At 60.5% G+C, this 54,605-nt stretch carries 58 protein-coding genes and 3 pseudogenes (2 of these 61 running past the window's edge); 22 read left to right on the plus strand and 39 right to left on the minus strand.

Features of this window, described 5'->3' with window-relative positions:
• Positions 1–376, plus strand: partial view of a LysR family transcriptional regulator gene (locus AO356_RS22570; RefSeq protein ID WP_371919213.1) — the 3' portion only. It extends 584 nt beyond the left edge of the window; 376 of the gene's 960 nt are visible here — the last part of the coding sequence; its start codon lies beyond the left edge, outside the window; it ends in the stop codon at positions 374–376.
• A 19-nt stretch (positions 377–395) separates the two neighbouring features.
• Here the strand turns inward: AO356_RS22570 and AO356_RS22575 are convergent, their stop codons facing one another.
• The gene (locus AO356_RS22575; RefSeq protein ID WP_060741633.1) at positions 396–857 is read right to left on the minus strand and encodes a RidA family protein; all 462 of its coding nucleotides are present in this window, start codon (positions 855–857) and stop codon (positions 396–398) included.
• A gap of 274 nt (positions 858–1,131) precedes the next feature.
• Here AO356_RS22575 and AO356_RS22580 point away from each other — a divergent pair, with 274 nt between their 5' ends.
• The 3 genes from AO356_RS22580 (at position 1,132) to AO356_RS31165 (ending at position 3,336) form a co-directional block, all read left to right on the plus strand.
• The gene (locus tag AO356_RS22580; protein ID WP_060741634.1) at positions 1,132–1,818 is read left to right on the plus strand and encodes a hydrolase; all 687 of its coding nucleotides are present in this window, start codon (positions 1,132–1,134) and stop codon (positions 1,816–1,818) included.
• A gap of 453 nt (positions 1,819–2,271) precedes the next feature.
• Positions 2,272–2,376 (plus strand): AraC family transcriptional regulator, encoded by a 105-nt coding sequence (locus AO356_RS33275; protein WP_335337575.1) that lies wholly within the window; start codon positions 2,272–2,274, stop codon positions 2,374–2,376.
• A gap of 399 nt (positions 2,377–2,775) precedes the next feature.
• Complete coding sequence (locus tag AO356_RS31165; RefSeq protein WP_081015402.1) at positions 2,776–3,336, plus strand: hypothetical protein; 561 nt, start codon at positions 2,776–2,778, stop codon at positions 3,334–3,336.
• A gap of 999 nt (positions 3,337–4,335) precedes the next feature.
• Here AO356_RS31165 and AO356_RS22585 read toward each other — a convergent pair.
• Complete coding sequence (locus AO356_RS22585; protein WP_060741635.1) at positions 4,336–4,986, minus strand: hypothetical protein; 651 nt, start codon at positions 4,984–4,986, stop codon at positions 4,336–4,338.
• Between the two features lie 502 nt (positions 4,987–5,488).
• Complete coding sequence (locus AO356_RS22590; protein ID WP_060741636.1) at positions 5,489–5,761, minus strand: hypothetical protein; 273 nt, start codon at positions 5,759–5,761, stop codon at positions 5,489–5,491.
• Between the two features lie 340 nt (positions 5,762–6,101).
• Here AO356_RS22590 and AO356_RS22595 point away from each other — a divergent pair, with 340 nt between their 5' ends.
• Positions 6,102–7,061 carry a hypothetical protein gene (locus AO356_RS22595; RefSeq protein ID WP_060741637.1) on the plus strand — a complete coding sequence of 320 codons (960 nt, stop codon included), beginning with the start codon at positions 6,102–6,104 and terminating at the stop codon, positions 7,059–7,061.
• A 91-nt stretch (positions 7,062–7,152) separates the two neighbouring features.
• Positions 7,153–7,786, plus strand: a pseudogene (locus tag AO356_RS22600) (pyridoxamine 5'-phosphate oxidase family protein).
• A 92-nt stretch (positions 7,787–7,878) separates the two neighbouring features.
• Here AO356_RS22600 and AO356_RS22605 read toward each other — a convergent pair.
• A complete protein-coding gene (locus AO356_RS22605) occupies positions 7,879–8,259 on the minus strand; it encodes a c-type cytochrome (protein WP_060741638.1) in 381 nt (126 codons plus the stop codon).
• 149 nt (positions 8,260–8,408) lie between these two features.
• On the opposite strand from AO356_RS22605, the gene AO356_RS22610 reads away from it, so the two are divergent.
• Positions 8,409–8,909: a MerR family transcriptional regulator gene (locus tag AO356_RS22610; RefSeq protein WP_060741639.1), complete on the plus strand. Its 501-nt coding sequence runs from the start codon at positions 8,409–8,411 to the stop codon at positions 8,907–8,909.
• 54 nt (positions 8,910–8,963) lie between these two features.
• Positions 8,964–10,196 carry an NADH:flavin oxidoreductase/NADH oxidase family protein gene (locus tag AO356_RS22615; protein WP_060741640.1) on the plus strand — a complete coding sequence of 411 codons (1,233 nt, stop codon included), beginning with the start codon at positions 8,964–8,966 and terminating at the stop codon, positions 10,194–10,196.
• A 128-nt stretch (positions 10,197–10,324) separates the two neighbouring features.
• Here the strand turns inward: AO356_RS22615 and AO356_RS22620 are convergent, their stop codons facing one another.
• From AO356_RS22620 to AO356_RS22625, 3 genes and pseudogenes are all read right to left on the minus strand, one after another.
• Complete coding sequence (locus AO356_RS22620) at positions 10,325–10,909, minus strand: DUF1349 domain-containing protein (RefSeq protein WP_060741641.1); 585 nt, start codon at positions 10,907–10,909, stop codon at positions 10,325–10,327.
• Between the two features lie 407 nt (positions 10,910–11,316).
• A pseudogene (locus tag AO356_RS33225) lies at positions 11,317–11,610 on the minus strand (DNA-binding protein); the annotation flags it as partial.
• A 769-nt stretch (positions 11,611–12,379) separates the two neighbouring features.
• Entirely contained in the window at positions 12,380–13,246 is an 867-nt protein-coding gene (locus AO356_RS22625; RefSeq protein ID WP_060741642.1) for a LysR family transcriptional regulator, read from the minus strand.
• A gap of 110 nt (positions 13,247–13,356) precedes the next feature.
• Here AO356_RS22625 and AO356_RS22630 point away from each other — a divergent pair, with 110 nt between their 5' ends.
• The gene (locus AO356_RS22630; protein ID WP_060741643.1) at positions 13,357–14,280 is read left to right on the plus strand and encodes a DMT family transporter; all 924 of its coding nucleotides are present in this window, start codon (positions 13,357–13,359) and stop codon (positions 14,278–14,280) included.
• Positions 14,281–14,444: 164 nt separating this feature from the next.
• On the opposite strand, the gene AO356_RS22635 is transcribed toward AO356_RS22630, so the two are convergent.
• The 5 genes from AO356_RS22635 to AO356_RS22655 all read right to left on the minus strand — a co-directional run bounded on the left by AO356_RS22635 (position 14,445) and on the right by AO356_RS22655 (position 19,869).
• Positions 14,445–14,987, minus strand: coding sequence for a hypothetical protein (locus tag AO356_RS22635; protein ID WP_060741644.1), 543 nt, complete (start codon positions 14,985–14,987; stop codon positions 14,445–14,447).
• Positions 14,988–15,063: 76 nt separating this feature from the next.
• The gene (locus AO356_RS22640) at positions 15,064–15,702 is read right to left on the minus strand and encodes a response regulator transcription factor (protein ID WP_060741645.1); all 639 of its coding nucleotides are present in this window, start codon (positions 15,700–15,702) and stop codon (positions 15,064–15,066) included.
• Positions 15,689–16,765, minus strand: a complete 1,077-nt coding sequence (locus AO356_RS22645) for a sensor histidine kinase (RefSeq protein ID WP_060741646.1) — start codon at positions 16,763–16,765, stop codon at positions 15,689–15,691. Before AO356_RS22645 ends, AO356_RS22640 begins: the two co-directional genes overlap by 14 nt.
• A 40-nt stretch (positions 16,766–16,805) precedes the next feature.
• The gene (locus AO356_RS22650; protein WP_060741647.1) at positions 16,806–18,110 is read right to left on the minus strand and encodes an AAA-associated domain-containing protein; all 1,305 of its coding nucleotides are present in this window, start codon (positions 18,108–18,110) and stop codon (positions 16,806–16,808) included.
• A gap of 10 nt (positions 18,111–18,120) precedes the next feature.
• Positions 18,121–19,869, minus strand: coding sequence for an ABC transporter permease (locus AO356_RS22655; RefSeq protein ID WP_081015406.1), 1,749 nt, complete (start codon positions 19,867–19,869; stop codon positions 18,121–18,123).
• 875 nt (positions 19,870–20,744) lie between these two features.
• On the opposite strand from AO356_RS22655, the gene AO356_RS33130 reads away from it, so the two are divergent.
• A complete protein-coding gene (locus tag AO356_RS33130) occupies positions 20,745–21,002 on the plus strand; it encodes a transposase (protein ID WP_237140769.1) in 258 nt (85 codons plus the stop codon).
• The gene (locus AO356_RS22665) at positions 20,999–21,835 is read left to right on the plus strand and encodes an IS3 family transposase (protein ID WP_060739330.1); all 837 of its coding nucleotides are present in this window, start codon (positions 20,999–21,001) and stop codon (positions 21,833–21,835) included. The genes AO356_RS33130 and AO356_RS22665 overlap by 4 nt, the downstream gene beginning before the upstream one ends.
• Before the next feature lie 141 nt (positions 21,836–21,976).
• Here AO356_RS22665 and AO356_RS22670 read toward each other — a convergent pair whose 3' ends face one another.
• The 9 genes from AO356_RS22670 to AO356_RS22710 are packed head-to-tail and all read right to left on the minus strand — an operon-like array spanning position 21,977 to position 30,676.
• Positions 21,977–23,050: a protein-glutamate methylesterase/protein-glutamine glutaminase gene (locus AO356_RS22670; RefSeq protein WP_060741648.1), complete on the minus strand. Its 1,074-nt coding sequence runs from the start codon at positions 23,048–23,050 to the stop codon at positions 21,977–21,979.
• 2 nt (positions 23,051–23,052) lie between these two features.
• Complete coding sequence (cheD, locus tag AO356_RS22675) at positions 23,053–23,550, minus strand: chemoreceptor glutamine deamidase CheD (RefSeq protein WP_060741649.1); 498 nt, start codon at positions 23,548–23,550, stop codon at positions 23,053–23,055.
• Positions 23,547–24,383: a CheR family methyltransferase gene (locus AO356_RS22680; RefSeq protein ID WP_060741650.1), complete on the minus strand. Its 837-nt coding sequence runs from the start codon at positions 24,381–24,383 to the stop codon at positions 23,547–23,549. Before AO356_RS22680 ends, cheD begins: the two co-directional genes overlap by 4 nt.
• Positions 24,380–24,916, minus strand: a complete 537-nt coding sequence (locus AO356_RS22685) for a chemotaxis protein CheW (protein WP_060741651.1) — start codon at positions 24,914–24,916, stop codon at positions 24,380–24,382. The genes AO356_RS22680 and AO356_RS22685 overlap by 4 nt, the downstream gene beginning before the upstream one ends.
• A gap of 39 nt (positions 24,917–24,955) precedes the next feature.
• A complete protein-coding gene (locus tag AO356_RS22690; RefSeq protein WP_060741652.1) occupies positions 24,956–26,614 on the minus strand; it encodes a methyl-accepting chemotaxis protein in 1,659 nt (552 codons plus the stop codon).
• A 33-nt stretch (positions 26,615–26,647) separates the two neighbouring features.
• Positions 26,648–28,750: a chemotaxis protein CheA gene (locus tag AO356_RS22695; protein WP_060743171.1), complete on the minus strand. Its 2,103-nt coding sequence runs from the start codon at positions 28,748–28,750 to the stop codon at positions 26,648–26,650.
• A gap of 28 nt (positions 28,751–28,778) precedes the next feature.
• Positions 28,779–29,063, minus strand: a complete 285-nt coding sequence (locus tag AO356_RS22700) for an STAS domain-containing protein (protein WP_060741653.1) — start codon at positions 29,061–29,063, stop codon at positions 28,779–28,781.
• Positions 29,064–29,078: 15 nt separating this feature from the next.
• Entirely contained in the window at positions 29,079–29,447 is a 369-nt protein-coding gene (locus AO356_RS22705; protein WP_003203044.1) for a response regulator, read from the minus strand.
• A gap of 11 nt (positions 29,448–29,458) precedes the next feature.
• Positions 29,459–30,676, minus strand: a complete 1,218-nt coding sequence (locus tag AO356_RS22710) for a methyl-accepting chemotaxis protein (protein WP_060741654.1) — start codon at positions 30,674–30,676, stop codon at positions 29,459–29,461.
• A 317-nt stretch (positions 30,677–30,993) separates the two neighbouring features.
• Here AO356_RS22710 and AO356_RS22715 point away from each other — a divergent pair.
• Positions 30,994–32,341, plus strand: a pseudogene (locus AO356_RS22715) (MATE family efflux transporter).
• 171 nt (positions 32,342–32,512) lie between these two features.
• Positions 32,513–33,181 (plus strand): HAD-IA family hydrolase, encoded by a 669-nt coding sequence (locus AO356_RS22720; RefSeq protein ID WP_060743172.1) that lies wholly within the window; start codon positions 32,513–32,515, stop codon positions 33,179–33,181.
• 263 nt (positions 33,182–33,444) lie between these two features.
• Here AO356_RS22720 and ppnN read toward each other — a convergent pair whose 3' ends face one another.
• Positions 33,445–34,818, minus strand: coding sequence for a nucleotide 5'-monophosphate nucleosidase PpnN (ppnN, locus tag AO356_RS22725; protein WP_025213122.1), 1,374 nt, complete (start codon positions 34,816–34,818; stop codon positions 33,445–33,447).
• Positions 34,819–35,035: 217 nt separating this feature from the next.
• Here ppnN and AO356_RS22730 point away from each other — a divergent pair, with 217 nt between their 5' ends.
• Positions 35,036–35,569 (plus strand): DUF3087 family protein, encoded by a 534-nt coding sequence (locus AO356_RS22730; RefSeq protein WP_060741655.1) that lies wholly within the window; start codon positions 35,036–35,038, stop codon positions 35,567–35,569.
• 4 nt (positions 35,570–35,573) lie between these two features.
• Here the strand turns inward: AO356_RS22730 and AO356_RS22735 are convergent, their stop codons facing one another.
• The 8 genes from AO356_RS22735 to AO356_RS22770 form a co-directional block, all read right to left on the minus strand.
• Positions 35,574–36,044 (minus strand): arsenate reductase ArsC, encoded by a 471-nt coding sequence (locus AO356_RS22735; protein WP_060741656.1) that lies wholly within the window; start codon positions 36,042–36,044, stop codon positions 35,574–35,576.
• Between the two features lie 141 nt (positions 36,045–36,185).
• Positions 36,186–36,365, minus strand: coding sequence for a general stress protein (locus AO356_RS22740; protein WP_060741657.1), 180 nt, complete (start codon positions 36,363–36,365; stop codon positions 36,186–36,188).
• A 125-nt stretch (positions 36,366–36,490) separates the two neighbouring features.
• Positions 36,491–37,054, minus strand: coding sequence for an ATP-dependent Clp protease proteolytic subunit (locus AO356_RS22745; protein WP_060741658.1), 564 nt, complete (start codon positions 37,052–37,054; stop codon positions 36,491–36,493).
• Between the two features lie 133 nt (positions 37,055–37,187).
• Complete coding sequence (locus tag AO356_RS22750; RefSeq protein ID WP_060741659.1) at positions 37,188–38,225, minus strand: DNA topoisomerase IB; 1,038 nt, start codon at positions 38,223–38,225, stop codon at positions 37,188–37,190.
• A 194-nt stretch (positions 38,226–38,419) separates the two neighbouring features.
• Positions 38,420–39,499 carry a molybdenum ABC transporter ATP-binding protein gene (gene modC / locus AO356_RS22755; RefSeq protein ID WP_060741660.1) on the minus strand — a complete coding sequence of 360 codons (1,080 nt, stop codon included), beginning with the start codon at positions 39,497–39,499 and terminating at the stop codon, positions 38,420–38,422.
• A gap of 3 nt (positions 39,500–39,502) precedes the next feature.
• Positions 39,503–40,183 (minus strand): molybdate ABC transporter permease subunit, encoded by a 681-nt coding sequence (gene modB, locus AO356_RS22760; RefSeq protein WP_060741661.1) that lies wholly within the window; start codon positions 40,181–40,183, stop codon positions 39,503–39,505.
• Positions 40,184–40,936 (minus strand): molybdate ABC transporter substrate-binding protein, encoded by a 753-nt coding sequence (gene modA, locus AO356_RS22765; protein ID WP_060741662.1) that lies wholly within the window; start codon positions 40,934–40,936, stop codon positions 40,184–40,186.
• Between the two features lie 290 nt (positions 40,937–41,226).
• Complete coding sequence (locus tag AO356_RS22770; RefSeq protein ID WP_060741663.1) at positions 41,227–42,300, minus strand: NAD(P)H-dependent flavin oxidoreductase; 1,074 nt, start codon at positions 42,298–42,300, stop codon at positions 41,227–41,229.
• A 148-nt stretch (positions 42,301–42,448) separates the two neighbouring features.
• Here AO356_RS22770 and AO356_RS22775 point away from each other — a divergent pair, with 148 nt between their 5' ends.
• The gene (locus AO356_RS22775; RefSeq protein ID WP_060741664.1) at positions 42,449–42,937 is read left to right on the plus strand and encodes a GyrI-like domain-containing protein; all 489 of its coding nucleotides are present in this window, start codon (positions 42,449–42,451) and stop codon (positions 42,935–42,937) included.
• Here the strand turns inward: AO356_RS22775 and ada are convergent.
• The 5 genes from ada to AO356_RS22795 all read right to left on the minus strand — a co-directional run bounded on the left by ada (position 42,901) and on the right by AO356_RS22795 (position 46,151).
• Positions 42,901–43,974, minus strand: coding sequence for a bifunctional DNA-binding transcriptional regulator/O6-methylguanine-DNA methyltransferase Ada (gene ada, locus AO356_RS22780; RefSeq protein WP_060741665.1), 1,074 nt, complete (start codon positions 43,972–43,974; stop codon positions 42,901–42,903). The genes AO356_RS22775 and ada overlap by 37 nt on opposite strands.
• 87 nt (positions 43,975–44,061) lie before the next feature.
• Positions 44,062–44,742 carry a DNA oxidative demethylase AlkB gene (gene alkB / locus AO356_RS22785; protein WP_060743173.1) on the minus strand — a complete coding sequence of 227 codons (681 nt, stop codon included), beginning with the start codon at positions 44,740–44,742 and terminating at the stop codon, positions 44,062–44,064.
• Positions 44,732–45,460 carry a 2OG-Fe(II) oxygenase gene (locus tag AO356_RS22790; RefSeq protein ID WP_060741666.1) on the minus strand — a complete coding sequence of 243 codons (729 nt, stop codon included), beginning with the start codon at positions 45,458–45,460 and terminating at the stop codon, positions 44,732–44,734. The genes alkB and AO356_RS22790 overlap by 11 nt, the downstream gene beginning before the upstream one ends.
• Positions 45,461–45,649: 189 nt before the next feature.
• The gene (locus AO356_RS32875) at positions 45,650–45,820 is read right to left on the minus strand and encodes a hypothetical protein (RefSeq protein WP_177431748.1); all 171 of its coding nucleotides are present in this window, start codon (positions 45,818–45,820) and stop codon (positions 45,650–45,652) included.
• Between the two features lie 28 nt (positions 45,821–45,848).
• Positions 45,849–46,151: a DUF1883 domain-containing protein gene (locus tag AO356_RS22795; protein WP_003182962.1), complete on the minus strand. Its 303-nt coding sequence runs from the start codon at positions 46,149–46,151 to the stop codon at positions 45,849–45,851.
• A 202-nt stretch (positions 46,152–46,353) separates the two neighbouring features.
• On the opposite strand from AO356_RS22795, the gene AO356_RS22800 reads away from it, so the two are divergent.
• Both AO356_RS22800 and AO356_RS22805 read left to right on the plus strand, forming a co-directional pair.
• Complete coding sequence (locus tag AO356_RS22800) at positions 46,354–46,704, plus strand: hypothetical protein (protein WP_053122953.1); 351 nt, start codon at positions 46,354–46,356, stop codon at positions 46,702–46,704.
• A gap of 109 nt (positions 46,705–46,813) precedes the next feature.
• Positions 46,814–47,044 (plus strand): hypothetical protein, encoded by a 231-nt coding sequence (locus AO356_RS22805; RefSeq protein WP_060741667.1) that lies wholly within the window; start codon positions 46,814–46,816, stop codon positions 47,042–47,044.
• Between the two features lie 30 nt (positions 47,045–47,074).
• Here AO356_RS22805 and AO356_RS22810 read toward each other — a convergent pair whose 3' ends face one another.
• Both AO356_RS22810 and AO356_RS22815 read right to left on the minus strand, forming a co-directional pair.
• Positions 47,075–47,356, minus strand: a complete 282-nt coding sequence (locus tag AO356_RS22810) for a hypothetical protein (RefSeq protein ID WP_060741668.1) — start codon at positions 47,354–47,356, stop codon at positions 47,075–47,077.
• 115 nt (positions 47,357–47,471) lie between these two features.
• Complete coding sequence (locus AO356_RS22815; RefSeq protein ID WP_060741669.1) at positions 47,472–47,684, minus strand: hypothetical protein; 213 nt, start codon at positions 47,682–47,684, stop codon at positions 47,472–47,474.
• 234 nt (positions 47,685–47,918) lie between these two features.
• Between AO356_RS22815 and galU the strand changes: the two genes are divergently transcribed.
• The 4 genes from galU (at position 47,919) to ahpF (ending at position 52,910) form a co-directional block, all read left to right on the plus strand.
• Positions 47,919–48,758, plus strand: a complete 840-nt coding sequence (galU, locus tag AO356_RS22820) for a UTP--glucose-1-phosphate uridylyltransferase GalU (RefSeq protein WP_003182953.1) — start codon at positions 47,919–47,921, stop codon at positions 48,756–48,758.
• A 305-nt stretch (positions 48,759–49,063) separates the two neighbouring features.
• Entirely contained in the window at positions 49,064–50,419 is a 1,356-nt protein-coding gene (gene gorA / locus AO356_RS22825) for a glutathione-disulfide reductase (RefSeq protein WP_060741670.1), read from the plus strand.
• A gap of 240 nt (positions 50,420–50,659) precedes the next feature.
• Complete coding sequence (gene ahpC / locus AO356_RS22830) at positions 50,660–51,223, plus strand: alkyl hydroperoxide reductase subunit C (RefSeq protein WP_047227636.1); 564 nt, start codon at positions 50,660–50,662, stop codon at positions 51,221–51,223.
• A 124-nt stretch (positions 51,224–51,347) separates the two neighbouring features.
• Entirely contained in the window at positions 51,348–52,910 is a 1,563-nt protein-coding gene (ahpF, locus tag AO356_RS22835; RefSeq protein ID WP_060741671.1) for an alkyl hydroperoxide reductase subunit F, read from the plus strand.
• 169 nt (positions 52,911–53,079) lie between these two features.
• On the opposite strand, the gene gloA is transcribed toward ahpF, so the two are convergent.
• Positions 53,080–53,601, minus strand: a complete 522-nt coding sequence (gene gloA / locus AO356_RS22840; protein ID WP_060741672.1) for a lactoylglutathione lyase — start codon at positions 53,599–53,601, stop codon at positions 53,080–53,082.
• A 195-nt stretch (positions 53,602–53,796) separates the two neighbouring features.
• Between gloA and AO356_RS22845 the strand changes: the two genes are divergently transcribed.
• Positions 53,797–54,333, plus strand: coding sequence for a DUF4946 domain-containing protein (locus AO356_RS22845; protein ID WP_060741673.1), 537 nt, complete (start codon positions 53,797–53,799; stop codon positions 54,331–54,333).
• Positions 54,334–54,441: 108 nt separating this feature from the next.
• On the opposite strand, the gene AO356_RS22850 is transcribed toward AO356_RS22845, so the two are convergent.
• Positions 54,442–54,605: the 3' end of a histone-like nucleoid-structuring protein, MvaT/MvaU family gene (locus tag AO356_RS22850; protein WP_058544518.1), read on the minus strand. The gene runs 202 nt beyond the window's last position; 164 of the gene's 366 nt are visible here — the last part of the coding sequence; the start codon falls outside the window, past its right edge; the stop codon is at positions 54,442–54,444.

The raw sequence follows: 54,605 nt of genomic DNA on the forward strand, positions 1-54,605 counted from the left end.
CTCGACACCTTTCGCAGAAGGCCAAGCGTGGGTGTCTTACTCGGCAGCTTTATGCGGCCTCAAAGCAACGAGCTACGTTGATAACAGAGTTCGCCCAGATTGCATTTCGTATCGTACCGACTCCGTCGCCGCTGCAAGCGCTGCGATTGTGGCGGGTCTTGGTTTTGGGTTCCTTCCCTGCATGCTGGGTGACATCACGCCGGGATTGGTGCGTGTCGGCCCGGTTGTGCCTGAACTTCAGGATGGGCTATGGCTGCTGACTCACCAGGACATTCGAAAGTCATGGCGAGTCAAGGCGTTCATGACGTTTTGCGCAGCGGCGGTTGCCGAACTCAAGCCATTGGTCGAAGGTCAGCGAGCTCTCCCGGTTTCCTAGAGGAAACCGGGAGCATGTCTTAGCGGGTGCCGGAGCCAATGACTGCCTTGCAGACAATTTCGATCAACTGCGATCGCTGCGCGAGCCTCGATACGCCGATGATGTTGCTCGCGCACTGGGGCCGCTCGGTGCCAAACGCAGCCTTGCGAACATTGCCTACCACCGCAAACGCCGCGTCCATGTCCAGCACATAAAGCGTCTCTTCAACCACGTCTTCAAGTGTTGCGCCATACAGGGCAAGCAACTTGGAGATGTTGTCGTAGGAAGCGCGCATTTGCTCTCCCATTGAAGAGAAATCACTGGGCTTGCCTTCGCTATCGAGTGGGGCAGGAGCTACCAGGTTGCCGTCCTCATCATGGTTGAATTGGCCGGAGATATAGATCTCGTTTCCGACTTGTCTGGCCTGCGGGTAGCCGTAGCTTTCTTCCCATGCGACACCCCAGTAAGCGGTTTTCTTTCCGAACGGTTGCGAAGCTGACATTGCATTCTCCTGGCGTAGAAAAGACTGCTCGCACCGCGGCAGTCCGAGTTGTGGGAAGCCAGAGACTAGCACCGCAAGTGATTTTTCAAGGGCGCATTAATGCGCCTTTGGAGACGCATTAATGCGCCCCTAAAGTTGCGAATGATCGGTTACCTTGAACTCGAATTCGGCGCCGCAGCTACCGCCAACAACCTTCCGCGATTTTCAGCAGACAGAAGATTGGCCCGGCCCGCAAAGAGATTTGAAGACCATCATTTCACTAAATGGAACCACCATGAACAATCCAAAAACCGAAGTACTGACCCCTCAAAACAGCCAACTGATTTTCATTGATCAGCAGCCGCAGATGGCCTTTGGCGTGCAAAGCATTGACCGCCAGACGCTGAAGAACAACACGGTCGCTCTGGCAAAGGCCGCAAAAATTTTCAACGTGCCAACCACTATCACCACGGTCGAAACCAATAGCTTCTCCGGCCACACATACCCCGAATTACTCGCTGTGTTTCCTGACGCCCCTCTGCTGGAGCGCACCTCGATGAACTCGTGGGACGATCAGAAAGTCCGTGACGCGCTGAAAACCAATGGCCGTAACAAAATCATCGTATCTGGCCTTTGGACGGAAGTGTGTAATACCACATTTGCACTTTCCGCCATGCACGATGCCGGCTACGAGATCTACATGGTCGCCGATGCTTCCGGGGGCACAACGAAGGAGGCTCACGATTACGCCATGCAGCGCATGATTCAGGCCGGCGTGGTGCCGGTCACTTGGCAGCAGGTGCTGCTGGAGTGGCAGCGTGACTGGAACAACCGCGCCACCTACGACGCCGTCATGAATCTGGTGAAGGAGCACTCCGGTGCTTACGGCATGGGCGTCGACTATGCCTACACCATGGTGCACAAGGCTCCCGAGCGTGTAGACCACGGCCCGACCTTGGCACCTGTGGCCGCCTCTATCTGAGACTCACTGGCCCTCATTAAGTGGGGGCCAGTCCCCATTGCTATCCATTTGAACCGGAACGGCGACAGAGGCTATGTCAGCGTCGTCCGTACGCCTGCGACGTCACGCAATCCGATCCGCCTACTGTCCCTGGGCGATGTCCCGCACCGAACTTTACCGAGTCTTCCGGTCGTTCATGTTGAAAAAAGGAATCACCATGAAAGGTGTCGAAGCACTGCGCTTATCAATGTCGTATTTCTGCCCACGGGAAAACTCAAACGGTGGCAGGAGACAGTTGCAAAACAATTGATGCTGGAAAGCCTAGAGACCGGAGTTACTGTGTCGACGCTTGCGCAGGCCTGCGCACTCTCGCGCAGTCATTTCACCCGAAAATTCAAAGTAAGCACACGTTTGTCCCCTACAGAATGCAAACAGCTGCTTGAGTCCTCAGTAATGACGCTAACCCGGATCGCTATGGCATGCGGATTCTGCGACCAAGCACACTTTTGCAGAGTTTTCTCAAGGAATGAAGGTATGACGCCTCTGGCCTGGAGACGGAGTGCTCGCTCTGCCGCCTGATAACCTTTTTTAGATGTATTTTGAATCCGAAGGACTGCTAGTCGCCAATAGCAGCTGCTCATGAGCGACCGCTAGCGGCCATGGGCCGGCGTAGATGACAGGTCAGCTTCCGGCCAGAAGCAGGCTTTCACCTACATTGACAAAGCAGCGGCCGATCCAATTGGCTATCGATTTAGAACATGTGGCTGTTTGTGGTCGAAAGCCGGTCGTGGGGAAGCAGCGAATGTACCGGGAATGTGTGTGAAACGTTGTCATCTTTCTTCCTTCAGATGTCCCGCGCACAGTTTCCTCTGTTATTCTGATTCAAAAATCATGCGTGTGGATGAGACGCTATGTTGCATTCAATACAGTTATCAAGCGGCAGACATGTCGACTAATTAATAGTTAGGGAAACTGAGTATGCACCGCTTAGTAGCAAATGGACTTGTTTTCATCAGTATTGCGATATTATGTTCTGGCTGCACATCCTATTCGTCCCAGCCGACAATCAACGAACACGTTGAACCCGAAGAAAAAGAAACTATCTTCAGCTTCAGTTACGAAATAAACTCTCCATGGAAAGATAGTCGCTTCGCCAGGGACGCATACGCAGCGACACTAAAATTTATTCCAAGCGCGCAAAATACTAGCTCAAACCTTACAGCTTTGCCCCTTCCTACCTTAGAAATAAAAATCTCGGAATTTTCATCTGGCGGCGCTTGCGCACAAGAATACTTAACGGGTTTGAGTCTTGGTTTAATTCCTAGTTGGTGTTCAAGGCCAAACCTTTTCAAGTTTGATTTCATACTGAATAAAGACCACAGCTTTTGCAGGCAAAGAACTTATTCAATAAGTTCCACGTCCTTCTCACATCTCACGATGATTCCCTTCGCCCTGTTCAATGCGGAAAATCAACCATTAACGCTCTATAAGGCCGCGCTAAAAGATTTCCTTCAAAGAGGTCAATGTACAACGTCCTAACAGGTACGTTCACATGCTTCGCCCGCCGCTACGGAGGCCCCATGTCAAGCATGGGGGGCCGTTTGAGGTGGAAACTTATCTTAGGTGACCGTCTGCTTCTGGCCGAGGCTGTGTAAAAACATTTTTGAGCGCGACAGGTACTCAAAACCGGACTTAAAATCGCGCTTCTACGCGAAATCCACATCTGCTCACGTGCCGATAAATTTCAGATTTAACGTAGACGCGCGCACTTCAATCTTGGCGAAGCGTTTTTACACACTCTGGGCCGATAGCGGTCGGTCTGTAAGCATCGGCCGAAGGGCCATGCTTTACCCCTGGGTGTCTTCGCGGAGCGGTTTCGCCTTTGTTGAACCCGCAACGCGGAAGGAGCCCAGGGGGGCTGTTGGTCGATGGCTGCCTTTGGCAAAGGGCTGCTATCGACCCAGGTTGTGTGAACACGAGCTGGAAGCAGTTAACTAAACGTGATGCAGACTGGTTCCATCTCTACCAACGAATTTTCACAGGCCCCTACGAGATCTCGCACACAGTAAAGCCTCCATCCCTTACCTGATCCCCACTTTGCCGCGACAGGTCCAAGCGAAGACTCTTCCTCCTGCGTTGCGCGAGCCCAATCATCGTGCCCGATCTCAGCGATCAATTGAGCCTGGTAGACCTGTAAGAATGGAAGCAAGCTTTTCGCTTGTTCAACCTCTATGAGGACAAATTCTGCTGTATCGAGTTGCTGTTTAACATTTTCGACCAGTTCGTGAGCCTGCAACGGGAGTTCCAAGGCTGATCCGGATTTGTCAGCACTTTGGAAGGTGCCACAGATGATGTTCCCTCCTGCCATATCTTTCCCCTATCGTGGCTTCGAAGCTTGGATTAGGCAGCTCGCGATTACGTGTCTAACGTCGATTTTTTGCTGGTCTACACCCGTTGCGAGCGGCCAATTAATCCAAGGCTTGATGAAAAATCTGCGATTCTCTGACCTTCTGGTGGTCGAGATCGTGACGGGACCTTTCAATCATTTCTTACCTGTTTGAGCCAGTTCCAGAAAGGATCACTGGATTCATGCGCGTCCATGCTTGTTGTGCTTGAGATGAGATCTGATGCGCGCGCCGGGACGCTGAGGCCAAGCGTGCATTCCACGTACGCCCGCAATGCCCTAGGTGGCGCTGGGTAGTCATCATCTGCGTATTGCTGCTCCCGCAGTTCGGCCGGTGTTCTCGTAAACTCCTCTGGCCAGCAGTGCTCGTTGTAACCGATGGCCAGTAAGCGAATCAGGTCTTGCGTACTATTGGTCAAGACGCAGAGCATGTCTGATCCCGAGCCCGAGCCAAGATGGACGATTCGCTGCTGATCGTGGTCGTCCAGCCACAACCCTGCCCACGATCCATCGCCACCAGTCCTGAGGAATATTGATAGCCGCTCGTTTACTCTGGGATCTTCGCAGGCCGTCCATCGAGCAGTATCGGCGGAGTCAGGAACGTGAAAGGCGGTGATAGCGCTGTTGTTGTATTCAGGTTCGGGATGCAAAGTCATGTAGCGGCCCCCGGTCCTATAGTGCCGGACGCAGCCTAGTGCTTCCAGGAATTCCATGGTCTGTCGTAATACTGGAGGTACCGGATTGCTTGCCGGGAAGGCGGCCACTAATTCGTCGGTGAAGCTCATGTCTTTCCTGACCATTGTCTTTAGCGAGTATCGTGAATAAAGGTGGATAGCTATGCCCGGAATATATCGCCATGTGCGACCCAATGCCCGCTTCTGGCCGATTACTGCCTGTCGCGAAAGGCGGTAAACGACCCGAAGCGGTCATAACGCAGCTTCCAAATCAGGGCGTGAATGGATCAATCCAGCCAGGCCGAAGTCCTGCCTCGTATTCTTTGCGTACGTAGGCAAGTGACTCTGCGCATCCCATTTCCGCCTCGATAGCGCCTATGCATCCCCAGTAATCTCCGCCGCAATTGCCTGATAGCGGATCTGCTGGGTCGTCGAGTACGCGTCTGCAAATCGTGCAGTATTCCGGCTTATTGCTGTTCGTCATAATCTCGCTTCCCAAACGTCTGGTCTTGGCCGAAAGCAGCCTTTGCCGAATGCCTGCACAATTACTACCCATCAGCCACAACCTGTAAATGCCAGCATCAAAACGGGCGCCTTAAGCGCCCGTAATCCCTTAACGTTCAACCTGCGCCTGAAGCCGCCGACCAATCACCTCCAGCAGATCACACCCATCCCGCAACGGAATCACCAAAAGCTGCGCGAAATCCGAAAGCACCACCGTATCGCTGGCAATCTCGGAGCGAAACGCGATGTTTTCCAATACTTGGGTCACCGTGCGGATGCGGTAATCGGCAGTTGCGTGCAGGACGTCAAGCGGCGCCTGGGTATCGATGAGTAGGGCGGCCGGGGTGCAGTCGATGTCGGTGATGGGGATGTATCTCTGCATGGGATTGCTCCATTTGGTTAGAGGGCTTATCCGATACGCAGGTCGCCAAACCTGATCACCATGGTTGGCGACGGAAAGAACTATAGATTTGCGCACCCAAGACGAACAAGGTGAGAGATTCCGAGGCCTTCGTAGGAATGATGAGAGTTCTCCGAGGAAACGAACCGACTTTATCCATTTCTGTAGGAACAATTACTCACACCGGAGAAACCCCCACCCCAACCCCGAGGCCGCGACATCCGGTATCCTGCGCCTCTGAAACACCATCCCGGCCCGAGGCGTTCCAATCGTCATCCCGGCCTCTCGAACAGTCTGCAAAGCAACGCAACAGGAGTCATGCATGTTGATAGGACATCGGTTCGAGCGCACCGCGCAGGGTGACCTGCACATCCATTCGCGCAACGTGGTGCAGAGCTTGGTCGTGTGGGTGATAGGGGCGGTGGCCTTTGTCTTGCCCATGGCGTTCGCCGTGTTCGTGATGGTTGATGGGGCCTCGTTGATGGCGGAGGTGGATCCACTGTCCGCTCTATTGATGGTGCTGCTGTGGCTGCTGATTCCTGCCCTTGGTCTGCTGCTGGTGGTGTACACCGGCGTCCACGAGACGTTGGTGTTGTCGCGGGTCGACGGCGAAGGCAAGCGCCTGACTCGTAACCTTTTCGGGCGCCGCGAGCGTGTGCAATCGGCCTTCCGGATCGAGGCTGCCAAATCCCTTGAGCTGCGCCGCCTCCCGCAGGCTGGGCGAGCTCGCACCCAGTTGTGGCTGATACTGCGCGATGGCACCGCGCAGCGCCTGACGACCGACAACGTTCCGGTGGTGCCGGGCAGTCAACGCACGGACGTGTGGCTGCGGGAGCTGGCCGATTACCTGGGCGTGGCGTTGCCCACTGAGGTCGTCGAGGGGGCGGCGCCGGTTGTGACGGTGCCCTATAGGCCAACTCCGGCCCCTAGCAGCGGCAAGGCAGTAAGGGCAGCCCGTCAGCGCCGGGAACAGGGTGACGCTCCTGCGCCTGAGCCGACCGAGAAACTGGGCGTGCCCGCACGTGCCTTGCTCACGCTATTGGGCGCCTTCTTTGCGGTGCTGGAACTGACTAACGTCATGAGCTTGGTGCCGGCCATTTTTACCGGACGGCTGCGCGTCAGTGGCTTTCGAACGGGCTCGACGACGTTCTATTGGGCCGAGCAGCCGCTGAGCTTTTCCTTCAACTTGTTGGTGGGTGTCGCCGAGGGCGTGATCGTCGGCTTTATTGCATGGGGTTGCCTGCGCGTGGCGATCCAGGGGCGCATGAGCTCCAAGACCTGAAAGCGGTCGATTCGGTCGTCGTTGGGTTGGAAGGTTGAGAGGGCGCGGCGCAACTGAATGCGATTTTTAAACAGCTACAGAGGAGATGAGCATGGAACGCGACAACGACAGCAGCGCCTACATCACCACCACCCAGGCGCTGGAAAGCCTCTACGGCCCCGTCGCGACACCCTCGATGCTCAAGGAAGTCGACCATATCCATCCGGTTTACCAGCCCTTCATCGAGGCGGCATCCTTTGTGATTCCTCGCTTCCTCAGGCCCCGGAGGGCTGGATGCGTCTCCGAGGGGTGACGCGCCGGGGTTCGTTCATGTCCATGACAGCAAGACGCTGTATCTGCCCGATCGCCGTGGCAACAACCGTATCGATTCGCTGCGAAATATCGTCGAGGATCCCCGGGTCGCGCTGCTTTTCCTCGTGCCCGGCGTGGGGGAAACCTTGCGCGTGAATGGCACGGCCAGGATATCCGTCGAGCCAGCCCTGTTGTCCCGCTTCGCAGTAAAAGGACAACTCCCTCGAACCGTTCTGGAAGTCACCGTAACCAGTGTTTATTTCCAGTGCAGCAGGGCAGTGGTCAGGGCGGGGTTGTGGGACGTGAAGCGGCAGATCGAGCGCAGTGCATTGCCCACGGCAGGCGAGGTGTTCAAACGCATCTGCCCATCACAGGTCGATGGCGACGCTTATGACAAGGCACTGCCGGAGCGTGTTGCCAATACGCTTTACTGACGGTTTTATAAAACACTTCAATACCCAGGCCCGAGAAGCCCTGGGTATTGCCTGTTGTTATCGATAAGCCGAGATGGCAGTTCCCCGTAAGATCATTTGTTTGAAATGACCTCACTCATGTATTGATGCAGATCGCGCAGGTCGTTGACGCTCCAAGGGTGCGGCGGGATCTTCACGCCATTCTCTTTCAAGGTCCTTGGAATCAGGTTTCCATTGGGGCGAAGTATGATTGAAGAGACAATCACACCCGGGTAATCGGTCAGTCGTTTCTTGAAGGCGGGTGTCGTAAGGTCGGGGGTTGGAGGGTTGCTTTTCCTGGCCAATGGTCCTGTTCCCTTGATATCCGCGCCATGGCACACCGCACATCTTTGTAGATAGAGCGTTTTCCCATTGGCGTTGTCCGCGAAGGACGCTGACGCTTGCATGCATGACAGGATTCCAAGTAGAGCGACGAATGATGTTTTGATGTTCATGTGACCTATTCATGGCCGAGCGTTTATCGGTGGTAGCACCGAACGCGTACAGCTGTGCATGTAATTGGGCGTGACTGCGGGATAGGACAGCTTGGCCGTTAAACCACGTTAGATCTAAGGTTAACAAACGCGATGATTTGGGGTGGGGCATGAGGATAGGCGAACTGGCGAGAATCAGTGGGTTGGCGCCTTCGCGCATCCGTTTTTACGAAGCGAGCGGCCTGATCAAGTCTGTCGAACGCAAGGCCAATGGTTATCGGGACTACGCCCCCGAGACGGAGTGGATCCTGGAGATCATCACCGGCGCACAGGCAGCGGGGTTTTCATTGGAAGAAATCCGACAATTGCTGCCGGTCGATGCCAGCGGCTGGCAGCATGAAGAGTTGCTCAGTGGGCTCAGGCGCAAAGTTGCGGAGATCGAAATCCTCCAGCAACGACTGGCCCAGAATAAAGCTCAGCTTTTGTTGGTCATTGATGGTATCGAGGGTAAGCCCGAAGGCTTGGGGTGTGCGGACAACACGCAGCTGTTGTTGCACCGATTGCGCGAAGAGAGTGTGGCGCCTGCCAAGAAAAAAGCGGCTCGCCAGGCCCCAGAACACAACCCCAGAAATCACCAGGCCTCGTTGCGGGAGCTGAAAAAAGGGGGTTGACCTTAAAGTTCACTTCAAGCTTAAGGTGGCCCTACGTCAAATGAGGACCGCCCCATGAATGTGTTCGATGCCCTGATGCTTCCCAATGGTTCCACTCTCAAGAACCGAATCGCCAAGGCCGCCATGGAGGAAAACATGGCGGATGCCGAGCAGGCACCCTCCGAAGAACTGATGCGTCTCTACCAGGCCTGGGCCGACGGTGGGGCCGGCCTGATCATCACGGGCAACGTGATGGTCGATGGCCGTGCCATGACCGGTCCGGGCGGCGTGGTGCTGCAGGATGACCAGCAATTGGACAAGTTCAAGCGCTGGGCGCGTATTGGTCGATCCGCAGGTGCTCAATTCTGGCTGCAGATCAATCACCCCGGTCGTCAGATGCAGGCAAACCTTGGGCAGAAGGCCTGGGCACCGTCAGCCATACCGCTGGAATTGGGCACATTGTCCAAGCACTTCGCCACGCCGCACGCGATGACTCAAGAGGTGATCGAAGAGGTTATCCAGCGCTTTGCGCGCACCGCGCACCTGGGTGAACAGGCCGGTTTCAACGGCGTGGAAATCCATGCCGCCCATGGCTATCTGTTGAGCCAGTTTCTTTCGCCGCTGAGCAATCGCAGGACGGACCAGTGGGGCGGTTCCCTGGAGAATCGGGCGCGTCTGTTGCTTGAGATCGTCAAGGCGGTGAGGGCAGTGGTTTCTGTGGACTTTGCAGTGGCGGTCAAACTGAATTCTGCCGATTTCCAACGGGGAGGATTCACGGCCGATGACGCCAGGGAGGTGGTCGAACGGCTCAATAACCTGGGCGTGGACCTGGTGGAATTATCCGGCGGCAGCTACGAAGCACCCGCCATGCAGGGTGAGGCCCGCGATGGTCGCACCCTGGCGCGCGAGGCCTATTTCGTTGAGTTTGCCCGTGATATCCAGGCTGTCGCCAAGATGCCCATCATGGTCACCGGTGGCATACGTCGACGTCCGGTGGCCGAAAGTGTCGTCCAGAGTGGGGTGGACATGGTGGGCATCGGAACGGCCTTGGCCATCGATCCGCACTTGCCTCGCGATTGGCTCCAAGGCAAGGACAATGCCCCTCAGTTGCCACCGATCACTTGGAAGAACAAAGCCGTCGCGTCCCTGGCCAACATGGCTGTCGTGAAATTCCAGCTGCGCAGGCTCAGTCGACAGGGAAAGACCGATCCTGATGTATCGCCGTTACGCGCGCTGATCTTGCAGCAGCTTGGCATGGCATGCCGCACTCGCCAGTACCGGCGCTGGATAGAAAAACGTTCAGCGTGACGCGACGCCGTGGCTGCTCAAGCCCCGGCCACGGCCTCGCGCACGAAGTCTTCATAGGTGCGTAGTGGGTGGATTCGTCAGGAACAGTCGAACCTCACCGGCTTCTGCAGATGTTTCTCTTGAAGCACTCAAGACAAATCGTGCAGATCCTTGCCAAGCGCTGGCCCAAGCGTCCAGTCCGAAAACAGCACTTTCAATCCACCTCGCTTGGGGCTGCAAGCCATCGGGCCGACCCGGTAATTCGGTGCGACAGGGAAGGGGCATAACCGCACCAACGGCCAGTGGCTGCCGTCGGACGAAACCTGCAGCCGAAGCACGCCGTCGGCCACCGTGGCGCGCATCCAGAAGTCGGTGGGGTCTGCGGTATAAGGGCTGGTCGCCCAGTCGGACTTTCCATCCGTGAGCACGCTGCTGAGCATGGCGTGTCCGTCGCTCAGCTCGATACCTGCCTTGACCCATTGCCGCTCGTTGATCCGGACCATGATGCCGGCTTGGTCGTACAGCGCCTCGAAGGTGCCGCGGATACGGAATTGGCAGGTGAAGCGGGAGGGGGCTTCAAGGCCCAGGAAGTGACCGCTGTCGTGGGTGAAGCCGTAGTAGGTCTCGCGCCAGAAGTCCGTTTCTTTGTCTGTTAGCAGTTCCAGCGTGGTTTCTGTGGGCGTATAGATCTTCGGTTCATTCAGCCATGAGCCGTTGAGCAGTGCTAATTCCAAAGCAGACTCCTGTCGTAGTGCGGTTAGGACCTATCCCTCAACTATGTAACATTTTTCAGCCGTGCGCTGACAGGTGAGTTGATGAAAACCTGTGGCGAGGGAGCTTGCTCCCGCTGGCCGCGAAGCGGCCTTCTAACAAGCGCTGGGAGTTGACTGGATATACCGTGTTGGCAGGTTTCGGGACTGCTTCGCAGTCCAGCGGGAGCAAGCTCCCTCGCCACGGGGTTTTGTGTGGGTCGATGGACCGAGGTGTCAGCTTTAGGGCCGCTTCGCGCCCCAACGGGGATAAATCCCCTCGCCACCAGGATAAAAGGAGGGCTGATTTATTTGCTTGAAAGTAGTTCCGCTCCCTTATCGATCCTCCTTTTGTTATTTGTACTGCCAGCACTAGGCAGGCTTGGAGGTCTTTACGATGCGGCAGGCTTGACCGCAGCTGATTTTCTCGCCGCAGGTTTCGCGTCTGGTTTAGCCGCCGGTACGGCTGGTTTTTTCGCGGCGGATTTAGCTGTAGGTTTTGATGCAGCGACCGATGGTTTTCCAGCTTTTGGAGTCGCAGCTTTGGAAACCACCGCTAATGTTGCAATCGGTTGTACCGTGAGTTCCACACCCATCGCGGTCATCAATTTCCTGATAGTTTCAAACCGCGTTTTTACTCCAGATTTCAGTAGCTTATAAAGGCTTTCACGATTAATTCCGGCACTCAAAATCGGGCGTCTGGTGGATCTCGTACATTTTCTTATCGCTCATAGTCTCACTTGTAGCCATATGGCTACTCCTGATGGATGGGAGATTGACTGCAGATCATGGTTCTTTTCATCGAACATGGAGCCGACGGTGTCGCTCCGGCTGGCAGTAGGTGCAGGGAAGCGGGGGGGAGTCGATGCCGGTGATGGGGAGGTATCTCTGCATGGGATTGCTCCAGTTGGTATAGGGGGCTGATCCGATACGAAGGTCGCCAAACCCGGTCGCTTTTGGGGGCGACGGGAATGACTTTAGATTTGAGCAACCAAGGCGGACAAGGTGAGGGATTCCGAGAGCTTCGTAGGAGTCGTGAGACTTCCATGTGGAAACGAACCGACGGTCTCAGGTTCTGTAGGAACAGTCGGATCACGCCGGTTTCAGCAGGTCTCGTAGTGCGGTTAGGACCCTTCTTTAGCGGTGTAACATTTTTCAGTTTGTGCGCTGACAGGCAAGATCGATGAGGACCTGTGGCGAGGGAGCTTGCTCCCGCTGGCCGCGAAGCGGCCTTCTAACAAGCCCTGGGAGTTGACTGGATACACCGTGTTGGCAGGTTTCGGGACTGCTTCGCAGTCCAGCGGGAGCAAGCTCCCTCGCCACGGGGTTTTGTGTGGGTCGATGGACCGAGGTGTCAGCTTTTAGGGCCGCTTCGCCAACGGGGATAAATCCCCTCGCCACAAGAATGGTCAGTGGGATACCGCCAATCCAATGGCTTTTGTGGCGAGGTTGCAACTACCCTTCGAACTCCGTCTTCAACATCGTCAAAAACGCTTCCCTGGCAGGATGCCGGCCAGCGTTTTCATGCCAGTAGAACAGGTTATCGATGCCCGTCAGCTCAGGGAATTCATACCCTGTCCAGCCAGCCCCCTGGCGGTATTGCTCGTAGATCCCGCGAGGCACCAGCGAGACGCCGGCACCGGCGCTGACGCAGCCGACGATGGCGCCATAGCTGGCGATGCTGATGATCGGTTGCACTTGGTCATGGCGCAGCAACCACTGCTCCAGGGCAAGGCGGTACGGGCAGCCCGGGGGCCACATGAAGATGGCCTTGCCTTGCAGGTCGGCGGCGTTGCGCAAGGGGCCGTGGGATTCGGAGGCGATGAGCATCAGGTCTTCGCGGTACATCACGGCGCGCTTGAGCCCCGGCCGTTCCACATCCACCGCCACGATCACACCGTCGAGCCGGTGGTGCTGGGTATCGTCCAGCAACTGCGCCCAAGTCCCCGTGCTCAGTTCCAGCGACACCTGAGGATACTGCGCGTGGTACTTGGCCAACAACTGCGGCAGGCGCCCGGTGGCGCTGGATTCGATGGCGCCTATGCGCAGCGGTCCGCTTGGCGTGTGGCTGGGGTTTACCGCGCGGCGGGCTTCTTCCGTCAGGCCGAGGATTTTTGTCGCGTACCCCAGGAACACTTCGCCCGCCGGGCTGACCCGCAAGCCGCGACCTTCACGAAAAAACAACGGTATACCCAACTCCCGCTCCAGGGATTTGAGCCGTGCCGTGATGTTGGACGGCACGCAGTGCAGCACTTCGGCGGCACGGGCGATGCTGCCGGTGTCGCAGACGGTCTTGAGCATGCGCAGTTGGGACAGTTCCATGGCTCACCAAAAGTGAATGGTTGGCTGAGTTTAAGTCACTTGTATTGAGGAAGGGTGGTTTTGATACTGCGGCGTAAATAGACCAGACGCTCAGTGCGCAGGAACTCTGGATGGAAACCCGTTGTGTGCCGTTTGACGGCTTGAAGAATCCCGGCAGACCCCGCGTGAAAGTGATTCTGGCGACGCTGTTCGTGATTCTTTGCTGGGCCTATTCGCCGATTGGTATTCGCATCGGCCTGCAGGCCTATGAACCGGGTCAGCTGGCGTTGATGCGGTTTCTCATCGCTTCGGTGTTCATGGCCGTCGTCGCGATAGCGAAGGGTATTTCCCGGCCACGTCTCGGGGATTTGCCGTTGCTGGCGGTATTGGGTTTCTTTGCCGTGAGTCTGCACCACATCGCCCTCAATTACGGTCAGCGGGGCGTCAGCGCAGGGGCGGCCAGCGTCCTAGCCCAGTCCACGCCGTTGTTCAGCACGTTGCTGGCGCATTTTGTCTTCAAGGACAGAGTCGGTGCTTGGCAATGGGGCTGTGTACTGTGCGGCTTGCTTGGCGCTGCCGTGGTCGTCACAGGGGATCGAGGCTTGGGTGATATGGACGCCCGTGGGCTATTGATCCTCCTGGCGGCGCTGTCCTGGAGTGTGTATTTCGCTTTGCAGAAGCACCATACCCATCGCTACGACGGCTTGACCCTGGTCTGCTACACCGTCTGGTCGGGCACGCTCCTGTTGTTCATTTTCGCGCCGGGCATGTTGAGCGCGGCGCGACAGGCTTCGGCTTCGGTGAACCTGGCGGTGTTGGTTCTCGGTATTTTTCCCAGCGCGCTGGCGTACCTTGCTTGGGCTTACGTGCTGGCCCACAGCAACGTGAGCCGCGCTTCCACGGCGCTTTACCTGATACCGCCCACGGCGATGTTGATGGCTGGTCTAATCCTGGCCGAACGCCCAGCGGCGATGGTGATGGTTGGGGCGGTTATCGTGTTGGCGAGTGTGCTTGCGTTGAATGTCGGGCCGGCGAGTGTGGCGAGAGCCGGCTGATTCTGTAGTGGATGTGGGCAATGATGTTCGATGCTGTCCTGTTTAGGGCTACTGCGCAGCCCAGCGGGAGCAAGCTCCCTCGCCACGGTTGTGTTTCGAGCCAACAACTTTCGATCGCTCCCGTGCGTGGGAATGCCACCAGGGACAATCAACGCACCGCCACCTTATTTTTTAACCTGATAATCCTGGCCCCACACGCGCACGGTGTTGATTTTCTCGTTCAACCCTTCAAACACAAACTTCTGCCGCACGGCCGTCTTCGGCGGAATGGTGACTTCATCCGGGTTTTCAAACCCTGCGAGTTTGTTGGCGTAACCGGCCTGGTCGATGGCGAGCAGGGCGCCCGTCTGGCCGAGGTTGATCAGGCGCAGTTGCGTGTCGGTACTGTTCTTGAAGCCGAGGGTGATGCTGAAGGTGTCGTCGACGGGCTCCAGCTTCAGGACTTCGATGGTGACGCGGTCTTTCAGTTGCTCATTGGAAGAAATGATCGCGGCGCCATCGGCGCCCTGGGCCGATTCGCGGCCATCGAGCACGCCTTCGCTGACGCCGCCCAACAGGTTCTTGCCGGCGGTAATGAAGCTTGAAACGGCTGCCTTGGTCGAGTCCTTGATGAGGCTGCCGTCGGTTGGCTCGCCTTCGGCGAAGCACAGCGAGCTGAGCAAAAGGCTGGAGACGAAGAGGGTGGAGCGTGACGGCAGAAGGTTCATACCTGAGTCCTTGAGGGGGGCAGCGATATCGCCCGTCAACAGGGCGAACGGCAATGATAGCCGTGATCATGGGCCGCTAGCGATCTGCTTCCTTGAGTTTTTCCGACATCTTCACCAGCGTTGCCAACGAGTCCGCATTCATCTTGCGCATCAACGACCCGCGGCGCACTTTCACGGTCACCTCGCTCAAGCCCAGTCGGGCGGCCACCTGCTTGTTCAACAGCCCTGACACGACCAGGTCCATCACCTCGCGCTCGCCGTCAGTCAACGCGTCATGCCGACGTTTCAGCGCGTCGACACTCGCCGCGGCCTTGCGCCGTTCCTGGTCGCGGTTCAGGCCCAGGGTGATTGCATCGAGCAGGTCCTGTTCGCGGAACGGCTTGGTCAGGAACTCCAGCGCCCCGGCCTTCATGGCTTTGACGGACATGGGAATGTCGCCATGGGCGGTGATGAACACCACCGGGACCTGGATATTCAAACGCGCCATTTCCTGCTGGAAATCCAGCCCGCTCAGGCCCGGCATGCGCACGTCGAGGATCAGGCACGCCGGGACGTCCGGCCGTTCGGCGTCCATGAATTCACGGGCCGAGCCGAAGGCCATGCTCGCCAGGCCCACGGAGGCCAGCAGGTCTTGCAGTGAAGCCCGCACCGAAGGGTCGTCGTCGACGATGAAGACCCTCGAGTCGGCCTGGTCATGCATGTCAGTCTGGCTCATCGGATTCCCTTGTGACGGCGGGCAGGGTGAAGTGAAAGGTCGAACCTGAGGGCGAATGGCTGGTGGCCCAGAGTCGTCCGTCATGGGCCTCGATGATCGAGCGGCTGATGGCCAACCCCATCCCCATGCCGTCCTGCTTGGTGCTGTAGAAGGCGTCGAACACCCGTTCGCGGTCGCTGGCCGGCAAGCCATTGCCTTGGTCGGACACTGAAAAGAGCAGCTGCCCAGGCGACTCGAGCGTCACCTGAAACTGCAGAATCCGCTGGTCGACGTCAACCTGACGCATGGCGTCGAGCGCGTTCATCGCCAGGTTCAGGATCACTTGCTGGATCTGCACTTCGTCCGCCAGCATCGGCGGCAGTCCGTCCTGGACCTGCACCTGCACAGTGATGTTCTGCTCGTTCAGCTCGCCCGTCATCAAACGCAACGCGGCATGGACCGTGTCGGCCACGTTCAGCCACTGCTTCGTCGGTGCTTGATGCCGGGCCATGCCGCGCAACCGAGCGATGATGTCGCTGGCCCGGTGGGTGTCGGCGATGATCCGCTCCACCGCCTGCCGGGCCTTGGGCAGGTTGGGCGGCTCGGTCGCCATCCAGCGCAGGCAGGCACCGCCGCTGGTGGCCACGGCAGCCAGGGGCTGGTTGACTTCGTGGGCGATCGAGGCGGCGAGCTCGCCGAGCATGTTGATGCGGGCGATGTGTGCCAGGTGGGCACGGGTCTGGTGCACCGTGCGCACGGCGGCCGAGAGTCGCAGCGCCAGGTACGTGGTGCCGGCGATGGCCGCGAGGCTGATCAGCACGTTGATCAGCCCGGCCTCCGTGTCGCCAAAACGCGTCAGTCGATAGCTCAGGATCGTCAGGACCATGCAGAGGATCGCGACCCCTGCCACGGCACGTGCCGGCAGGATTCTCACCGCGATCAGCACCACCACGATCTGGAAGACCCCGACGGCGATTTCCAGGTCGGTGACCGTATCGATCGCCGCGATGCCGAGGGCCAACCCCAGCAGGAGCAGCAGGCGCAGGGTCAGCTGGGTCCTTCTCATTGAATGTCCATCGCGCATTGCTCCAACGACCGATCCACGCAGTTTATACCGCAGCACCTCAGGATGGATTGTCCAGGCTGAACTGATCGGCCACTTCGTCATAGGCGAACAACTCGGCGTAGCGTCCCCATTGCGTGACACAGTCCAGCGTAATAGCGGCATCGTGCTCGGACATGAAATCTTCCAGTTGGTCTCGGAAACGCCTGGCCGGTGCAGTGCGGGTGGGGCGGTCGTCCAGCACCCGACGCACATGCCCCACCAACGGCACATATTTAAGCAGGTGTCGGGCAAACAGGTGCTTGCGCTCATCCACCGCTGACTCGGCGTAGCGCAGCCCGGCCGGCAGGAGGGTGATGTGGCCGTCCTGCAGGTCGGCCAGGCGCAGGAGCTGCAACACCTCGGCGACCGGCAAAAGATCACTGGCGGTGTAGCGCAATGCGTCGGCGAGCTCGCGCAAATCCGCTTGGCCGGCAAACGGCTGATCCTGCACCGCTTCGATCAGCCCGGCCAGGGCATTGCTGGAAATCGACGGCAGGACCATGCCCACGCCGCTGCCTGCAAAGGTCTCCTGGCGTGCGGAGCCGACATTCGCGCCGCCGGCCATCTGCACGTAAATGTGTTCGACCAAGGCTTGGAACGCCGGGTCGGCGCGATTGCGCGGCTGGCTGAGGTCCACGGCGATCTCACTCATGACCCGCCCCGGGTTGGAGGAAAAAATCAGTATCCGGTCACACATCAGCACGGCTTCTTCGATGTTATGGGTGACCATCAGGATCGACCTGATCGGCATGCGCCCCTCACGCCACAACTCCAGCAGATCGGTGCGCAGCGTTTCGGCGGTCAATACGTCCAGGGCGGAAAACGGTTCGTCCATCAACAACACATCCGGATTGACCACCAGTGCGCGGGCCAGGCCGACGCGCTGGCGCATGCCGCCCGACAGCTCCTTGGGGAAGGCGCTTTCGAAGCCGTCGAGGCCGATCATATCGATGGCGCCCAGCGCGCGCCGACGTCGCTCAGGCGCCGCCACGCCTAAGGCTTCGAGGCCGACCTCGACGTTCTGCAGCACCGTCAGCCAGGGGAACAGGGCGAAGCTCTGGAACACCATGCGCACCGAACTCGCCAGCCCTTGGGCATTGGGCGGAAAATCCACCACCCCCGTGGTGGGCGAAATCAGGCCGGCGATGGAGCGCAGCAAGGTCGATTTGCCGGAGCCCGAACGCCCCAGCAGGCCGACGATTTCGCCCTCGTCCAGGCGCATGCAGACATTGTCCAGGACCCGGCGCTCGGCACCGCCGGCCGTGCCGTAGACATGGCCGATTTGCTGCACATCCACCAGGCAGCGTTTGTCTATCACTTGCATGGGATTGCCCTCAATCAATTCGAAGCCGACGTTCGGCGAAACCGTACAGCGGGCGCCACAGCAACCGGTTGAAACCCACCACGAAAATCGACATCACCACGACGCCCAGGGCCACCCGATGCAGATCCCCGGCCGTGGTGGCCTGGGCGATAAAGGCCCCCAGGCCGGACGCATACAGATGCTGATCGCCCCAGGACACCGCCTCGGCGACGATGCTGGCGTTCCATGAGCCACCCGCTGCCGTGAGGGCGCCGGTGATGTAGTAAGGGAAGACGCCCGGCAGCGCGACCTGGCGCCACCATTGCCAGCCGCGCACGTGGAAGCTGCGCGACGCCTCGCGCAAATCCGTCGGCAGCGCGCTGGCACCGGCAATCACGTTGAACAGGATGTACCACTGGGTGCCCAGGATCATCAGCGGCGAGAGCCAGACATCGGGGTTGAGTTTCAGGGCGACGATGGCGATCACGGCAAACGGAAACAGCACGTTGGCGGGGAAGGCCGCCAGCAATTGCGCGACGGGTTGCAGGCGTTCGGCCCAGCGCGGGTTCAAGCCGATCCAGACACCGATGGGCACCCACACTACGCTGGCCAGCACGATGAGCACGCTGACTCGCAACAGGGTGGCCAGGCCCAGGCCGAAGGTACTGGCGACGTCATCCCAGCCCAACGTGCTGCCAATGAAGCGCGACAAGTGCAGGATGCCGGCGATGCAGGCCGCGGCAACCAGGACGAGCCAGGCCAGGTCGGCGGCGCGGCTGACGCGGGCGCTGGTCTTGAAGCGGAGGGACGGCAGCCGAGGGATCTTCTCCAGAAACAACGACGCCTTGAGGCTGCCCAGCGCCAGCAGCACCAAGGGCACCAGGCGAGTCGAGCGCAGCAGGTCATAGACCCTGGACCGTGGGCGTTTCTGGGAGGCGGTCTGTTCGAAGCGGAATTTGTCCGCCCAGGCGACAATCGGCCGGAAAAACAGCAGGTCATAGGCAATGATCACCCCAACCATGGCCAGCACCGCCCAAGCGATCGCGGTGATGTTTTGCTGCTCGATCGCCAGCGCCAGCCATGAACCGATGCCCGGCAGGCTGACGGTGGTGTCGCCGACGGTAATGGCTTCGGACGCGACGACGAAAAACCAGCCGCCGGACATCGACATCATCATGTTCCACACCAGGCCTGGCGTGGCGAAGGGCAACTCCAGCCTGACGAAACGTTGCCATGGCGAAAACGAGAACTGTCGGCTGACGTCGTAGAGATCGTTGGGCACGGTTCTCAGCGATTGATAGAAACTGAAGGTCATGTTCCAGACTTGGCTGGTGAAGATGGCGAAGATGGCCGCGCACTCCACGCCGGTTTCCTTGCCCGGGAACAGTCCCATGAAGAACACAACGGTAAAAGTGAGAAAGCCCAGGACTGGCACGGATTGGAGAATATCCAACGCCGGCAGGATCACCATTGCCGCCTTGCGGCTTTTGGCTGCCAAGGTGGCAATGACCAAGGAAAAAACCAATGAAACAAACAAGGCGATGAACATGCGCAACGTGGTGCGCAAGGCATATTCCGGCAGGTGCACCAGATCCAGGGACAGTGGCGAAGCGTCCAGCACGCCGAGGGGCTGGTTCATCTGATCCAGGCCATGGAATACAAAGGCAGCCAAGAGCACCAGGAGGCCCAATGACGCTATGTCGGCGCGCCAGGAATGGGCAGGGAGTTGTTCTCTGTTTTTGAAGGGCGTCAATGCAGGTGCAAGGAATGAAGGGCGCATGGATCACCTCTATTACGCTTTGAAAACCAGGGCTGCGACCACACTTGCGATCAATGGACGTGATGAAGTTGAAGCGCACTTGAGCGGGGGGGCGTTAAGTGCCCGGCAAGATTAAGTGTTGCCCGGGGCGATGACCACGCTGACATGGGACATGAAAATATACGTTGGTATATCCGTTCCCTTCGGTGAGAGAAGCATGCAGTAGGGCTTTATCTTTTTTGCTCACTGACGTTGCGCGAGGAGGGTAGAAGGGCGTGCGTCTGATCCGTATTTTTCTGCGCCAGGTGCCTCTGTAATGAACCCGGGCCCGGCCCCAGAATAACCACGCGGTTAGCCTAGTGAGCTACCCGTGTACTGCAATTTTTTGGTCCAGGAGTACTCATGGCGAAGATGGCGATTTTTCTAGGTGGGTTTTTGGCACTGACTCTTCTGATCGGCGTACTGGCGACGATTTCGCCCGTATAGGCACAGGCTGTTGAAGCTTCTGTGACGAGGGATTGCTCCTCGCCACAACTCCACTGTGGTTTTGATTGCCTTTGTGGCGAGGGAGCTTGCTCCCGCTGGGGCGCGCAGTGGCCCTGACGCCCGCACCTCGGTCTAGCATTTTGGGGCTGCTGCGCAGCCCAGCGGGAGCAAGCTCCCTCGCCACAGGGCGGCTCCTGTTGCAATTTTTTGGTCCATGCGTGCTCATGGCGAAGATGGCGATTTTTCTAGGTGGGTGATTGCACCTCGCCACAACTCCACTGTGGGAGCGAGCTTGAACTGGCCTAATGATTTTGGACACTTCAATCGGGCGCTATGATGGCGCCCAAATCTGAGGTGTTTTGGTTATGCGTAAATCTTACTCCAGTGAGTTCAAACTCAAGGCGGCCAGCATGGTGCTGGACGAGGGACAGTCGGTTCCCGAAGTCTGCGCCAGCCTGGATATTGGGCCCACGGCGCTTCGCCGCTGGGTCGATCAGGTTCGCAAGGAACGCTTGGGTTCGACCCCGGTGGGCGCCAAGGCGATTACCGCTGATCAGCGTGAAATTCAGCAGCTCAAAGCGTTGCTCAGGCAAAAAGACCTGGACATTGAAATCCTAAAAAAGGCCAGTGCTCTCCTGCTTTTGGACTCCAAAGATCATTCTCGTTGATCAATGAGCTGGACGAGCAGTACGGCGTTAACAATTGCTGTCGGGCGTTTGGAGTCAACCGCAGCAGCTTTTACGCCTGGCGTCAGCGCCAAGGCAAAGTGAAGCCCGAGCGGGAGAAACTTAAAGCCGTGCTGGTCGAGCATCACAAGGAGTCCAGAGCATCCGCGGGGTCTCGCACCCTTTCCAAGGAGCTGCAAGCAAAGGGACATCGTGTCGGGCGGCATATGGCTCGCAGCTTGATGCGCGAAGCCGGTGTTGCCAGTCGTCAGCGCCGGCGGCACAAGTACAAATCTTCCGGCGTGGAAGCGTTGGTGGCGCCGCACGTGCTCAAGCGCAAGTTTGATGTCACGGCGATCAACCAGGTGTGGTGTGGCGATGTGACGTACATCAAGGTCGGCAAGCGCTGGATGTATTTCGCGGCGGTGCTGGATCTGTTTGCTCGCCGGATCGTGGGCTGGTCGTTTTCAATGATTTCCGATGCCTCGCTGACCTGCGAAGCGTTGCGAATGGCGGTGCAATTGCGAGGTTGCCCAAAAGAGGTGCTGTTTCATTCCGATCAAGGCTGCCAATACACCAGCCACAAATTCAGGAATGAAATGCGCAAGCATGGACTCCTGCAAAGCATGAGTCGCAAAGGTGAGTGCTGGGACAACGCCCCGATGGAGCGTTTCTTTGGGAGCCTGAAGTCAGAGTGGGTGCCAGAAGATGGCTACAGCTCGGAGCATGAAGCCCGCGTGGATGTGCAGCGTTATGTGATGCGTTACAACAACGTCAGACTCCATAGCTACAACGACTACCGGTCGCCGGTAGCTATGGAGAAACTGGCAGCATGAAACCGTAACTGGTGTCCAAAATTAGTTGACCAGTTCAGCTTGCTCGCGATAGCGGTGGTTCAGCTTGCATCCGTGTTGAATGGGCTGCCGCCATCGCGAGCAAGCTCGCTCCCACAGGTTTTGATTGCCTTTTTAATGCTGTTACCGATGCAAGATCACCTGCGCGATTTCCTGCAACCCCATCACCCGTTGCGCCGCATTGAGTTTGATCGCTTCCTTGGGCATGCCGAAGACCACGCAACTGGCTTCGTCCTGGGCCACGGTGCTGGCGCCGGCGTCGAGCATTTCCTTCAGGCCGCGGGCGCCGTCGTCGCCCATGCCGGTCATGATGATGCCGGTGGCGTTGCGGCCGGCGAATTTGGCGACTGAGCGAAACAATACATCCACCGAAGGGCGGTGACGGTTGACCAGCGGGCCGTCCACCACTTGCACGTGATAGAACGCGCCGCTGCGGGTCACCATCATGTGTTTGCCGCCCGGGGCGATGAGCGCCAGGCCCGGGTGGATGCGGTCGTTGTTGCGGGCTTCGCGCACTTCGATCTGGCACAGGCTGTTGAGCCGGGCGGCGAACGAGGCGGTGAACTTTTCCGGCATGTGCTGGACGATGACGATGCCTGGGCAGACCCGTGGCAGGGCGGTGAGCACCGCTTCCAGGGCCTGGGTGCCGCCGGTGGAGGTGCCCAGGGCGACGATGCGTTCGGTGGTCTGCGCCATGGCATGGCCGTTGGCGGCGGGCAGCATGGCGTCGGCGTTGAGTTTGATCGCTGGCGCCAGCGCCGTCGGGGCGGGGCGTTTGCCGAGGTTGCGCACGTTGACTTGGGCGGCGGCACGGATCGCCGACACCAATTCGGGCGCCGATTCCAACAGAAAATTCTTCAGCCCGGTGGTGGGCTTGGTGATGATTTCCACCGCGCCGGCGGCCATCGCCTGCAACGTCGTTTCCGCGCCCCGGGGCGTCAGCGACGAACAGATCACCACCGGGGTAGGGCGTTCGCTCATGATTTTCTTCAGGAAGGTGATGCCGTCCATGCGCGGCATTTCCACGTCCAGCACGATCACGTCGGGCCATTCCTTGGCCAGTTTATCCATGGCGAAAATCGGGTCGGACGCCGCGCCCATGACGTGGATGTCCGGTGTCTCGCTGAGAATCGCCAATAACACCTGGCGAACCACGGCAGAGTCATCCACCAGCAGTACATTGATCTTTTTTGACATGGTCAGTGCCGGGTCCTTATGGGTTGGTGCCTGACCCACACATCGCCGCTGCGCAGGTCGAAGATGATGCTGCGGTGGCCGGTGCTGCCCATGTCCTGGGCGATCAGGTCGAGGCGATAGAGGGCGGCCATTTCCAGCGCGGCGTTGACGTTCAGTCGCGCCACATCGCCGTAGGGCACATGGCGTTGCAGCTCGGGGAACATCTCCCCGCCGCCGAACAGCTTGAGTTGGTAGTCCTCGGGATCGGTGTGGTGCGCCCGGGCCTGACGGATGAACAGTTCGATGGCTTCGTCGGCGTAGAGGCCGTTCAGTGCGTTGGAGCAGCGCACTCGGCTGGGCAGCATGAAGTGGCACATGGCGCCGATCCTGCGTTCGGGGTGCCACAGCGTGATCGCCACGCAAGAGCCGAGAATCGTGCGCAGGCGGGTCGGGCAGGTGGCGAAGCGAAACTCCCCTGGCGCCAGGTACTCCTCGGCCACTGCTCTGATGGCGGCGTTCATGGTTTGCGGTAAATCGAGGGCGCCACCAGTTTCAACGCGTCGGACACACCGTTGAGACTCTCCGAGTGGCTGACGATGAAATACCCGCCGGGCTTGAGCCGGGGGATCAAGCGCGCGACCACTTTGCTTTTGGTCGGTTGGTCGAAATAGATCATGACGTTGCGCAGGAAGATCACATCGAACTCCCCCAGCTCCGGCAAGGTGTCGTTGAGATTGACCTGGATGAAGTTGACCCGGTTGCGCAACGCCCGGTCGATGAGGAACGTGCCTTGCTGGCTGCCGGTGCCCTTGAGGCAATATTTCACCAGCAGCGGCTGGGGCAGGGTGCGGGCGCGTTCCATCGGATAATGCCCGGAGCGCGCCTTGGCCAGCACCTGGCTGCTGATGTCCGAACCGATCACTTCCCAGGGCGTGGTGCCCAGCCCTTCGGCCAGGGTCATGGCCAGGCTATAGGGTTCTTCCCCGGAAGAGCTGGCCGCGCTCCACAGGCGGAAGGTCTTGCCCGGCGTTGCGTGGGGCAGTACGTGTTGGCGCAGGAAATCGAAATGCTTGGGCTCGCGGAAAAAATAGGTTTCGTTGGTCGTCAGCAGGTCCAGCGCCACTTGTAATTCATCGGTGCGCTGACCGTTCATGATCAGCTTGAAATACTCGCCGTAGCTGTCCAGCCCATAGTGCTTGAGGCGTTTGAACAGACGCCCGGCCACCAGGGCTTTCTTGGCCTCGGACAGGCTGATGCCGGCGGCCTGGTACAGCCAGGACTGAAACTGGCTGAATTCTCGGTCACTGAGCGCCAGCGCGTTTGCCGGGCGTTCCTTGCAGGTATCGGTGTTCACGGGGCATCCACTTCCAGCGCGTTCGGGCTGGCTTCGGCGAGTTGGGACATTTCGTCGATGGACAGCACGCGGTCCACCTCCAGCACGATGACGAACTTGCCATCGACCTTGGCCATGCCACTGATGAAATCGGCTCGGATCTTCGCGCCGAAGCTCGGTGGCGGCTCGATCTGCGAGGCCGGGATTTCCAGCACCGCCGACACCGTGTCCACCAGCAGGCCAATGTCCTGGGCCTGGCCGTCGGCGCTGGACGCCTCGATGATCACCACGCACGAGCGCCGGCTGATCGCCGAATTCGGCCGACCGAAACGGGCCGACAGGTCGACGACCGGCACGACCGCGCCCCGCAGGTTGATCACCCCGCGCACGAAGGTCGGCATCATCGGCACCACGGTCAGGTTGCCGTATTCGATGATTTCCTTGATGCACAGGATGCCGATGGCAAACATCTCCGTGCCGAGCATAAACGTCAGGTATTGCGCTTCTTCCTCGACCGCGAGGGCGGTTTGACGTGTGGTCGCGATGGCGCCCATTGCTTTTTCTCCTTTAAGCAAGCCTGTGGAACCGGGCCATCAGAACCGGGTGAATTCCGATTCGTCCGGAGCGCTGGCCATGTTGTAGGCAAACGCCTTGGGCATGATCGGTGCCGGTGCCCGCGCCGGTTTGCGGCCGGAGGAGCCTGGGGTGTTGTCGACCCTGGCAACTTGCACAGCAGACTTGGGCGGCGTGTCCAGGGTGAAGAAGCTCATGGCCTGTTGCAGCTGTTCGGCCTGGCTGCTCATTTCCTCGGCGGTGGCGGCCAGCTCTTCGCTGCTGGAGGCGTTCTGCTGGGTCACCTGGTTGAGCTGGGTCATGGCGGTGTTGATCTGCGCCACACCGGCGGCCTGTTCTTCGGAGGCGGCGCTGATTTCCTGCACCAGGTCCGAGGTCTTGTTGATCGAGGGGACCATCTCGTTGAGCAGGTTCCCAGCCTTTTCCGCCATATCGACGCTGCTGGAGGACAGCTCGCCGATTTCCTGGGCGGCCACCTGGCTGCGTTCGGCCAGCTTGCGCACTTCGGCGGCGACCACGGCGAAGCCTTTGCCGTGTTCACCGGCGCGGGCTGCCTCGATGGCAGCGTTGAGCGCCAGCAGGTTGGTCTGGTAGGCGATGTCGTCGATGATGCTGATGCGCTGGGCGATTTTCTTCATCGCCACCACGGTCTGCTGCACCGATTCGCCGCCGTCGGTGGCTTCCTTGGCGGCTTTGCTGGCCATGCCATCGGTGACCTTGGCGTTCTCGGTGTTCTGGTTGATGCTGGCGCTCATCTGCTCGATGGACGCACTGGTTTCCTCGACACTGGCCGCCTGCTCGCTGGTGGCCTGGCTCATCGATTGCGCGGTGGCGCTGACTTCTTCGGAAGCACTGGCCAGGTTGTCCGCAGCGTTACGCACTTCGCCAATGATGTGCGAGAGCTTGCCGATCATGTTCTGCATGGCGTTGAGCACCATGCCGGTTTCGTCTTTGGAGCCGCCTTCGATTTTTGCGTTCAGGTTGCCTTCGGCCAATTGCTCGGCGACGGTCGCGGCCTGTTTCAAGGGGCGGGAGATGATGCGCGAGATGAACAGCGCCAGGCCCAGGCCCACCAGCAGGGCGGCAATCAGCGCGACGATGATCGACAGGCGCGATTTCTCAAACAGCGCTGCGCCACGCTCGCTGGCGGCGCCAGCGCCGGCGTCATTGAGTTCCACCAGTTTTTGCAGGTCGTTGACCACCAGATCGAATTGACGCTTGGATTCGCCCTTGAGCAGTGCATGGGCTTGCTCGGTCAGGTTTTGCCGAGACAGCGCAAGCAGGTCCTTGCTGACGGCGAGGTAAGCGACCCAGTCATTGCGGGTGGTTTCGAACAGCTGGCGATCTTCCGCGCTGGAGAGCAGTTTTTCATAGGTCGCCATGCGGGTTTCAAACCCCTTTTTGGCTTCTTCCGCTTCTTGTTCGACAGTGAGGCGTTCTTGTTCGGAATCGGCGGTAATGTGGCGGTTTTCCTTGAGGCGATAGTTTGCCCCGTAGAAACGCATGCCCGAGGCCGCACGCATGGACGGCATCCAGTTTTCCCGGATCTCGACGGTGGTGCTGTTCACCTCGCCCAGTTGGATGATCGCGAACACCCCCATGACGGCGGTCAGGGCCAGCACCACAAGAAATGAAGTGATCAGTTTGGTGGCGATTCTAAGATCGTAGAACCATTTCATTGGGAAGTACCTCTCCATGGAAGTGCTAAAGCGTCAGCGAGCGTTGGCTTGTTGTAATTGAGTCGGGGTGTAGCGGTTTTCTGTCTGGGCGATCTGGGTGAGCAATGCCGGTACGTCGAGAATCAACGCCACGGCACCGCTGCCCAGGATGGTCGAGCCACTGATGCCGCGAAGGGCGCCAAACAGCTTGCCCAGCGGTTTGATCACGGTCTGGAATTCACCCAGCAAGTCATCCACCACCAGCCCGGCCTTGAGTTCGGCGTAGCGCACCACCACCACGTTCTGCCGACGCGCGGCCGGGCCTTCGTGGCTGAAGTGATCGCGCAGGTAGACCAGGGGCAGCACCTCGCCGCGCAGGTCGAGGTAGCCTTGCTCGCGGCTGGCGAGCCCATCGTCTTCGCTCAGCTCGATACATTCCTGGACCATGTCCAGCGGAATCACATAGGTCGACTGACCGATGCCCACCAGGAAGCCATTGATGATCGCCAGGGTCAGCGGCAGGCGGATGCGCACCACGGTGCCCTTGCCGGGCTGGCTGTCCAGGTCGACGGTGCCGCGCAGCAGGGTGATGTTGCGCTTGACCACGTCCATGCCCACGCCACGCCCCGAAAGGTTGGTCACGGCCTGGGCGGTGGAAAAGCCGGGTTCGAAAATCAGGTTGTAGATTTCCTGGTCGGTGGGGCTGGCACCTGGCTGCACCAGGCCACGCTCCTGGGCTTTTTCCAGGATCCGGTCACGGTTCAGGCCGGCCCCGTCGTCGGCGATTTCCAGCACGATGCTGCCGGAGTCGTGATACGCGTTGAGGTGCAAGTGCCCCTTGACCGATTTGCCGGCCGCCAGCCGGGCCTCGGCGGTTTCTATGCCGTGGTCCATGGCGTTGCGCAGCAGGTGCATGAGCGGGTCGCCGATTTTTTCCACCACGGTCTTGTCCAGCTCGGTCTCCGCGCCGCTGATGATCAGGTCGATGTCCTTGCCCAGTTCCTGGCTGACATCACGCACCACCCGACGGAAGCGGTTGAAGGTTTCGCCAATGGGGATCATGCGCAGGCGCAGGGCGCCGTCGAGGATTTCTTCCACCAGCCCGGAGACAGACGAGGTGGCTTCCTGCAACGGGTCGTTGTGGCAGGTGCGGGCCAGCAGGCTGGCGCCGGCGCTGGCGATGACCAGTTCGCCCACCAGGTTGATCAACTCGTCGAGCTTGTCGGCGTTGACCCGTACGTAGGTGCCGTCCTTGGCCTTGCTGTCGCTGGTCACCGCTTGTTTGTCGGTGGCGATCTGGGCGGGCATGCGCGGCGTCTTGCGCTGGTCGGACAGCAACTCGCCAGTGGCGACCAACGCGGTGGTTTCTTCGGCCGGTTCCGGTGATGTGGTCACCAGGCCGGTGTTGGCCAGGGGCGCGATGTCGTCATCCTGGGCAACGATCTCGATCTCGCAGTCTTCCCGGACGAAATCGAACACTTCGTTGATCGCCCCGTGGCTGGCGGCCGAGCGAAACGCGATGTCGAAGCCCAGGTAGCAGGACTCCGCGTCCCAGGCATCGGCGGCGGGCAGGGCGTCGGTCAGGGTGGTGAGGTCGACGATTTCACCCAGGGTTTGCAGGTAGCGCAGGAACGACAGCGGGTCCATGCCATTGCGGAACACGTCCTGGCCGAAGCGCAGGGAAAGGTGCCAGAGGCGCGTTTCGCCGGGCTCGCGGGTTTCGGTGTCCTGCGCAGGCGTTGGGGCCGCGGTCGGCGAGGGCGCCTGGTATTCCTGCAGGATCTGGCACAGCTCCACTTCCCGTTGCAGGGCCGGCGGCGGCAGTGCTCCGCCCTGGTTGGCGGCCACGTTGATCAGTTCCAGCATGTGGTCGCTGGACTTGAGCAACACCGCAATCAGGCCGGCGTCCACCTCGACGCTGCCGTTGCGCAGGCGGTCGAGCACGTCTTCGACGATGTGGGTAAAGCTGACGATGGGTTCCAGGCCAAACAGCCCGGCCGAACCCTTGATCGTGTGGGCCGCCCGGAAGATCGCACCGATGGCGTCATCGTCGCCGGGGTCGGTTTCCAGTTGCAGCAGCGACTCTTCCATCGCCTGCAACTGTTCCCGTGCCTCGACGATGAAGGTCTGTTGTGCCTGATCGAGATTGATGCTCACGCTCATTTCCTTTGTCGTGTCCGGCGTCCTAGGCAACCAGGTTGCACAGGGCAAGTGTCTCCGTGACGGCCTGGCTTTGGCCGGTCAGTGTCAGTTGGGTCCCGGCCCGGGAGGCCTCGCGCTGCACCATCAGCAGCAGTTGCAGGCCAGCACCGTCCATCTCGGTGATCTGCGACAGATCGAGGGCCATTCGCGGCGTTGCCCCCAGGTGCGGCAGCCACTGCGCGGCCAGCTCGGCCGCGGTGTAGATCGTCAGCTCGCCGTCGATGTGCACCTGGGCGGTGTCATCCTGTGCTTCGTAGTGCAACGGCATCGGAGCCTCCGGCTATCAAGGAAGGATCAGCTTGGATACCGCCGCCAGCATCTGCGCTGGCTGGAACGGCTTGACCACCCAGGCCTTGGCCCCGGCGGCCTGGCCTTCCTGTTTCTTCGATTCCTGGGATTCGGTGGTGAGCATGATGATCGGCGTGAACTTGTAGCTGGCCAGCTTCTTGACCTCCTTGACGAAGGTGATGCCGTCCATGTTGGGCATGTTCACGTCACTGATGATCAGGTGCACTTTCTGGCCGTTGAGCTTGCCCAGCGCGTCCTTGCCGTCGCTGGCTTCGATCACGTCATAGCCGGCACTTTTCAACGCGATGCCGACCACCTGCCGAACGCTCGCGGAGTCGTCGACAACCAATACACTTTTAGCCATGAGCGGCTCTCCTAAAAGAAGGTTATTTCCTGTGAAGTCTGTTGCGCGCTCGAGTCGCCGTGGTGATTGCGGCGCTGCTCGTCGGTGGCGTAAGTGGTTTCCATGCGCGCCAGCCATTGGCGGGCATCGATGGAGACGGCCTGGTCGGGCGACTGACTGGCCTGCTGCAGATGCACATGCAGGTCCTCTATGTTGTCGCGCACGTGGCTGAGGATCTGGCTGACCCGATCCTGGAATTGCAGGCTGACCAGCACCTCGGTGAGTTCATCGCGGATGCCGAAGCTTTCCCGTTGCAGCATGTCGGCCGAATCGGCCAGTCGGCCGGTGACACTCTTGAAGCGCTCCAGCACCTGCTGGATGCTTTGCTCGGAGGCACTGACCGAATGGCTGTCCTGGTCCGCGCCGCTGGAGGCGGCATGCACCAGTTGGGTGATGGCGGTGTTGATGATGTCGACCTTGGCCGACATCTGCTGGCCGGTCTCGCTGGACTTGCTCGAGAGGCTGCGCACGGCGTCGGCCACCACCGCAAACCCACGCCCGGCCTCGCCGGCACGGGCGGCTTCGATGGCGGCGTTGAGGGCCAGCAGGTTGGTCTGTGCGGCAATCGCCGCGACGTCGGCGGCCATGGTCCGCAGCTCGCCGGTATAGGCCGTCAGGTTGCGCACCTGGGCCAGGGTTTCGTCGCGGCTGGCCTGGGTGGCCTTCAGGGAGTCGATGACCTTGACCAGTTCACCTTCGCTTTGGGCCAGCACCTGCACGGCGCCGCCACCGCTGCTGCCGGCCAGTTCACCGGCGGCCAATTGCGAGGCTTGCACGGTGTCTTCCAGGCGTGACGAAATGCCAGTGAAGCGGCTGGTCAGTGAGACGATCGCGGTCTCGGTCTGCTGCCGGGAGCTTTCGACCTGCTTGGCCCAGATCGGCATGGCACCGAGGATGACGTCGTTGAGTTGTGCGTTGGTTTTAAGGGCCAGGTGCTCGCTGCCTTGCAGGTCGTGGCGGGCCATGGCGGCGGCGAGGGCGCTGTCGAACTGCTGGCGTTGCGAACGCGCACCCCATACGCCAGCACCGACGCCCAAGACCACGATCGCCACACTCAAACCGATGTTTTGCCCACTCGTGCCATTGAGCGCCAGCACGCCAATGCTCGCGGCGATGGCCACCAGCACGGTGCTCCAGAGAATGCGTGGTTGTGATTGGGAAAGGGAATGACCGTGAGAGTACGACGTCATGGTTCGGTCCTTGAACAGTGTTGCTAACAGGTTATTTGCGAATAACTGGTTATCTGCAAGGCCGGTACGGTCTTGAGGACCAGTCGTCCGATTTCGACAAAAGTAATGGCACAGTGATATCTAAGAATAGACGAGATTGGGAGATTGTCGAGATGGCCTGACTTGTGGAAATCCCCTGGCGAGGGCGCTTGCCCCGCTGGGGCGTGGGGCGAGCCTGGTATTGGCACGCCACGAAAACGGACATCTTCTGAAACAGAATCCATGGATTGAGCTAAATTACCCCGCATCGGATTTTCGAACCTGCCATCAGAGTCCCCATGCCGACCCAGCCCCTCTGGAAAACCTATCTCCTGTTCCTGATCCCCATGGTCCTGTCCAACTTCCTGCAGTCCATGTCCGGCACGTTCAACAGCATCTACATCGGCCAGATGCTCGGCACCCAGGCATTGGCGTCGGTGTCGGGCATGTTTCCCATCGTGTTTTTCTTTATCGCTTTGGTGATCGGCCTGGGCGCGGGGGCGGGGGTGTTGATCGGGCAGGCCTACGGCGCCGGCGAAACCGGCACGGTGAAGGCGATTGCCGGTTCGACCTTGTTGCTGGGGGCGATCATTGGCCTGGTGGCGGCGGTGCTTGGCAGTGTCTTTGCGCGTCAGGCGTTGCAAGGGCTCGGCACGCCGGCCGATGTGTTGGAGGACGCCGTTTCCTATGCCCGGGTCATGCTGTGGATCCTGCCGATGTTGCTGGTATTCGTGCTGTTCACCCAACTGCTGCGCGGGGTGAGCGATACGGTGTCACCGATGTTGGCGCTGCTGGTGTCCACCAGTGTCGGGCTGCTGCTCACGCCAGCGTTGATTCGCGGCTGGCTGGGGTTGCCGCAGATGGGCATCCAGAGCGCGGCATGGGCGGGGCTGGCGGGGGACGACGTCGGCAATGCTGATGCTGGCGTGGCGCCTGAGTCGCCGCGAGCATGCCCTGGCGCCGGACCGTGCGTTGTTCGCGGCGATGCGCCTGGACAGGGACATCCTCGGCAAGGTGCTGCGCATCGGCCTGCCCACCGGGTTGCAGATGGTGGTGATCTCGTTGTCGGAGTTGGTGATCCTGGCGCTGGTCAATCGCCACGGCTCCCAGGCCACGGCGGCCTACGGCGCGGTGACGCAGATCGTCAACTACGTGCAGTTTCCGGCGCTGTCGATTGCCATCACCGCCTCGATCCTCGGCGCCCAGGCCATCGGTGCTGGCCGCCTGGAGCGCCTGGGGCCGATCCTGCGCACGGGGCTGGCATTCAACCTCTGGCTCACCGGTGGGCTGGTGCTCCTGGGCTATCTGTTGTCCCACTGGCTGCTGGGGCTGTTCATCACGGATCCGGCGGCGCGGGTCCAGGCCGAACACTTGCTGCATATCATGCTCTGGAGCTTGCTGGTGTTCGGTTTCCAGGCGATCGTCGGCGGCATCATGCGCGCCAGCGGCACGGTGCTGGTGCCGGTCGCCATCTCGATTTTCTGTATCGTCGCCGTGCAAGTGCCGGCCGCGTATCTGCTGGACGCGCACTTCGGGTTGCAAGGGGTGTGGATGGCGTTCCCGGTGGCTTACTTGAGCATGCTGTTGTTGCAGACGCTGTACTACAAGCGGGTCTGGCAGCATCAGCCGATCGAGCGGTTGGTGTAATCAACCCACCACCGGACCCTGTGGGAGCGAGCTTGCTCGCGATGGCGGTGGGTCAATCAATATCAATATTGGTTGACTTGACGCTATCGCGAGCAAGCTCGCTCCCACAAGGGTTCGGTGCCTGGCGATGTTACAGTGGCCGTCACCCGCCACGCCGCCACCGAGGATCCGATGCCTGCCAGTCTTACCACCCACATCGCCTACCGCGCCTTCCTGTTCGACATGGACGGCACCTTGCTCACCTCCATCGCCGCCGCCGAGCGGATCTGGACCCGCTGGGCCCTGCGCCACGGCGTGGATGTGGCGACGTTCCTGCCGACGATCCACGGCATGCGCGCCATCGACACCATCGCTCGCCAGCATCTGCCAGGGGTGGATGCCCAGGCCGAGGCCGAGCGGATCACCCGCGAGGAAATCGAAGACGTGGAAGGCGTGGAGCCAGTGAAGGGGGCGGCTGCGTTTCTGCATAGCCTGCCGCCAGAGCGATGGGCAATCGTCACCTCAGCGCCCATGGCATTGGCCTTGCGGCGTATGGAAGCGGCGGGAATCCCGCGCCCGGCAGTGATGGTCACCGCCGAGGATGTGAATGACGGCAAGCCCAACCCCGCCTGCTATCGCCTGGCGGCCGAACGCCTGCAGGTGACGCCCCGGGAGTGTCTGGTGTTTGAAGACGCCGAGGCCGGTATTCGGGCAGGCGAGGCCGCCGGGGCCGATGTGATGGTGGTGACGGCAACGCACACGCACCCCGTGGTCACCCTTCATCCGCAGATCAAGGATTACCTCGGGCTAGGCATTGAGGTGGATGAGGCTGGCCTGATGCGGCTGCTTCCGATTCTATGACCGCCGCAGAACACTTGTGGGAGCGAGCTTGCTCGCGATAGTGGTGGTTCAGCCTGCATCGATGCTGAATGTACCGGCGCCATCGCGAGCAAGCTCGCTCCCACAGTTTTTAAGTCGTTCACCGGCATTGCAGCCACCACAAATCCCCCTGTGGGAGCGAGCTTGCTCGCGATAGCGGTGGTTCAGCCTGCATCGATGCTGAATGTACCGGCGCCATTGCGAGCAAGCTCGCTCCCACATTGGATCTGTGGTGCTCTGCTAGGTCAGGTCACCACGCGATAGCACGGCACATACGCCGCGCCGCCCGGCAGTTTCATGCGATGTTGGGCGACGAAGGCCTGGAGCAGGCGGTCGAGGGGTTCCATGATGGCGGCGTCGCCGTGGATCTCGTAAGGGCCGTGCTCTTCGATCAGGCGGATGCCCTTGTCCTTGACGTTACCGGCCACGATCCCCGAGAACGCCCGGCGCAGGTTGGCGGCCAGTTCGTGGGCGGGCAGGTCGCGGCTCAGGCCCAGGCTGGCCATGTTGGCGTGAGTCGGGTCGAACGGGCGCTGGAAGCCCTCGTCGATCTTCAGCAGCCAATTGAAGTGGAAAGCGTCGTTGCGTTCGCGGCGGAACTGCTTGACCTCCTTGAGCCCCTGGGTCATCTGCCGAGCCACTTCGGCCGGGTCGTCAATGATGATCTGATAGTGCTTCTGCGCCGCCTCGCCCAAGGTCGCACCGACAAACGCATGCAACTGGTCGAGGTACGGCGCGGCGCTTTTCGGCCCGGTGAGCACGACGGGGAAGGGCAGGTCCTGGTTGGCCGGGTGCATCAGGATGCCCAGCAGGTACAGGAACTCCTCTGCCGTACCGGCACCGCCCGGGAAGATGATGATGCCATGGCCGACGCGCACGAAGGCTTCCAGGCGCTTCTCGATGTCCGGCAGGATCACCAGCTCATTGACGATCGGGTTCGGCGCCTCGGCGGCGATGATCCCCGGCTCCGTCAGGCCCAGGTAGCGACCGCCATGGATGCGCTGCTTGGCGTGGGCGATGGTGGCGCCTTTCATCGGGCCTTTCATCACGCCCGGGCCGCAGCCGGTGCAGATGTCCAGGCTGCGCAGGCCCAGTTCGTGGCCGACTTTCTTGGTGTATTTGTATTCTTCGGTGTTGATCGAGTGACCGCCCCAGCACACGACGATTTTCGGCTCCACGCCAGGGCGCAGGGTGCGGGCGTTGCGCAGCAGGTGGAACACGTAGTCGCTGATGCCCTGGGACGAGCTGAGGTCGATGCGCTGGCTGTCCAGTTCGTTCTCGGTGTAGACGATGTCGCGCAGGGCACTGAAGAGCATTTCCCGGGTGCTGGCGATCATTTCGCCGTCGACGAACGCATCGGCTGGCGCGTTCAGTAGCTCCAGGCGTACGCCCCGGTCCTGCTGGTGAATGCGGATCTCGAAGTCCTTGTAGGCTTCCAGGATGGTCTTGGCGTTATCGACATGGGCGCCGGTATTGAGGATGGCCAGGGCGCACTGGCGAAAGAGGGTATAGATACTGCCGGAGCCGGCTTCGCTCAGTTGCTGGACTTCGCGCTGGGACAAGGTCTCCAGGCTGCCCTTGGGGCTTACCGAGGCGTTGATTACATGTCTTTGAGTCATTCAGCTTTCCTTGAAAACGATGCCATGCACACAACGACGGCATCTTGAAAAAAACGTCCACGCCGAAAGATCGCACGATCCTTGCGCTATCGCCATGGACTTCGATCCGGGCCCGGCGAGTCGGCGGCCATACAAAATGAGCCCCAGCATAGCTAAATCGACCGGGCAGGCGATAATGCGTGACTCTTTTGATGCCGTACAAGGAAATTGCGCCGCGATGTTCGAGATCAAACCGTGGGATGGCGACACCTACCGCAGGCAGACCCGCCGCAGCACCCTGATCATCGCGGTGGTGTTCCTGGCCCTGGCGATGCTGCTGTCCAGCCTGGCCGTGATGCTGTTGGGTACGCCGGGAGGTGATAACTTTCGCTTCAACCTCGGCGGAGTGATTGTCGCGGTGTTGGCGATGGCTGTGCTGATGCGCCAGTATTTCTGGTCGCAGCCATGGATGGCCGCCGCGGTATACGGCTGGCAGCTCAAGCGCAGCCTGATGAAAATCACCAACGTGATGCACCAGGTGAAGGCCGGTGTGCAGGCCCAGGACTCCACCGCCATGAAGCTGCTGCGCTTCTATCACCTGGGGCTGGCCCAGATGCATCAGCTGGACGCCAACTCCAGCGCCCAGGGCTCCCTCGCGCGTGAAGCCGACGCGCACCTGGCGAACATGCAGGCGCTGGGCCTGGACACCGAACAGTCGCGCCTGGACCCAAGCTGGATCGAGACGGTGAAGCAGGCGTATAACGCCGGTTGAGCGGTCAGAGGGTGCCGATGCGGTCCAGCTCGGTTTTCAGGGCCAGGGCGTCCAGTTGGTCGAAGGGCAGGGCGAAGAAGGCCCGGCAGCGGGCTTCGATGCGGTCCAGCGTGCTGTGGAACGCCTGGCCGACCTGATCATCGTTGCCTTTGACCGCCGACGGGTCCGCCAGGCCCCAGTGGCTCTTGAGCGCCGGGCCGAAATACACCGGGCAGGCCTCGTTGGCGGCGTTGTCGCACACCGTGATCACGACGTCCGGCGGGCTGCTTTCGAAAGCGTCGTTGCCCTTGCTGCACAAGCCTTTGATGCAGATACCGGCCTCCTGCAAGGTGCTCAGGCTGCGCGGCAGCACTTGGCCCTTGGGAAAGCTGCCGGCGCTGACGGCTTCGAACCCGGCCGGGGCCAGATGGTTGAACATCGCTTCGCTGAGAATGCTGCGGCAACTGTTGGCTGTGCACATGAAGAGGACTTTCATCGATCGGCTCCGATAGGCGCAAGGTTGGGCTGCGCCGGAGTATATGCGGACAATCGAATATATGGAATTTCGTATTTGTAGTGAGGGCGAGAGCGGACAGCGCCGGGGCGCAGTACGTCTGCGCCCCAACGATTTGGGTGGTTACGATTTTCTGCCGCCTCCTTGGCTGCGTTCGCTACCTTTGTTACCGGCTCCCATGCCTTTTTGCCGGTCGTTGGCAACGTTGCCGCCCGACGCCTGTCCGCCTTTCTTGCCGGCTTCAGATGCTTTTTCACGATCATTGGCGAAGTTGCCTGGGTTTTTATTTCCGCTACTGGCCATTTCGATAATCCTCAGTGATTGAGCGAGCAACGTGCCTCGCATTATTTGTGAAAGAAAATGGCCGGGTGAAGTTTAAAAAAAACCGCTTGCTGGCGACGAATGGTCAGCCGCCGGTTGGCTTCCTTTCAGTCCTCGCCGCCGCTGACTTTCCAATGCTTGGCGTCCGTTGGAAAAACCACCTGTTCGACCCGGTGCGCAATGCCAAAGGCCAGGGAGTTTTCCGCTGGGATCACCCGTTCCTCGGCACACAGGCACTTGAAGATATCCAATTGAGTCGCGGCGCCGGCGGTTTCCTTGACGTAGATCTCCACGTACCGCGCCACGTCGTTGTCCAGGCTGGACAGGTACTCACGCAGGCGTGAGTGGTCCACGGATTTCTGACCGAAGTACCAGTTCATCGGGTGGATCAGAAAGCGCGAGTGGGGTGTGGTGGTGCGGTCGCTGGCGGCGAGAAACATGATGATGCCCATCGACTCGATGTTGCCGGCATTGACCGCACGCACCGGCACTGGAAGGGACTTGATGAAGGTATAGAGCGTAAAACCGAAGTTGGTGCTGCCGCCGACGGTGGAGAGGTTGAGCATCAGTGAGTCGGCGCCTTTTTCAATGGCTTCCAGGCAATTGTCCCGGAAGCGCTCCGTGGTGCCCTGATCGATCTGGCAATGGAAATGGACAATGTGTTCGGACATCTGCAACTCCTGTCGATTTCACCCTTTGACGTACCTGCTGATCGGCTGTGCCGTACAGTTGGGAGTTCGCAGGCCTTCGGATGTTCCTCATCTCCGGTTGGGCGCGGGCGGCCCCATCACGTCCCTTTTCTGTTCAGCACGCTTGGGCAGCGTCGGCCATGCGCTGCAAAAATATCGCCAGTGCGGCGTCTTCTTCACTGAGGCCTTTGCGCAGCCGCGGCTTGGGCAATTGCCTCAGGGCGCCGAGCAAAAAAGCCTCCACCACTGCAGGATGAATGTAGCACTTGCGACAGACGCTCGGCGTGTTGCCCAGTTGCCTGGCAACCTGCCTGACCATCTCGACGACGTGTTTTTTCGCCTCGCTCTCGGTTTCCCACGACAGCAACCGCAGCCCGGCCAGCGCCGCCGCGCTGCCGGCCCAGGTACGGTAATCCTTGGCAGTGAAATCGGCACCGGTAAGGGATTTGAGGTAGGCGTTGATGTCCGAAGAACTGACGGAGTGACGCTCACCGTTCTCGTCCAGGTACTGGAAGAGGTTTTGTCCGGGGATCTCCTGGCAGCGCTTGATGATCCGTGCCAGGCGTCGGTCTTTCACGGTGATCTGGTGCTCGATGCCGCTTTTGCCGCGGAACTGGAAGGCGATGGCGCTGCCGTTGACTTCGACATGTTTGTTGCGCAGGGTCGTCAAGCCATAGGAGCGATTGTCGCGAGCGTATTGGGTGTTGCCGACTCGGATCAGGGTGAGGTCGAGCAGGGTGATAACAGTGGCCATGACCTTGTCGCGGCTGAACCCGGGTTTGGCCAGGATCTCCTCCAGGCGTTTGCGCAAGCGCGGCAAGGCCCGTCCGAATTCCAGCATTCGCGAATACTTGTCCGCATCGCGCACCTCACGCCAGCGCGCGTGGTAGCGGTACTGCTTGCGCCCGCGGGCATCGCGCCCGGTGGCCTGGAGATGACCACGGGGGTCGGTGCAGATCCAGACATCGGTATAGGCCGGCGGCACTGCCAGGGCATTGATGCGCTGGATCTCGGCCGCGTCGGTGATGCGCTGGCCCTGCGGGTCGAAATAACAGAACTTGCCACGCAATTTCTTGCGGGTGATGCCGGGGGCCGTGTCATCGACATAATGCAGGTCGGCCGGCAGTGCATCCGGCGGCAGGGTGTCGGGCATGAAGAAAGTCCTTGGCAGCGAATCCGGTGGCCTGTGATCGATTGACCGCAGCCCGTTGCGGTCGTGCCAAGATTCTGATGGCGCCGCCGAACCTGTGGGAGCAAGGCTTGCCCGCGATACAAGCACCTCGGTGTAGCTGATGAACCGAGGCGATGCCATCGCGGGCAAGCCTTGCTCCCACAAGCGCCCGGGGACTACGCCAACACCGCTACCGCCTTGATCTGCGCCCACAACACCAGTCCCGGCTGCAGTTTCAACTGGTCGCGGGAGTAGCGGGTGATGCGCGCCAGCAGCGGAGTGCCGGCAGCTTCCAGGCGGACCAGCACATGGGCGGCGTTGTCGGCCGCCTGTTCGCTGACCACGGTCACCGGCAGGCGGTTGAGGATGCTGGTCTGGGCATCGTTCGCCAGGCTGAGGCTGACGTCCCGGGCCTGGACCTTGAAACGCAGCGGCTGGCCGAGGGCCAGTGATGTATGGGCCACGCGTACGTTCAGTTGGCTGTCGGGCAGGTTCAGGGTCAGCAATTGGTACGCCGGGTCATAGCCGCTGACCTTGCCCTCGATCACCACCCCGGCGTCATCCCCCAGGGCCAATGGCAGGTCGAGCCGGGCCAGGGTTTCGCCGATGGGGCCGCTGGCCTGCGCGCGGCCAGCGTCGAGCAGCACGATGTGATCGGCCAGGCGTGCCACTTCGTCCTGGGAATGGCTGACATACAGCACCGGGATGTCCAGCTCATCGTGGAGGCGTTGCAGGTAAGGCAGGATTTCGTTTTTGCGCCGGGTATCGAGGGCCGCCAGCGGCTCATCCATCAGCAGCAGCCGCGGGCTGGTGAGCAAGGCACGGGCGATGCCTACCCGTTGGCGCTCGCCGCCGGAGAGGTTGTGCGGCTGGCGATCGAGCAAGTGCCCGATGCCCAGCAGATCGGTGGCCTGGTCCATGTCCACCCGCCGTTGTGCCGGCGCGATGCGCTTGAGGCCGAACGCCAGGTTGGCCCGCACCGACAGATGGGCGAACAGGCTCGCCTCCTGGAACACATACCCCACCGACCGCTTGTGGGGCGGCACGAACACGCCGTGCTCGCTGTCCTGCCACACTTGGCCGTTGACCTCGATAAAGCCCCGGGCCGGCCGCTCCAACCCGGCAATGCAGCGCAGGCAGGTGGTCTTGCCGGAGCCGGAAGGCCCATACAGGGCCGTCACGCCACGGCCCGGCAGTTGCACATCCAGGTCCAGGGAAAAAGCCCCGTGGTCGAGTTGCAAACGCGCGTTGATCATCGATCAGCTCCAACCGGCACGGGTTCGGCGGCTCGAGTACAGCGCCAGCAGCACCAGGAATGAAAACACCAGCATCGCCGCCGCCAGCCAGTGGGCCTGGGCATACTCCAGGGCTTCGACATGGTCGTAGATCTGTACCGACACCACCCGGGTTTTCTCCGGGATGTTGCCGCCGATCATCAGCACCACGCCGAATTCGCCGACGGTGTGGGCGAAACCCAGAATCGCCGCCGTGATGAAACCAGGACGGGCCAGGGGCAGGATGACGCTGAAAAACGTATCCCAGGGCCCGGCTCGCAGGGTAGCGGCGACTTCCAGGGGGCGACTGCCGATGGCAGCGAAGGCGTTTTGCAACGGCTGCACCACAAACGGCATGGAATAGATCACCGAGCCGATCACCAGCCCGGTAAAGCTGAAGGTGAGGGTGCCCAACCCGAGGGCTTGGGTGAGCTGGCCGATCCAGCCGTTCGGCCCCAATGCCAGCAGCAGGTAAAAGCCAATCACCGTTGGCGGCAGCACCAGCGGCAACGCCACCACCGCCCCCACCGGCCCGCGCAGCCAGGAGCGGGTGCGTGACAGCCACAGCGCGATGGGCGTGCCGACGAGCAGCAGGATCACCGTGGTCAAGGACGCCAGTTTCAGGGTCAGCCAGATGGCGGCGTAGTCGGCGCTGGTCAGGGGCATTTAGCGTTGGTAACCGTAGGCTTGGATGATGGCGGCGGCTTTCGGGCCCTTGAGGTAATCCACCAGGGCTACGGCGGCGGGGTTGTCCCGACCCTTGGTGAGGATCACCGCGTCTTGTTTGATCGGGTCGTGCAGTTCGGCCGGGACGATCCACGCCGAGCCGCCCGTCACTTTGCCGTCCTTGTACACCTGGGACAAGGCGACGAAGCCCAATTCAGCGTTACCGGTGGAGACGAACTGGTAGGCCTGGGTGATGTTCTGGCCTTCGACGAGCTTGCTTTTGACCTGATCGGTCAAGCCCAGCTTGTCCAGCACCTGGGTCGCGGCCAGGCCATAGGGCGCGGCTTTCGGGTTGGCGATGGACAGGTGTTGGAAGTCGTTGCGCTTGAGGACCTGGCCCTGGTTGTCGACATAACCGTCCTTGGCCGACCACAGCGCCAGGGTGCCGACCGCGTAGGTAAAGCGCGAGCCGTTGACGGTGTCGCCTTCGCTTTCGAGCCTGGCCGGGGTGGTGTCGTCGGCGGCGAGGAAAACCTCGAAGGGCGCGCCGTTCTTGATCTGCGTGTAGAACTGGCCGGTGGCGCCGTACGCCGCCACCAGTTTATGCCCGGTGTCTTTTTCGAAATCGGCGGCAATGGCCTGGATCGGCGCAGTGAAATTGGCGGCGACCGCCACCTGCACCTCGGCAGCCTGGGCGGCGCCAATAGTCAGGAACGGGATCAACAGCAACGGCGCGAAGCGGGTGAGGCGCATAGGTGAGCTTCCGTAAGGTCAGGTCGTTATATAGTGGAATATATAGCGAATGGCCGGCAAACGGAACGTGGCATTTTGCCTGGGCAGCTAGGGGCGAGGGCTGGCCTCATCGCGAGCAAGCTCGCTCCCACAGGGGGGCGGAGGTGATTGCGGGATTTATGTTCACCTCGCAACCCTGTGGAACGGGCTTGCTCCCACAGGTCCGGTGGTGTGTCCAGGTTTGCCGGTTGCCCCTATCTCTGTGGGAGCGAGCTTGCTCGCGATGGCGGCCTGACAGGCAATGACGACTGTCAGGACCGCCCCCAGTTGTTGAATCGGGCCAACGCCTCTTCAGCCAACCGCCGGGTCAATTCGGCTGTCGACAGATCGCGCCCCAAGGGGAAGGCCTGGCCGGCCCAGAGGTTGCTGAAGTCCGCTTCGCCCTTGGCGCGCAACGGCATCAACGCGCCGCCCGCCAGGGGGAATGCCGGCGCGAGCGGGCTCATTGGCCCCACTTCGCGCATCACCCGGTTGACGATGCCCCGGGCCGGGCGGCCGGTGAACAGGTTGGTGACGGCGGTCTGGCTTTCCTTGGCCGTGCGCAACGCCCGGTGATGGGACGCGCTGATTTTCGCCTCGGGGGTGAACAGGTAGGCGCTGCCCAGTTGCACCGCCGAGGCCCCCAGGGCGAATGCCGCGACAATCCCGCGGGCATCGCCAATGCCGCCGGCGGCGATCACTGGTACCTTCACCGCATCCACCACCTGCGGCAGCAAGGCAAACAGACCGACCTGGGTGTTGAGGTCGTCGCTGAGGAACATCCCGCGATGCCCGCCGGCTTCATAGCCCATGGCGATGATCGCGTCGCAACCGTGCTGTTCGAGCCAGATGGCTTCCTCGACGGTGGTGGCCGACGAAAGAATTTTCGCACCGGTGGCCTTTACCCGGTCCAGCAGGGATTTTTCCGGCAGGCCAAAGTGGAAACTGACCACCTTGGGACGCATCTCCTCCAACACCCGGCAGGCGGCATCATCGAAGGGCTTGCGGTTGGACACCGGGGTCGGTGCGTCGAAGTCGACGCCCAGTTCCTGATAGTACGGCTTGAGCCGTTGTTTCCAGGTCTCGGCCCGCTGTTCGTCGAAGGCTGGCGGCTGGTGACAGAAAAAATTCACGTTGAACGGCTTGTCGGTCTGTTCGCTGATGGTCGTCAGCGCCTGGCGCAACTGCTCGACATCGAGCATCGCCGCCGGCATCGAACCCAGGCCGCCGGCATTGCAGGTCGCGACCACCATGGCCGGCCCGGTCACCCCGGCCAGCGGCCCCTGGATGATGGGCAGCTCGATACCGAGCAGGTCAAGAAGGCGAGTGTCTGGCCACTGGCTCATGTGCGGGGTCTCCGACGGCAGAAGGAAACAGCGTTTTTAGCAGGTGTGGGCCGGCGAGGGCCAGTCGAGTTTTTCAATCGTGCGCCGCAACTTGATCCCGACGGCGGGAGGGTTACCATGCGTGCTTCAGTATCAAGGAGCCTGACCCATGGACGTGAAACTCAAGACCGTCGAACCCTTCACCGTGGCCGGTTTGCAGGTGCGCACCCGCAACACCGACGAGCAGCAGCCCGACACGGCCAGGATCGGCCCGATGTGGCAACGGTTCTTCACCGAAGGGCTGTTCGACACGATCCCGGCCAGGCAGTCGGAGTCGTTCGTCTACGGGGTGTATTCCAATTACGAGTCCGACGCCACCGGCCACTTCGACGTGACGGCCGGGGTGCAGGTGGATGCGACCAGCGCAGGCTACCCCGCCGTGGACATCGAGGGCGGGGATTACCTGGTGTTTTCGGCCAAGGGGCCGATGCCCGATTGCGTGGTTCAGACCTGGGGCCTGATCTGGGCCTACTTCGCGGATAACCCACAGACGCTGCGCCGCTTCACCACCGATTTCGAGGTCTACGGCAGCCCCGACTCGGTGGCGATCTACATCGGCGTTCAGTCCCCGGCCGAGCGCTCCAGCGCCAGCAACTGACGCTTGCGCTCCACGCCCCAGCGATAGCCCGACAGGTTGCCGTCGCTGCGCACCACCCGGTGGCAAGGGATCGCCACCGCCAGGCTGTTGGCGCCGCAGGCCTGGGCCACGGCGCGCACGGCCTTGGGCATGCCGATGCGCTGGGCGATCTCGGCGTAGCTGGCGGTGCTGCCCGCGGGAATGTCCCGCAACGCTTGCCAGACCCGTTCCTGAAAGGCGGTGCCGCGCAGGTCCAGGGGCAGGTCCAGGCCCAGGGCCGGCGCTTCGATGAAGCCCACCACCTGGGCGATCAACTGCTCGAACTCGCGGTCGGCACCGATGAGGTTGGCCCGGCGGAATTTGTCCTGCAGGTCCCGCACCAACGCGTCCGGATCGTCTCCCAGCAGGATCGCGCACACGCCACGCTCGCTTTGCGCCACCAGGATTGCCCCGAGGGAGCATTGGCCGACGGCGAAACGGATGTCGGTGTTCTGCCCGGCGGCGCGGTAGTCGGCGGGTTTCATGCCCAACACTTTGTCGGCCGCTTCATAGAAGCGGCTGTTGGAATTGAAACCGGCGTCGTACAGCGCCTCGGTGATCGTGCCGCCATCGGCCAGGCGTTCGCGCACCTTGCGTGAACGATGGGCGGCGGCGTAACCCTTGGGCGTCAGGCCGGTGACAGCCTTGAAGACCCGATGAAAATGGAAGGGGCTCAAGCCGGCGCTTGCTGCCAGTTCATTCAGGCCTGGCAGTTCCTCGGCCGCCTCGATCTGCCGGCAGGCCGCCGCGACTCGGGCCGCTTGTTGGGCGGCGATCTGGGTCTGGTCCCGGGCCACGCGCTTGCTGGGCCGGTAGCCGGCGGCCTGGGCCTGTTCCGGCGTGTCGAAAAATTCGACGTTGCGCGGGTTGGGCAGGCGCGACAGGCTGCTGGGGTGGCAATAGATGCCAGTGGTTTTCACGCCATAGACGAATTGCCCATCGGCGCGCGGGTCCCGGGCGAGCACGGCGGCCCAGCGGGGATCCAGTTCAGGGGCAAGATTGTTCGAAGTGCTGTTCATGGTCGTTATTCCATTGGCCCGTTTTGCCTACAGTAGCGAGCCATCCAAGTGACGACACTCCGGGTCTTGCGGTTGAATTCTGCCCCTTCATCCGGCGCTGCGAAACGTCAGGTTGATCCGCTGGGTACCCAGGCGCGGGTGTTGTCCTTCCTTGAGCGGCAGCACGCCGTGGTAACGCAACCGGTCCACGCCACCCCAGACCACGATGTCACCATGGAGCAACGGGATGCGCAGGCTCTTGTCGCTGCGCTCGAAGCCGCCGAATTGGAACACCGCTGGCAAGCCCAGGGAGATCGAGACGATGGGCGCGGCGAGGGAGCGTTCGTTCTTGTCCTGGTGCAGCGACATCCGGGCGCCGGGCACGTAACAGTTGATCAGGCAGCTGTCGGGCTCGAAATGCTCGAACTGCGCTTGCTGGGCGGCGGCCTGGGCCAGTTCGCGAAACACCGCCGGCATGTCGGGCCAGGGGTGGCCGGTCTGCGGGTCATGGGCGGTGTAGCGATAGCCGCTGCGGTCGGTGGTCCAGCCCAGCGCGCCGCAACTGCTCAAGGCCACCGACATGGTAAAGCCACCGGGCGTGACCATCTGTCGGAACGGCGCAGCCTGCAGGACGCTTTCCAGCGCCGGCAGCAAACGGTCGAGCCAGGGCAAGGCGAACCCGCGCAGTACGAAGGATTGTTGGCCAATCTGTTCGATCTGGCCGGACGTGGTGGGCGCCTGGTCGGCGAACAGGTCCAATGTGATCGGTGTGTCATGACTACTGCGCATCATGAAAAATGATTCCCAAGGTGTGCCGCCTGCCGCTGTGCACGCGGCTGACGCCATGGCGCATGTTCACCCGATAATAACCGCGAACGCCTTCGACCGGCCGCTGGTGCACGGCAAATACCACGGCGTCGCCCTGTTTCAGATCGATGACCTGGGGTCGCGACTGCATGCGCGGGCGCTGTTCAGTGAGGACAAACTCGCCGCCGGTAAAGTCCTGGCCCGGTTCCGACAACAGGATCGCGACCTGCAAGGGGAACACCTGCTCGCCATACAGATCCTGGTGCAGGCAGTTGTAGTCCTGCGGACCGTATTGCAACAACAAGGGCGTCGGACGCGATTGCCCGGCAGCGTGACAGCGCTGGATGAAGTCGGCGTGCTGGTCGGGATATCGCCCTTCAAGGCCCATGCATTCATTCCAGCGGTTCGCCAGCGGCACCAGCATGGGGTACAACGCCTGACGCAGCTGTTGGATGAAGTCCGGTAGCGGATAGCGAAAATACTGATACTCGCCACGCCCGAACCCATGACGGGCCATGACCACCCGGGAACGAAAAAGCCCGCTCTCTGCGTATAGACCGCTGAGCATTCGACATTGCGTGGCGGGCAGCAGGTTGCGGATGAGCGCGCTGCCGTCCTGCTCGAGGCTGTGTTCCAGGGCCGACCCATCCAGGTGACTTATTCGTTGGGTCAATGAGGGCAGATGCGGGGGAGTGGGCATGATGACAATCCTTGGTGCAAAGGATTGGTCAGTCTGGGGAGTGCTTCGTTGGTCTGCACTCCGGTTCTTGCGGTGCATCAATGTCCTGAGTCGCTCCCGTCAGCAGGCACGACAAATCCCCTGTGGCGAGGGAGCTTGCTCCCGCATCGTGCCCACCCTGGTGCCACAAAAATTTATCAGGGTGAGTCTTTACAGCGCTTTACTGACACTGACGTCGCTGATCACATCCTGGGTATCTCCGTGCAATGCTTGCAGGGCTGCCAAGGCTTCTTCTTCGGTGCCGTCCACGAGTTGCGCGAATTCGAAGCGGCGTTCGCCATTGAGCTTGTACTTGATGACGTATTTGGTCGTCTGGGCCACGGTTTTGCCTTTCTTGAAAGGGCGATGCTCAGCTCAGTTTCGAGCTGGACCGCCGGATGATTTTGATCTTGTGGGTCAGGGTCGGCTTGCGCGTGACGCTGATTGCACGGCGGTTGACGGTGTCGATGGTGATGTTCCAGAAACCGGTGCTCGGCGCCGTGATCCTGGCCGGGAACGTGTCGAACGCGCCGCCGTGATAGGTGTGCCGGCCACCGTTCTTGAAGCTGCGGAAGTTGGCGTCGTTCATCAAACGGATGTTGCACATTTGGGAGCATTCTATGACGACAATGTCGTCTTCGTTCAGGTGCTCGCGCTGGTGAATGAATTTCATGGGCGCCTCCAGAAGGGCTTTTTCTACAAAATCAAAACGATAGCAAGGGGCAATGAGGCGCAGTTTATCAGCCTCGAGTGTTAATATCCGGCCCGCGCTCCAGGCTTTGTTCATTTATCGCAGGTAGCGGGAAAAAAAAGCGGTGCGACACCGGAGCAAAACGGCGTCTGCATTGTCGGAGGATCTTTATTGGAGGAAACATATGAAGCGCAGCGTGTGGGTGTTGGCATTGGCCATGAGTGGATGTGCATCGGTATCGGACATCAACCAGACGCCTCCCACCATGAGCGTCATCTCCGGAAAGAAACCACACGAATATGCCAAATGCGTTGCCGACAAGCTCGCCAGCAGCCGTGGCTCGCTGCAAATGGAGCCGCACAAGAACGGCGTGCGGCTGATCGTCCCCGGCAAACTGTCGACCCTGCCGGCGGCGGTGTTCGACATTGACGAGCGTTCCAGTGGCAGCAGCATCAAGCTGCACGAAAGCATGTCCAACGTGCCGGTGCGTCCGGGCGATGTGCAGGATGCGGCCAACGCCTGTATTTCCGGCTGAACACCGTCAGCGCCTGACGAGCGGGCCGGCCATCGGATAGACTGGGGCCCTCGACAAAAAATGCCGCCACGGTCAACGTTGGCGGCATTGTCATTCATGGAGTCAGTCGATGAAACGCGAGCAGGTGCGCGAGCGCCATGCAGAAGGCCTTATTTATGCCACCCACGTGATTCAGAACCCGGCGAGCCCGGGCGAATGGGTCGTGTTCTTCAAGAAAAGCGCAGGGCGCAGTTTTTTCCTGGTGGATGAGCAGGACGAAGTCGAGTCCTTCAGCCAACTCGATGACCTGATCGAGACCATACGCGGGCTGGGCATCAAGACCGCCGAGATTCACATCTGATGTCCTGTATCGCCAATACAGGACACTCGCTTATTTACAGACCACCACGACACTGCGGCTGCTGAAGTTGCCCACGTCGACCCCCAGGGTCTTCTCGCTTTCCTTGGCCTGGGGTGTGCCGTTGGTGCCGACGATCCGGTAGCCGGTGCCGGCACAGGACGCATCGGCCTTCTCATAGCAAGTCGCCCAGGAGTTGGCCTCGCCTGAGCAGTCGATGGTCAAGCCCTGCTCGCCATTATCGAGATAGGTTTTTTCGGCCGAGGCACAGCCCGCCAGGGCCAGGACTGTGAACAGCGCCAGAAGTGTCTTCATGGGATCGTCATCGAGGAGGGAAGGGCAACGGCGAGGTTATAGCGAATGGCCATTCCGGTACAGCTAAACCCGCCTCGTTCGATGCCCGGGTGGCATCTACTGGAGGCCGGTCTGGTTATTTCTTGCGGCGGGGGCTGCGTGCGGGGGCGCTTTCGCGTTCTTTCGTCGCTGGGGCAGCGCGTTCGTCCTGGAATACCGCAGCCACTTCCACTGCCATGGCCTTGCTAGGCAAGGGACCGGCGACCTGCTCGCCGTGATAGTTGATAATCCACCACTGGCCGTCCTTGCCCTGGCTGACCGAATAACCGTTTGCGTTTCTTGCCGACATCTAACTGCCTCAATTGGCGTGATCAAGGACGCCATGATACGTCAAATGCTCGCAAACAGTGCTCACTGGCGTACAGTGGACCGCTGCAGCCATCGAAACGAAAGGCGATTGAACTATCCGCCGTTTTTTATTTCTCTATGATGGCATCGGTTGGCCAGTGCGGGCATTGTAAGGTGCCCGTCGCCTGATTAGACTGCGCCGAAACTCGTACACACTGCCTTTTCAAGGACTTATATGATCAAGAAATGCTTGTTCCCAGCAGCCGGTTACGGTACTCGCTTCCTGCCAGCGACTAAAGCCATGCCCAAAGAAATGCTGCCGGTGGTGAACAAGCCACTGATCCAGTACGGCGTCGAAGAAGCCCTCGATGCGGGCCTGACTGAAATCTCCATCGTGACTGGCCGTGGTAAACGCGCGCTGGAAGACCATTTTGACATCAGCTACGAGCTGGAAAACCAGATCAAAGGCACCGACAAGGAAAAATACCTGGTCGGCATCCGCAAACTGCTGGATGAGTGCTCGTTTTCCTACACCCGCCAGACCGAAATGAAAGGCCTGGGCCACGCGATCCTGACCGGTCGCCCATTGATCGGCGACGAACCGTTCGCCGTGGTCCTGGCGGACGACCTGTGCGTCAACCTCGAAGGCGACGGCGTCCTGACCCAGATGGTCAAGCTGTACAAGCAGTTCCGCTGCTCCATCGTGGCGATCCAGGAAGTCGATCCGCAGGAAACCAACAAGTACGGCGTGATTGCCGGCGAAATGATCCGCGACGACATCTACCGTGTTCACAGCATGGTTGAAAAACCGAAGCCTGAAGACGCACCGTCGAACCTGGCGATCATCGGTCGCTACATCCTGACCCCGGACATCTTCGACCTGATCGAACAGACCGAACCAGGCAAGGGCGGCGAAATCCAGATCACCGACGCCCTGATGAAACAGGCCCAGAACGGCTGCGTCATGGCCTACAAGTTCAAGGGCAAGCGTTTTGACTGCGGTGGCGCCGAAGGCTACATCGACGCGACCAACTTCTGCTTCGAGAACTTCTACAAGACCGGCAAGGCTTACTGATAGCCGCCGCGCCTCGAAAAACGCCCCGACTGGTTCGGGGCGTTTTTTTGCGCGGGGAAAAGTCTCTCGCCAATCACCAATCACACAAGCAACCCCCCTGTGGGAGCGAGCTTGCTCGCGATAGCGGTGGGCCAGTCAATACCAATGCTGCTGATCCGCCGCCATCGCGAGCAAGCTCGCTCCCACAGGAGTTGCGCTCAATCCAGTCCGGCTGGCTTTTTCGTTTTCCGCCCCCATAACCCACCGCAACGCTGCCTCAAGTGAAAACAGCAGGTATGCTGATGACCTGCCGAAGGAGATAGAAAATGGCCTACGATTTTGACTTGTATGTGATTGGCGCCGGTTCCGGTGGTGTGCGGGCTGCGCGGTTCGCCGCCGGTTTTGGGGCAAAGGTGGCCGTGGCGGAAAGCCGCTACCTGGGCGGGACCTGCGTCAACGTGGGCTGCGTGCCGAAAAAACTGCTGGTCTATGGTGCGCATTACGCCGAGGACTTCGAGCAAGCGTCGGCCTATGGCTGGACGGCGGGCGAGGCCAGTTTCGACTGGGCCACGCTGATCGCCAACAAGGATCAGGAGATCAACCGCCTCAACGGCATCTACCGCAACCTGCTGGTCAACAGCGGCGTCACACTGCACGAAGGTCACGCCAGGCTGACCGGGCCCCATGAGGTCGAGATCAACGGCCAGCGTCATACCGCCAGGCATATCCTGATCGCCACCGGCGGCTGGCCGGTGATCCCGGACATTCCGGGGCGCGAGCACGCCATCAGCTCCAACGAGGCGTTCTTTCTCAAGGAACTGCCCAAGCGCGTCATCGTGGTGGGCGGTGGCTACATTGCGGTGGAGTTCGCCGGGATCTTCCACGGCATGGGCGCGCAGACGTCGTTGCTGTATCGCGGCGAACTGTTCCTGCGCGGTTTCGACGGTGCGGTGCGCAAGCACCTGGCGGAAGAACTGACCCGTCGTGGCCTGGACCTGCAATTCAACGCCGACATCAAGTCCATCGAAAAACTGGACGACGGCAGCCTGAGGGTCGAGCTCAAGGATGGCAAAACGTTGATCACCGATTGTGTGTTCTACGCCACCGGCCGGCGGCCGATGCTCGACAATCTCGGCCTGGAGAACACCGCCGTCGCGGTGGACGAGAAGGGTTTTGTCAAGGTCAACGAAAAATACGAGACCACCGAACCGTCGATCCTGGCCATTGGCGACGTGATCGGTCGCGTCCAGCTCACCCCTGTGGCCCTGGCCGAAGGCATGGCGGTGGCGCGGCGTCTGTTCAAGCCCGAGCAGTATCGACTGGTGGATTACCGGATGATCCCCACCGCCGTGTTCAGCCTGCCGAACATCGGCACGGTGGGCCTGACCGAGGAACAGGCCAGGGAAGAGGGGCATGAGGTCGAGATATTCGAAAGCCGTTTCCGGCCGATGAAGCTGAGCTTGACCGACTGCCAGGAGCGCACCCTGATGAAGCTGGTGGTGGATGCCCGGACCGACAAGGTCCTGGGTTGCCACATGGTCGGCCCGGATGCCGGTGAAATCGTCCAAGGCTTGGCCATCGCCCTCAAGGCCGGTGCCACCAAGCGCGACTTCGACGAGACCATCGGCGTGCACCCGACCGCCGCCGAAGAGTTCGTGACGATGCGTACGCCCGTCGCCTGACGCGGCCCTTAGCCGTTGCGTAGGAGCTGACGAGTGAAACGAGGCTGCGATCTTTCCCCAGACACTTGAGTCCCAAGCGGAAGATCGCAGCCTCCACCAGCGCCCACAGATTTTTTCTATCTATATAGATTCCTGATAGCCAAAACCAATCATTCACATCAGGTTTGCCAATGAGCCAGCCGGGGGATGAGTGGTTAAGATTCCCTCCATCAACTTCTCAACCCTGATGGAGAAACATCGATGCCTATCATCAACAGCCAAGTTAAACCGTTCAACGCTACCGCCTTCAAAAACGGCGAATTCGTCCAAGTGTCGGACGCCGACCTGAAAGGCAAATGGTCTGTCGTGTTCTTCTACCCAGCCGACTTCACCTTCGTTTGCCCAACCGAGCTGGAAGACCTGGCCGACAACTACGCCGAATTCAAGAAACTGGGCGTCGAGATCTACAGCGTCTCCACCGACACTCACTTCGCCCACGCCGCCTGGCACAACACTTCGCCAGCCATCGGCAAGATCCAGTACACCATGATCGGTGACCCGACTCACGTCATCTCCCGCAACTTCGACGTGCTGATCGAAGAAGTCGGCCTGGCTGACCGCGGTACTTTCGTGATCAACCCTGAAGGCCAGATCAAGATCGTCGAGATCAACGACGGTGGTGTAGGCCGCGACGCTTCCGAGCTGCTGCGCAAGGTCAAGGCCGCTCAGTACGTTGCCGCTCACCCGGGCGAAGTCTGCCCAGCCAAGTGGAAAGAAGGCGAGGCCACCCTGGCTCCGTCCCTGGACTTGGTCGGCAAGATCTAAGTCTGTGAGTCATCCGAGGGCGATCCGCTCTTAATCAAGTAAGCCGCTTCGCCCCAAAAAACGCCCGGGCGAGATTCGCTCGGGCGTTGTTTTTTTCTGAATTCACAAAATGGAAATCGCCCGTATGTTGGACGCCAATCTTAAAGCTCAGTTGAAGTCATACCTGGAACGGGTCACCCAGCCGATCGAGATCGTCGCCTCCCTCGACGACGGTGCGAAATCCCAGGAAATGCTCGCGTTACTCCAAGAAGTTGCCAGTCTTTCCCACCAGATTACCTTGCTCGACAACGGTACCGATGGGCGCAAGCCGTCGTTTTCGTTGAACCGCCCGGGAGCCGATATCAGCCTGCGTTTTGCCGGCATCCCCATGGGCCACGAATTCACTTCGCTGGTGCTGGCCCTGCTGCAAGTCGGCGGCCACCCATCGAAGGCCAGTGTCGAGGTCATCGAACAGATTCGCGCCCTTGAAGGCGAGTTCAATTTCGAGACGTATTTCTCGCTGTCGTGCCAGAACTGCCCGGACGTGGTCCAGGCGCTGAACCTGATGGCGGTGCTGAACCCGAACATTCGCCACGTCGCCATCGACGGCGCGCTGTTCCAGGCCGAAGTCGATGAACGCCAGATCATGGCCGTGCCCAGCATTTACCTGAACGGCGTGAACTTCGGCCAGGGCCGCATGGGCCTGGAAGAGATTCTCGCCAAGATCGACACCAGCGGCATCGAACGCCAGGCTGAGAAAATCAGCGCCAAGGATGCTTTCGATGTGCTGGTGGTCGGCGGCGGCCCGGCTGGCGCTTCGGCGGCGATCTACGCGGCCCGTAAAGGCATCCGCACCGGTGTGGCGGCCGAACGTTTCGGCGGCCAGGTGCTCGACACCATGGCCATCGAAAACTTCATCTCGGTCCAGGAAACCGAAGGGCCGAAACTGGCTGTTGCCCTGGAAGAGCACGTCAAGCAGTACGACGTGGACATCATGAACCTGCAGCGTGCCGATGCCTTGCTGCCGGGCAAGGATGGCAGCCTGCATGAAATCAAGTTCGCCAGCGGTGCGAGCCTCAAGGCCAAGACCGTGATCCTGGCGACCGGCGCCCGCTGGCGCGAAATGAACGTGCCGGGCGAGCAGCAATATCGCAACAAGGGCGTGGCGTACTGCCCGCACTGCGACGGCCCGCTGTTCAAAGGCAAGCGTGTAGCGGTGATCGGCGGTGGTAACTCCGGCGTCGAGGCGGCCATCGACCTGGCGGGTATCGTGGCCCACGTCACGTTGCTGGAGTTCGATGTGCAATTGCGTGCCGACGCGGTGTTGCAGCGCAAGCTGCACAGCCTGCCGAACGTGACAGTGGTGACCAACGCCCAGACCACCGAAGTGACGGGGGACGGCCAGAAGGTCAATGGCTTGCGCTACAAGGACCGTCCGAGCGGTGAAGTGCGGGACGTGGAGCTGGAAGGGATCTTCGTGCAGATCGGCCTGTTGCCCAACACCGATTGGCTCAAAGGCACCGTCGAGCTGTCGCCGAGGGGAGAGATTATCGTCGATGCCCGTGGTGAGACCTCGATCCCAGGCGTGTTCGCCGCCGGTGACGTGACCACTGTGCCGTACAAGCAGATCGTGATCGCCGTGGGTGAGGGCGCCAAGGCTTCGCTGAGCGCCTTCGACCACCTGATCCGCACTTCCGCGCCGGCATAAACAGCCGAAAGCGGCAAGACAAAACCCCATGGGCCCTGGCTCATGGGGTTTTTTATCGGCCATCATTCTGTGGGAGCGAGCTTGCTCGCGATGGCGGTGGGTCAGCTTGCATCAATGCTGAATGTGCTGCCTCATCGCGAGCAAGCTCGCTCCCACAGGGGGGTGAGTTTTACAGCGGCGCAGGCTGGATGATTTCGACCCAGTAGCCATCCGGGTCCTTGATGAAGGCCAGGCTTTTCATGCGGCCATCGCTCAGGCGCTTCTGGAAGTCACAGCCCAGTGCTTCGAAGCGCTCGCAGGCTGCGACGACGTCCGGTACCGAGATGCAGATGTGGCCGAAACCCCGTGGGTCGGTGTTGCCGTTATGGTAGGCGAACGCCGGGTCGTTTTCGGTGCCGTGGTTGTGGGTCAGTTCCAGGATGCCAGGGATCGATTTCATCCATTCGGTACGCGCTGCCGCGTCCGCCGGGATCTGGTTCTTGTCCACCAGCGCCAGGAAATACAGGCTGAATTCGGCTTCCGGGAAGTCGCGTTTTTCCACCAGCGAGAAACCCAGCACGCGGGTGTAGAAATCCAGGGACTTGGTGATGTCCTTGACCCGCAGCATGGTGTGGTTGAAGACGAATCTGGCCGTGGCGGCGTCAGGTTGTGCGGTGACGCCAGGGAAAGTATTGAGTTCGTGCAGGCTCATGGGCCCTCCGGAAAATAAGTGGGGCAAACGGCGTCGCAAGCGTGGTCGCGACGGTTCCTGGGCTTGCGTCAGACGGCTTCCTTGCAGGTGCGCCCATGATACGCAAGGGGCGCGGCATCGCCAAACCACACGTGGCTATTGCCTGGTGCTGCCCCGGGCTTCAGACTTTACGATTCGTCCTTGAGTGGCCTCGCAATGATTCGACCGTTCCTTTCGCTGTTTGTCCTGCTGTTTGCCAGTGTTGCGAGTGTCGGTGGTGCCCAGGCCGCCGAACCGCAGATCCTGTGGCCCCAGGGCTGGGTTGTCGAACCGCTGCCGGCAGACGCATCGGCCTCGGCGCCCCCCGGAACCCTGCGCCAACGGGCAACCAAAAGTGATCCTGCAGGCAACGCCGTGATGGTCATGGAACTGACCACCACCCCCGTCGAGCCCGATCATCAGGTCAACTTGCAAGGCGTATTGCTAGAAATGCGCAAGTCAATCCAGAAGGATTTTTTCCAAGGTGGTTACCAAAGTGTATGCACTAAGGTCCATGCCTCAATGTTGGGCGGCGTAACTGCATTGGAAACCACTTGCACGATCACGCAAAACGGACGACATGTATTGTCCCAGGCACTCGTCGCGGCACTAAATGAGGGCAAGGCTTATGTGCTGTCCTATGCAGGGCAGGCACAGGTGTTTGTTGAAAGCCAGGATGAAATACAGTCGGTGCGAAACAGTTTGAAACTATGACGCCTTCAGCGTAATACGCCAATGGATTTAATCCTAAAGTCCAGCCCATAAAAAAGCCCTGAGTATTCAGGGCTTTTTTGCGTCTTGGGGGTTGTCAGCCAAGCACTGTCAACCACGCAGCCAGGAATCGACGGTCGCCGCACCGTACTGTTCTTTCCAGGCTTTCAGGCCGCGGTGATTACCGCCCTTGGTCTCGATCAACTCGCCGGTGTGCGGGTTCTGGTAAACCTTCACCACTCGCGCGCGGCGTGTCTTGGTGGGCTTGGTCGATT

Origin of the sequence: Pseudomonas fluorescens (assembly GCF_001307275.1) — a bacterium.
Lineage (GTDB): Bacteria > Pseudomonadota > Gammaproteobacteria > Pseudomonadales > Pseudomonadaceae > Aquipseudomonas > Aquipseudomonas fluorescens_AA.

What these genes read in the sequence shown, in the direction of transcription:
- AO356_RS22585 (WP_060741635.1), bottom strand. Translation starts at nt 4,986, where the DNA reads ATGAGCTTCACCGACGAATTAGTGGCCGCCTTCCCGGCAAGCAATCCG.
- AO356_RS22795 (WP_003182962.1), bottom strand. Translation starts at nt 46,151, where the DNA reads ATGAAATTCATTCACCAGCGCGAGCACCTGAACGAAGACGACATTGTC.
- AO356_RS22640 (WP_060741645.1), bottom strand. Translation starts at nt 15,702, where the DNA reads ATGAGCCAGACTGACATGCATGACCAGGCCGACTCGAGGGTCTTCATC.
- ahpC (WP_047227636.1), top strand. Translation starts at nt 50,660, where the DNA reads ATGCCTATCATCAACAGCCAAGTTAAACCGTTCAACGCTACCGCCTTC.
- modA (WP_060741662.1), bottom strand. Translation starts at nt 40,936, where the DNA reads ATGCGCCTCACCCGCTTCGCGCCGTTGCTGTTGATCCCGTTCCTGACT.
- AO356_RS31165 (WP_081015402.1), top strand. Translation starts at nt 2,776, where the DNA reads ATGCACCGCTTAGTAGCAAATGGACTTGTTTTCATCAGTATTGCGATA.
- AO356_RS22740 (WP_060741657.1), bottom strand. Translation starts at nt 36,365, where the DNA reads ATGGCCAGTAGCGGAAATAAAAACCCAGGCAACTTCGCCAATGATCGT.
- AO356_RS33130 (WP_237140769.1), top strand. Translation starts at nt 20,745, where the DNA reads ATGGTGCTGGACGAGGGACAGTCGGTTCCCGAAGTCTGCGCCAGCCTG.
- AO356_RS22645 (WP_060741646.1), bottom strand. Translation starts at nt 16,765, where the DNA reads ATGCGCGATGGACATTCAATGAGAAGGACCCAGCTGACCCTGCGCCTG.
- AO356_RS22810 (WP_060741668.1), bottom strand. Translation starts at nt 47,356, where the DNA reads ATGAAGACACTTCTGGCGCTGTTCACAGTCCTGGCCCTGGCGGGCTGT.
- AO356_RS22635 (WP_060741644.1), bottom strand. Translation starts at nt 14,987, where the DNA reads ATGAACCTTCTGCCGTCACGCTCCACCCTCTTCGTCTCCAGCCTTTTG.
- AO356_RS22630 (WP_060741643.1), top strand. Translation starts at nt 13,357, where the DNA reads ATGGAAACCCGTTGTGTGCCGTTTGACGGCTTGAAGAATCCCGGCAGA.
- AO356_RS22625 (WP_060741642.1), bottom strand. Translation starts at nt 13,246, where the DNA reads ATGGAACTGTCCCAACTGCGCATGCTCAAGACCGTCTGCGACACCGGC.
- AO356_RS22670 (WP_060741648.1), bottom strand. Translation starts at nt 23,050, where the DNA reads ATGTCAAAAAAGATCAATGTACTGCTGGTGGATGACTCTGCCGTGGTT.
- AO356_RS22845 (WP_060741673.1), top strand. Translation starts at nt 53,797, where the DNA reads ATGATTCGACCGTTCCTTTCGCTGTTTGTCCTGCTGTTTGCCAGTGTT.
- AO356_RS22615 (WP_060741640.1), top strand. Translation starts at nt 8,964, where the DNA reads ATGAATGTGTTCGATGCCCTGATGCTTCCCAATGGTTCCACTCTCAAG.
- AO356_RS22720 (WP_060743172.1), top strand. Translation starts at nt 32,513, where the DNA reads ATGCCTGCCAGTCTTACCACCCACATCGCCTACCGCGCCTTCCTGTTC.
- AO356_RS22690 (WP_060741652.1), bottom strand. Translation starts at nt 26,614, where the DNA reads ATGAAATGGTTCTACGATCTTAGAATCGCCACCAAACTGATCACTTCA.
- gorA (WP_060741670.1), top strand. Translation starts at nt 49,064, where the DNA reads ATGGCCTACGATTTTGACTTGTATGTGATTGGCGCCGGTTCCGGTGGT.
- AO356_RS22605 (WP_060741638.1), bottom strand. Translation starts at nt 8,259, where the DNA reads ATGAACATCAAAACATCATTCGTCGCTCTACTTGGAATCCTGTCATGC.
- AO356_RS22750 (WP_060741659.1), bottom strand. Translation starts at nt 38,225, where the DNA reads ATGCCCGACACCCTGCCGCCGGATGCACTGCCGGCCGACCTGCATTAT.
- AO356_RS22805 (WP_060741667.1), top strand. Translation starts at nt 46,814, where the DNA reads ATGAAACGCGAGCAGGTGCGCGAGCGCCATGCAGAAGGCCTTATTTAT.
- gloA (WP_060741672.1), bottom strand. Translation starts at nt 53,601, where the DNA reads ATGAGCCTGCACGAACTCAATACTTTCCCTGGCGTCACCGCACAACCT.
- AO356_RS22685 (WP_060741651.1), bottom strand. Translation starts at nt 24,916, where the DNA reads ATGGGCGCCATCGCGACCACACGTCAAACCGCCCTCGCGGTCGAGGAA.
- AO356_RS22580 (WP_060741634.1), top strand. Translation starts at nt 1,132, where the DNA reads ATGAACAATCCAAAAACCGAAGTACTGACCCCTCAAAACAGCCAACTG.
- ppnN (WP_025213122.1), bottom strand. Translation starts at nt 34,818, where the DNA reads ATGACTCAAAGACATGTAATCAACGCCTCGGTAAGCCCCAAGGGCAGC.
- AO356_RS33275 (WP_335337575.1), top strand. Translation starts at nt 2,272, where the DNA reads ATGGCATGCGGATTCTGCGACCAAGCACACTTTTGCAGAGTTTTCTCA.
- ada (WP_060741665.1), bottom strand. Translation starts at nt 43,974, where the DNA reads ATGAACAGCACTTCGAACAATCTTGCCCCTGAACTGGATCCCCGCTGG.
- AO356_RS22815 (WP_060741669.1), bottom strand. Translation starts at nt 47,684, where the DNA reads ATGTCGGCAAGAAACGCAAACGGTTATTCGGTCAGCCAGGGCAAGGAC.
- AO356_RS22700 (WP_060741653.1), bottom strand. Translation starts at nt 29,063, where the DNA reads ATGCCGTTGCACTACGAAGCACAGGATGACACCGCCCAGGTGCACATC.
- AO356_RS22595 (WP_060741637.1), top strand. Translation starts at nt 6,102, where the DNA reads ATGTTGATAGGACATCGGTTCGAGCGCACCGCGCAGGGTGACCTGCAC.
- AO356_RS22710 (WP_060741654.1), bottom strand. Translation starts at nt 30,676, where the DNA reads ATGACGTCGTACTCTCACGGTCATTCCCTTTCCCAATCACAACCACGC.
- AO356_RS22735 (WP_060741656.1), bottom strand. Translation starts at nt 36,044, where the DNA reads ATGAAAGTCCTCTTCATGTGCACAGCCAACAGTTGCCGCAGCATTCTC.
- AO356_RS22770 (WP_060741663.1), bottom strand. Translation starts at nt 42,300, where the DNA reads ATGAGCCAGTGGCCAGACACTCGCCTTCTTGACCTGCTCGGTATCGAG.
- AO356_RS22590 (WP_060741636.1), bottom strand. Translation starts at nt 5,761, where the DNA reads ATGCAGAGATACATCCCCATCACCGACATCGACTGCACCCCGGCCGCC.
- AO356_RS22655 (WP_081015406.1), bottom strand. Translation starts at nt 19,869, where the DNA reads ATGCGCCCTTCATTCCTTGCACCTGCATTGACGCCCTTCAAAAACAGA.
- cheD (WP_060741649.1), bottom strand. Translation starts at nt 23,550, where the DNA reads ATGAACGCCGCCATCAGAGCAGTGGCCGAGGAGTACCTGGCGCCAGGG.
- AO356_RS22745 (WP_060741658.1), bottom strand. Translation starts at nt 37,054, where the DNA reads ATGTCCGAACACATTGTCCATTTCCATTGCCAGATCGATCAGGGCACC.
- modB (WP_060741661.1), bottom strand. Translation starts at nt 40,183, where the DNA reads ATGCCCCTGACCAGCGCCGACTACGCCGCCATCTGGCTGACCCTGAAA.
- modC (WP_060741660.1), bottom strand. Translation starts at nt 39,499, where the DNA reads ATGATCAACGCGCGTTTGCAACTCGACCACGGGGCTTTTTCCCTGGAC.
- ahpF (WP_060741671.1), top strand. Translation starts at nt 51,348, where the DNA reads ATGTTGGACGCCAATCTTAAAGCTCAGTTGAAGTCATACCTGGAACGG.
- AO356_RS22730 (WP_060741655.1), top strand. Translation starts at nt 35,036, where the DNA reads ATGTTCGAGATCAAACCGTGGGATGGCGACACCTACCGCAGGCAGACC.
- alkB (WP_060743173.1), bottom strand. Translation starts at nt 44,742, where the DNA reads ATGCGCAGTAGTCATGACACACCGATCACATTGGACCTGTTCGCCGAC.
- AO356_RS22705 (WP_003203044.1), bottom strand. Translation starts at nt 29,447, where the DNA reads ATGGCTAAAAGTGTATTGGTTGTCGACGACTCCGCGAGCGTTCGGCAG.
- AO356_RS22610 (WP_060741639.1), top strand. Translation starts at nt 8,409, where the DNA reads ATGAGGATAGGCGAACTGGCGAGAATCAGTGGGTTGGCGCCTTCGCGC.
- AO356_RS22800 (WP_053122953.1), top strand. Translation starts at nt 46,354, where the DNA reads ATGAAGCGCAGCGTGTGGGTGTTGGCATTGGCCATGAGTGGATGTGCA.
- galU (WP_003182953.1), top strand. Translation starts at nt 47,919, where the DNA reads ATGATCAAGAAATGCTTGTTCCCAGCAGCCGGTTACGGTACTCGCTTC.
- AO356_RS22575 (WP_060741633.1), bottom strand. Translation starts at nt 857, where the DNA reads ATGTCAGCTTCGCAACCGTTCGGAAAGAAAACCGCTTACTGGGGTGTC.
- AO356_RS22790 (WP_060741666.1), bottom strand. Translation starts at nt 45,460, where the DNA reads ATGCCCACTCCCCCGCATCTGCCCTCATTGACCCAACGAATAAGTCAC.
- AO356_RS22650 (WP_060741647.1), bottom strand. Translation starts at nt 18,110, where the DNA reads ATGCAAGTGATAGACAAACGCTGCCTGGTGGATGTGCAGCAAATCGGC.
- AO356_RS22775 (WP_060741664.1), top strand. Translation starts at nt 42,449, where the DNA reads ATGGACGTGAAACTCAAGACCGTCGAACCCTTCACCGTGGCCGGTTTG.